Source organism: Riemerella anatipestifer (genome assembly GCF_009932355.1).
GTDB classification, from domain to species: Bacteria; Bacteroidota; Bacteroidia; order Flavobacteriales; family Weeksellaceae; genus Riemerella; species Riemerella anatipestifer_E.
This window is the reverse complement of sequence record NZ_LEKU01000022.1, coordinates 57,672-115,342: the sequence shown is the minus strand read 5'-3', so window position 1 is coordinate 115,342 and position 57,671 is coordinate 57,672. Positions and strand designations below refer to the sequence as shown.

Sequence of the window (57,671 nt, the reverse complement as noted above, 5' to 3'; positions counted from 1 at the left end):
ACTGTGGGTCCTGTACTTCCAAATTTAGATGTTAAAATTCAAGGAGACGGTGAAATATCAGTAAAAGGTCCTTCGGTTACTAAAGGTTACTATAAAGATGATGAGAAAACTCAAGAAGCTTTTACAGAAGATGGCTACTTTAAAACTGGAGATATAGGACATATAGATGATGAAGGATTTTTACACATTACCGACAGAAAAAAAGAGATGTTTAAAACTTCTGGTGGTAAATACATCGCTCCTCAGATGATAGAAAATATGGCGAAAGCCTCCAAATTCATAGAGCAAATAATGGTTGTAGGTGAAGGTGAAAAAATGCCTTGTGCTTTGGTACAGCCAGACTTTCACTTCGCTGTAAATTGGGCAGAAAGACACAACATCAATATTGGCACAACTCCTGAAGAAATTGCTAAAAACCCTCAATTTAAGGCTCGTATAGAAAAAGAAATAGAGTATCTAAATACAAAATTAGGAAATTGGGAAAAAATAAAGAAAATAGAGCTTACGCCCGAAGTTTGGTCTATCGACAGCGGACTACTTACTCCTACTCTAAAACTAAAACGAAAAATGATTAAACAAAGATTTATAGAACTGTACAATAATATGTACGGACATACAGAAGAAGAATAAATCGGTTTAAACTTATACAACAAAAGATAATTAGGTACACTTGTAGAAAAAATTAAGTTTATGATAACAACATTTAGTTTTATTTTGGGTTCTTTGGGAGCCGTTCTATTTATAGGAATTATTTTCCTTAGCTTTTTTGGACTTTGGTTCATTGTAAAGCAACAAACATCAGTTATAATAGAACGCTTAGGGAAATTCCATAGCGTAAGAGGTCCTGGTTTTCACCTTAAAATACCTTTTGTCGACCAAATCGCAGGTAGAATTTCTTTAAAAATACAGCAGTTAGATGTAGTGGTAGAAACCAAAACTAAAGACGATGTATTTGTTAAAATAAAAGTATCCACGCAATATCTAGTTATTGGGGAGAAGGTTTATGATGCTTTCTATAAGCTAGATAATCCTCACGCTCAGATTACATCTTATATTTTTGATGTGGTAAGAGCAGAAGTTCCTAAACTTAGATTAGATGATGTGTTTGAGAAAAAAGATGATATTGCTATCGCCGTAAAATCAGAATTACAAGAGGCTATGAATGACTATGGTTACGACATCATTAAAACCTTAGTAACAGACATCGACCCTGATGAACAAGTAAAACAAGCAATGAACCGTATCAACGCTTCAGAAAGAGAAAAAATAGCAGCTCAATACGAAGGTGATGCTCAAAGAATCCTTATTGTAGAAAAAGCTAAAGCAGAAGCGGAAAGCAAAAGACTACAAGGACAAGGGATTGCTGATCAAAGAAGAGAAATAGCTAAAGGATTAGAAGAATCTGTAAATGTGCTTAACAAAGTTGGTATCAACTCCCAAGAAGCTTCGGCGCTTATTGTAGTTACTCAGCATTATGATACGCTTTCGTCCATTGGTTCTACCAATAAGTCTAATCTTATCCTACTTCCTAACACGCCCAATGCGGCTGGAGATATGCTAAATAATTTAGTAACCTCTTTCTCTACAGCTAGTATTATAGGAGAAGAAATAAAAAAGAAAAATAAAGAAGCGTAAAAGTTTACTTTTAAGAGGTTTAAGTCAAAAGAAAACAGTCCCAATATATTCTAAGACAATTTTTAGATATATTGGGACTCATTTTTATTTTCAGCTTTCATAATTCATCACTAAATTTGCAAAATGATGAAAAATAGAGATTTCATAGAGGTCTATGGTGCTAGAGAGCATAACCTAAAAAACATTGATGTTAAAATTCCTCGTAACGAGTTAGTCGTTATTACAGGGCTATCAGGAAGTGGGAAATCTTCTTTAGCATTTGATACTATTTTTGCAGAAGGACAAAGGCGTTATATAGAAACATTTTCTGCCTATGCTCGGCAGTTTCTAGGCGGATTAGAACGCCCCGATGTCGATAAAATAGAAGGACTCTCCCCTGTTATCGCCATTGAACAAAAAACCACTAATAAAAACCCTCGTTCTACCGTAGGGACGGTTACAGAGCTTTATGATTTTCTCAGACTTCTATTTGCTAGAGTTTCCACAGCTTACTCTTTGGAAACAGGTAAAAAGCTACAAAGCTACACCGAAGAGCAAATTTTAGAAACCATCAAAGAACAATATCAGAATGAAAAAGTCTTGCTTCTAGCACCGCTAGTAAAGGCTAGAAAAGGGCATTATCACGAGCTTTTTGTGCAATTAGCCAAAAAAGGGTATTCCCAAGCAAGAATAGACGGCACTTTGCAAGATATAGAATACGACCTTAAACTAGACCGATACAAAACCCACGATATAGAAGTAGTTATAGACCGTTGGGTTATAGGCGAAACCGCATCTGAAGCTAGAATGCAAAAATCACTTTCCACAGCTTTGCAGATGGGTGATGGTGTAGTTATGGTTCAAAAATATAATTCGGAAGAGTTTCAGTATTTTTCTAAAGATTTAATGGATACCGCTACAGGACAGGCTTTACCATTACCAGAACCAAATACTTTTTCGTTCAATTCTCCTAAAGGGAGTTGTCCTCATTGTAAAGGTTTGGGGACGGTAAAAAAAATCAATCCTGATTATCTGGTTACCGAGCCTTCCCTGCCCTTCCAGTCGGCACTATTACCATTAGAAACTTATAAATTTAGTAAGTGGGCTTTATCTCAAATTAAAAGCATTCTAGAATTGTTTGACCTTAGTTTACAAACGCCATTTAACAAAATTCCTAAAGAAGCCTTAGATTACATCTATTACGGTTGTGATAAAGAGTTTGTAAAAGATTTAAAACACGCAGGAATTTCCAAAAAGACTAAAATTAACTTTGAAGGGTTAATTCCTCATTTAGAAAAAGTTATAGAAGATAAGGAGAACTACGGTGCTACACAAGTGGAGCGAGAATTTACTGTAGAAGAAATTTGTACGGACTGTAACGGAACAAGATTAAAACCCGAAAGTTTAGCCTTTAAAATAGAAGGTAAAAATATAGCTGAAGTTAATGCGATGAGCTTATTAGACTTAAAAGATTGGCTTTCGGAAATAAAAAATAGCTTTAGCGAAAAAAACAAAATTATCGCCCACGAAATTTTAAAAGAGATAGAAACTCGTTTGGGCTTTCTGCTAGATGTAGGACTAGAATATCTTAGCCTTAACAGAAGTAGCAAGACCCTTTCTGGAGGCGAATCCCAAAGAATTCGTTTGGCAACTCAGATAGGTTCGCAGTTAGTAAATGTGCTTTATATTTTAGACGAACCTTCTATTGGGCTTCATCAGAGAGATAACGAAAGGCTCATCAACTCTTTAAAAAGTTTACGAGATTTAGGAAACTCTGTTCTTGTGGTGGAACACGATAAGGATATGATTTTGGAAGCCGATGAAGTGCTAGACATCGGACCTAAAGCGGGTAAATATGGCGGAAAAGTATTGTGGCAAGGCAGCCCAAAAGATTTAATAAAAGCTGATACCATTACAGCAGACTACCTCACAGGAAGAAGAAAAATAGAAATCCCTGAAAAAAGAAGAGAAGGCAACGGTAATGCGATTGTTCTCAAAGGAGCAACGGGCAATAATCTTAAAAATGTAACCCTAAAAATTCCTTTAGGGAAAATGGTAGTGGTTACGGGGATTTCAGGAAGTGGAAAATCCTCGTTAATCAACGGAACACTCTACCCTATCCTTAACCGACATTTTTATCGTGCCGTGCAAGAGCCTCTACCATACAAAAAAATAGAGGGCATAGAGCATATAGACAAAATAGTAGATGTAGACCAAACGCCAATCGGTAGAACGCCTCGTTCTAATCCTGCTACTTATACAGGTGTATTTTCGGATATCCGAACACTATTTGCTAACCTCCCAGAAAGTAAAATCAGAGGTTATAAGGCAGGGAGATTTTCGTTTAATGTTAAAGGTGGACGCTGCGAAACTTGTCAAGGAGGTGGATTGAAAGTGATTGAAATGAATTTCTTGCCTGATGTCTATGTGCATTGCGAAACCTGCAACGGCAAACGCTTTAATAGAGAAACTTTGGAGGTAAGATACAAGGGTAAATCTATATCCGATGTCCTAGATATGACCATAGACGAAGCTGTAGAATTTTTTCAGCCAATCCCAAAAATCTATTCTAAGGTGAAAACGCTACAAGAAGTTGGTTTAGGTTATATTACCTTAGGACAACAGTCTACTACGCTTTCGGGCGGAGAAGCCCAAAGGGTAAAATTGGCTACAGAACTTTCTAAAAAACAAACAGGTAAAACACTTTATATTTTAGATGAACCTACCACAGGGCTGCATTTTGAAGATGTCAAGATACTAATGGAGGTTATCCAAAAACTGGTGGATTTGGGCAACTCTTTTATCATTATTGAACATAATATGGATGTAATAAAACTTGCCGACCATATTATAGATGTAGGTCCAGAAGGGGGTAAAAATGGAGGAAGCATTGTGGCAGAAGGTACTCCAGAAGAAATTATAAAGAATAAAAAATCTATCACAGGTAAATTTTTGAAAAAAGAAATGTAGATAAAGTTTTAATAAATTCAATTATAATAAAAAGTAAAAATGAAAAAAAGAGCTTTAATTAGCGTATCAGACAAGACCAATCTTGTAGAGTTTGCCACATTTTTGGAGCAACACAATTATCAACTCATTTCTACGGGAGGCACATTTAAACATTTAAAGGAAGCTGGACTTTCTCCTATTCAGATAGATGAAGTTACAAAGTTCCCAGAAATGCTAGACGGTAGGGTAAAAACGCTACACCCAAAAGTACACGGAGGGCTTCTAGCCGTACGCTCTAATCCCGAGCATATGAGTACCGTAAAAGACCACGGCATAGAGCTGATAGATATGGTAATAGTAAACCTCTACCCTTTCTTTGAAAATGTTAACAAAAACATTTCTTTAGACGAAAAGGTAGAGTTTATAGACATTGGTGGACCCTCAATGCTTCGCTCGGCAGCTAAGAATTTTAATGCCGTTACTGTGGTTACCGATGTTAAGGACTATGCTAAAGTTAAAGCCGAAATTTCGGAAACAGGTGATACAACTTTAGAAACCAGAAAAACATTAGCTGGAAAGGTGTTTAACTTAACTTCGGCTTATGATGCTGCTATTTCTAAAATGCTTTTAGAGGAAGAATACCCAGAGTATCTTAATGCTTCGTATCAAAAAGTAGCCGATTTAAGATATGGCGAAAACCCTCATCAGTCGGCGGCTTATTATGTTTCTACTACCGAAAATGGAGCAATGAAAGATTTTGAGCAATTAGGTGGTAAAGAACTTTCTTTTAACAACCTAAGAGATATGGATTTATGCTGGAAGGTGGTTAATGAGTTCAAAAATGAGAAAGCGTGTTGTGCTGTTAAGCACTCTACACCTTGTGGTGTTGCTATTGGAGAAACCGCTTTAGACACTTACAAAAAAGCATTTGAATGCGACCCTGTTTCCATCTTCGGAGGCATTGTAGCAATGAACTATAAGGTGGATAAAGATACGGCTGAAGAACTCAACAAGACTTTCCTAGAGATTGTAATGGCGACAGATTTTGATGCTGAAGCCCTAGAAGTATTGTCTAAAAAGAAAAATCTAAGAATTATCAAGATTAAAAATCCTGTATCTGACCGCCAAGTATGGGTAAAAATAGACGGTGGAATGTTGGTACAAAACGCCGATGACCAATTCTCTGATGATATAAAAACGGTTACAGAAGTTCAGCCAACGGAAGAACAAACCAAGGCTCTACTCTTCTCCCAAAGGATTGTGAAGTATGTGAAATCTAATGCTATCGTAGTTACCAACGGCACACAAGCCTTAGGCGTAGGCGGTGGACAAGTAAATAGAATATGGGCTACCCAACAAGCCATAGAACGAGCGAAAGAGAAATTTAGTGGAGATTTAGTTTTAGCTTCTGATGCTTTCTTTCCGTTTAGAGATGTGGTAGATACTTGTGCTAAAGAAGGTATAAAAGCCATTATACAACCTGGTGGAAGTATGCGAGATGACGAAAGTATACAAGCGGCTAATGAGCATAATATCCCAATGCTATTCACAGGAATGAGACACTTTTTTCATTAAAAGATGATTAACACAAAAAACGATAAGCATCAAATTTTTTTTGATGCTTATCATTTTATAAAAAGATGCTTATGTTTTTAGAATTTCATAAGCATCTTTTTTATTTGTGCTTTTGCCTACGCCGAACCACTGCGTTAGGTTTCTTAACGGCTAGCCACCAAAGACCATTTTAAAACCGCTTTTAAATTATAACCTCTAGCTATTATCAACGCTCTGCGGAGCAAAGGTAAGTTTAGGGACAGCCCCCGTAGCGGTATTGGGAGCGATAGCTTCCAAATAGCAGGGGCTGTCCCGTGCCGTAGGCAAACCTAATCTTTGCTCTTGAATTTTTCGTCCTTTTGTTTCAAGACAAAAGGACATAAGTATATACTTTATACCTTCTTTTCCTTGATGAAACCTAACGCAGTGGTTCGGCGAAGCCAAAAGAAGCAAAAATCAAGGCTGTAACTCCTTTGGCTAAACCTCGTTACTAAAGGCTAAAATCCCCAAAACTCGCTCCATCGCTCCTTGCCAACACCTTTGCTCAAACAATGGGTATTTTTTAACACCTTTAGTAATGAGGTTCTTAACGCCGTCGGGGTTAGAGGTCAAATATTCTCTACCATACATAATAACCGTTCCAATCCCGACCTAAGGAAACGGAGGCGTTAAGAAAATGAGGCGTCCATTCGTTAAAAAAGACCTATTGTCTGAACAAGCGTAGGGCTTTAGCCTTGGCGTGAGTTCTAGGGCTTTTAGAATGGACGCCTCATTTTTAGCCGCAGTTTTCTAGTTTTGACTTTTTGGTCCTTTTTGGTCAAGCCAAAAGGACAGACAGATAACAAAAAGGACAGTTTATAAATTTTATGCTTATTAAAAAAAATCCGATGCCTATAAAATCTAAAACTTATAAGCATCGGTTTTTTAAAGGGGGCTTAGGGGTTATTACTAAGCCTTCTCGTAAGTAAGAGTAGCCAAGGTATCTTTTATTCCTTTAGCGGGAGTGAAAATCACTTTAGCTTGTTTAATGGCACTAGCCGTTACTTCTTTCTCCGTGGCTTTGCCCTCACTACTGAAACTCACTCGCAGACTGCCCAACTCTCCCAAACGAACAATCTGCCCATTAGCTAAGGACGATTGCATCACATCTACTAAAGCGTAGAGTACCGCTCTGATGTCCGCTCCGCTTACCGTGGAGATTTTCTCTATGTCTTTGGTAAGGTCGGTTAGGGTTTTTTCGCCACTACTTACAGGTGTAGCGTACCACTTTTTATCACCGCCACCGCTTACGCCCGGCTGACCTCTTTCTATTACTTTAAATTTTACTGGCATAATTTTTACTTTTTAATGATTTATAATAATTTTCTTTGATGATAAAAATACCTCACGATACCTATAAGTATCATGAGGAATAATTAAACTACTTTACCAATAAGGTTTCTAGTTTCTGCAAACGAGTCTCAAAGTTTTCTTTTTGAGATTTCAACTCATTTTCTAATTCAGCAATTTTTGCATCTTTTGCTTTTAAAGCTTTATCTTGCTCTATGCTGTGTAAATACAACTCTTCTATCTTCTCCACATTAGTCAATTGAGTTTCCATAAGGTCTATATAACCTTGCTTTTTGATAGCTTCTGCAGATTGATACCCTGGTAAATGCCCATTAGTTTTTACAAAATCTTCTACTTGGCTAAGGGTTTTAAAGTTATAATCTGCCTTTAGGCTAGAAGTACCTGTATAATACTTTTGAAATACATAGTCTGGGAAGAGGGTTGCCCCATTAGTCCCCATAAAAGCCGCTGCCTTTACTTTACCTGCTACTTCTACCATCTCAGTTGGATTATTTACTCCAACTCCTAATTTATCCCCAAAACGGACAGTTCCTTTATTAGTATAGAGGGCGTAGTTGTTATCAACTCCATCCCTCACATCACCAATTAGTACCCCATATTTATTTTTCACACTCCCCGGTTGTTCTTCCCCTTCTGCAGAGGCTGTTCTAATTATAATTCCTGCTAAAGATTTAACTTTTGATGGGGACAAATTGAAAGCATCAACTCTAGCTCCAAAAATATGGGCTATTGAATCTGCAAACTGGCTTCTGTTTGCTGCTGCAATGTACGCACCAGTAATCCAACCACCACTACTACTAATGGTTCGATTGGCAGGAATTTCTGTTATCAAATAACTACCATTTATAGCAACAGAGTCAAGAGCGGTTAATTTATCATCAGCAATTACACGCACTCCAAAACCAGCAGCGAAACTGGGGGAATTCCTTTCATTTAGTGTTTCTGAGGAAACAGCAATATTTACTCCTGTAGGAATATAGTTCTTAAAATAAGATAAACCTAAGCTGTCTCCGATGTTTAGTCGCCCAACCGTCTCATGAGTATTTATTCCTACTTTTCCGTTGTTATTTATAAAGACAGGTGTTTTAGCTCTTTTTGCTAAAATACCATTCAATTGTTCATTATATACCCACTCTTGTCCTTCTTGGCTAATACCATCGTTTAGCCTTACCCATTTACCATTGGTAATGTTACCATTGGTTTTGCCTGTAGGGTTAGAGAAATAGTAAAAGCCTTTTTGTAAGTTATTTGTGGTTTGAATGTTGGTATCCGTAGTAGAGCCTCCCTCTTTAGTATTATACACTATCATACCATCAAAATAGGTAGGATAGTTAACCCCATCAGCAGCATTAATATCTAGTTTAAAAGTAGAAAGGTCAGTCTGTGGGAACAACAACCCTTTACCTACACTAGTAGCCTGTCCATCGGTATTCTCTGAAGCATCTAAAAAAGCATTAGATCTAGCCTCTTCTGTTATTTTTTGATTTGTCTTTACTTGACCGTAAGCTGTAACCCCCGCTAAAAAACATAAAGCGAATATATATTTTAGTTTCATTATAGTATTATTTTAAATTAGTTGTCATTTTAAATCTGGAAATTATCTTCCGATAGGATACCATGTTTTACCTGTACTTACAAAAGCTACTCCTGAACGAGTGGCTAGTGTCCCAAAATTAAACGGATAAACATCTTCAGTACCTGAACTAGAAAACCCTAACCCCGTAGTTGTCCCATTGATAAGATAAATAATTCTCCCTGGATTAGCTGACGCACTTGGTAGTTGTAAGTTACCATTAATACCTGCGTTTGTAAGAACTATCATATAATCATGCTCTGAATAATCAGGAACTCCTGTTCCGTCGTAATTTCTAAGATTTGTTCCCGATTTTGCAGTATTAGTTAAACCATTGGCTCCATTTTTAGTTGGGTCTGTATCAATATTAGGTATTACATACACTTTGTTTTGTAAATAGAAATTACCATTTACATTCAGCTTTCCTGTAGCCCCTGTAGTAAAAGTCAGAGCATTGTTATTTTGGTTAATAGTCGTCGCTTCCGTAAGTGTACCTCCTAGCTTAATATTACCAGAAGCCAAAGTAAGACCATTAGTAGCCCCTACAGAAGAACCTCCTCCATTCTTTACCCACTTCGTGCCGTTCCAGTAGTAATAGCCTTTTTCTGTAATGTCTGCTACTTTAGCATCAGAGCCTGTATAATCTAAAGTGTTATCTACATAGATAAGCGTAGATTCTTTAATCATAGGGTTGGCGTGAGTTGTCATTAGCAAAGCTTTATTTTTACTCACATTAGGAATAATTAGCCCTTCTAAAGTCGTAGCTGTATTAGCAGATTTCCCTTTAATCTCCAAGGTAGCGTTAGGAGTATCTGTATTGATACCTACCTTACCATCGTACAATCCTTGTTGTCCGTAAGCCACTAAGCCTAAGCCTAAAAAGGCGAATACACTTAATTTTGTCATTTTTGTTTTCATAAAATTTAATTTTAAAATTGTTGATATTTAAAGTTTATAGATGTTAGATATTGGATATTTGACTTAAGGATTGATGAGGTAATACTAAGTTCTAAACTCTGACATCTCACCTCTAACCTTAAAAAACGCCTTCCCCCTCTAAACACACACAAAACGAGAGGAAAGGCTAAAACAGAACGAGCAGAACACTCCCCCTGAACACTAAAAGCACCCCACAAGAACAACAACAAATTAAGCTTATGAAATAGGAGTGCTTTTAGCAGATATTTAGGATAAACTAAACACGAAAAGCCCCCAATAAAAATTGGCGGAACGATGTTTTGTTTTAACGATAAAAGTTTAGAAAATTTTCTAGATAATACGACACATACGCAGGTAACTATCTCTGTGTGTGTGTGTGTGTGTGTGTGTGTGTGTGTGTGTGTTTACACAATTATTTGGAAGTACCAAATTTTTGTGTAAGTTTTTTTCACTTTTTTGTATATCGTTGATATTTCGTTTCATAAAACTACGGCAAACTTATAACCTTTTGCGAAGGTGTGCAAGTTTTAGCATAAGATTTTATTGGTTTATATATAAAAATTGGCTGAATCGTTTGATTCAGCCAATTTTTATAAACCTTTATTTCTGCATAAAATGCTTATAGTAAGAGCAACTTCCCATTAGAGATTTACTCGTTTCGGTATCGCTGTATTTTGTTTTCAATTCTGTGAAATAACTTCTGTAGTTCTGATTTTTAGCTTTGTCTAACTCTTGCTGGAATTTGTCTTGTTTTTCTTCCCAATTGGCATCATTATAATCCCAATTTGGGGTTTGATTGGCTTCCCATCGGTAATATTTCCCTTGTTCAGCACTTGCCATTTGGAAAAGTATTCTGGCTTGAGTTTCTCTATCTGTACTTTTTTCTAAAGCCTTTTTATAGTAACTAATAGCAACATCAAAGTTATCTGATTTTAAACCTATATTATTGTAAGTGAAGTTTTTGTAATAGTATAGAGGTGTGTATATTTCAGTATCCCCAAAGAAATTATATTTACCACCATTGCTATTGTCTATATCCATCACAAAGTAATGTCTGTAATAACCCAATATGGAAGTGTTATATAGAAGATTCCCTAATAACTGATTGGCACGGGAGGCTTTAACATCATTACCTTTGGCTATTTCTGTAAGTTTTAATACAGCTTCTGCAAGCTCCTTTTTATTCATATTATTTTTGATGAATTTAAAGTCAGAGATAAAACTTTCTGCTTTCATCGACTCGCTTTCAGGGCTAGTATAACTTACCCAAACATTATGTCCGAAAACTAAAGAAGAAACATTGTTGTAACCATTATAGCCTTTAATTTTCATTCTTACCGGTGTATTACTTTGCAATGATCCATCTTCTGAAAATGGAAACTCGTATCTAGGAATACCTATAAAACCACTTGCTTTGGTATAATAATCTAAAGCTTTTTTGAAGTTAGCCGAACGCATCTCGTAATCTCCATAGAGTACATTTATGAAATTTTGAGTGTCTTCACCTGTATCTATATTTTTAGCGAGAATGCTATTTTCAAAAGCATTTTTGTTTTTTCGTTTGTAAAATGCTTCAATATCTCGAACTAGATCTATATCCAAAATATCTTGCAAGCCTGAAAGTTTATTAGACATTAAGAAAGACTTAGCTCTCTCCCCTTGTAAGAAATATCTATTAGCTAAAATATCTGTAATAAAACCTGCCTCTGAGCTGTTATATCTGTCTTCGGAAATAGCGGTTACCAAATCAGGGTAAGTTTTCATGATATGTTGCTCAAACTCACTATCAATTCTTGGTTGAGAAAGAATATCGTTTAATAATTTCATTTTATCAATTTGGGTAAGATATTCTTGGTTGCTGGTGTTTATATTTTGTAATAAGCTACTGCTAGATTTATAATCTTTCTGTAAAAACTTTATATAAGCCTCTGATATTGCCCAAAACTCATCATCTGATTTAGTTTTAACTTTTTCTGTCAGTTTTTCTAGCTGTTCTATATAATCTTGCATTTTTTTATTGTATTCCTCATCAGTTCCTGAAGAAGAAACTACAGGCAAACGGTTAGGGTGATTTAACAGCTCATCATCAGAAAGCCCTTTACTTTCTTCGGCAGTTAAAACTTTAGGTTCAGAACTTTCCATTCCAAAAAGGTTCTTAAAGAACGATACTATTTTATCCCAAAACGAAGCACTAGCTTTGTTCTCTGTCTTACTTACTGAAAGAGCTGTTTTAGAGGTACCTACTTTGGTTTCCTTCTCATTATAGTAGTAATATGGCAGAAAATACCTTTCCAACTCATTGATGGCTCTAGCTTGAAGCACTTTTAAAGCCTCCGAATTAGGGTCTATCTCATAAATTTTCTCCATCATTGGGAGCGGATTATTAAACCCTTGATAGCCGAGAAGAAAATACGCCATTATCTTCTCTTTATCACTTTTAGCTCTGGAAAGCAGGTCTTCAAATGCCTTTTCGCTGGACAGTTTAATAGAAGTATAAGCCGTTTGTTTTCTAGAGTTTGAATTTATAAATACTTGGAAGAAATTCCAGTTGGCTTCGTCTTTCTGTCCTAGCCCACTTTGTGCTCCCGCCATTTGTTCTAAAGCCATATAATAGATGGCGTTTTTTAGACCTAATGGCTCTACATAGGTAGAAAAGGCTTTTACGGCTTTATCATAATTTCTATTGTAATGTTCAAAACGAACAATTTGATAGGCATACCTTAGTTTTATCTCTTTATTTGAGGTATTTTTATAAAAATTTATAAGGGTAGTAAGTGTATTTTCATAATCTAAAGTAGACGCGAGATTATAGGTTTCGTCGTCATAATAAAAACTATAGGTATTGTCATCATCATTGGCAACTCTGTTGATTCTAAGGTTATTCAGTTTTTTGGCCTCAATGAGATAATCCAAGCCTTCTCTATAGTTCTGATAAGCACCTAATTTCTGAAAAATAGCCTGATTTTGATACCCATCTTTAAACGAAATAATATCTTGTAACGGGAGCTTATAAACCAATGTTTTTACCTCATCGTAAGAAAGTTTATTGTTGAAGAAATTTTTCCAAAGTTGTAGATTATCATCAATGATAGCTATATTATCCGCTTCATAAAAAGGAGATGAGTAGGATAAAAGAAAAGGTGTATAAGACTTATCTTTGATGATAGTTTGCGTAAAGAGGTTAAAGTAATCACCGTCTGAGTCTTCCCAAGCACAGGCTTTAGAATTTTGGTGAAGTAATAATATAACGCCTAATGAAATAACTGCTTTTTTCATTGTTTTAAAGTTTTCTATTTTTAATAAATTGACTATCCAAATGATAGTAGATAATATGATAATGTTTTAATTTCTGGTCCAAAAATGTTTTAACTTCAGTCAGTTGTTCCTCTGAGATTTCCTCTATTCTAACGGTAAAACCTTTATTTAAAAAATATCCGAAGTAGAAACCATCTTCTAATATCACTGCTTCGGTGTCTGATATTTTCTTAAATTTATTATTGCTTAAATCGCTAATATTTAAAGCATTGATTAGCTTATGCTTACCCACATGATTGGTAACTATGCCCCAAGAATAAATTGGTAAGGCTACATCTATATTTTTGATGGGATACTGGTCTAAGGAAGCAAGATAATTTTTAAGTAAATCTACCTCTAAGATAGAGTTTTTACCATCGTTATCTAAAGGAGATGAGGTAGAATAACACATCAGATAAACTTTATCCACAGGTGGAATGCCCATTTTCTTCTTGTCTTTAACTTGATGCAAACGAAGCGTAGATGATACTTTTTTTGAAGAGACCTTTTTCAGTTCTTTTAAAAAGAGGAAAAAATCTTCACGGGTGGTTTCCGTCCAATCACAGTCTATTTGTATTTCTGTAAATGCTCTTTCCTTCAAGCCTAGACTCTTTTGTATCCTTAAAATATTATCAAAAGTAGCTTGTGCCATTTGAGCAATCTCTTCTTTGGATATATTGAAAAAAGTTCTGTTGGTAATAAATACCGTAGGTACAAATTGTTTTTCTGCATCTAGCAAGTGAGCATTACCACTAATAGGAGCTAGAATTTCCACTTTTTGCTCCTCTTTATCTATATCAAAAAAACGAATGTAAAGTGTATCTAATGAAGCCTTTTGCAATGCTTCTTTCTCTTTTTCGTCTAACTTAAAATGGGATTTCCAATAATAAAAAGAATATTTATGCTCTGTACTCTTTTGACAAGACACAAGCAAAGCGAATAACAATAGGAAAATAATCTTCACTCTCATAAAGTACAAATATAACCAAAATCTATTATGCTCAACTCAATTATGATAAATAACCAAACCAATTGATTTTATATATCGCAGTATGTTAGAAAAGAGATGCCTTTTTCTGTTTAGTATTTTTTAACTTTGCAAAAAAATAGATTTATGCTTATACTTTCTTCTCCAGCTAAGTTAATGAATGTCTCATTAAAATCAGATATGCTAAAAACTACCGAACCTCAGTTCATAGAAGATTCGGCGTTTATACAGTCATTTTTGAAAGAGAAAACCCCACAATACCTTTCTGATTTAATGGAAATTTCTTCCAAATTAGCAGATGAAAACTGGGAAAGAAACCAAAATTGGAGTACCTCACCTTCGGAAGAGGAGTCTAATGCAGCTCTTTATACCTTTACAGGAGAGGTTTATCGTGGGTTAGACGCTCCTACTCTAGATAAAAAAGCCGTAGATTATCTCCAAAAACACTATAGAATACTCTCGGGATTATATGGATTGTTAAAACCTTCGGATAGGATTATGTTGTATCGTTTAGAAATGGGTCGTCCGTTCCAATTTGATAAGTATAAAAATTTATATTCTTTTTGGAAGTCCAAAATTACAGCGGCTCTTAACGAGGAGTTAAAGGACGATGATATTCTCCTAAATCTTGCTAGTACAGAATACTTTAAATCAGTAGATACCAAAAAGCTAAAAGCGAAGGCTATAGATGTTAAATTCTACGAATACAAGGACGGTAAACTAAAAACCATCGTGGTTTATACCAAACACGCTAGAGGACTTCTCATTCGTTTTTGTGCCGAAACCAATGCCAAAACTTTAGATGATATTAAAGCCTTTAATTATGAAGGTTATCTTATAGACGAAGAACGCTCCAAAGACAATCAACTGGTATTTGTGAGGTAATGAAGTTGCTAGAATTACATTCTATTTTTAAGCGAGAGCTTTCGGAGCTTTATAATAATTCTGAGGTTTCTTGTTTGTGGGAAATTTTTGGAGAGCATTATTTAGGTTTAGACAAAATAGGACTGCGACAATCCGAAAACACCCAACTTCCCTCTCAACCGATAGTAAAATATACCGAAGCCATCAACCAACTAAAAAGCGGAAAGCCTTACCAACAAATTTTAGGCGAAGCCGACTTTTTTGGTATGAAGTTTTGCGTGAATCAACATGTGCTTATTCCTCGTCCAGAAACAGAGGAACTGCTAGACCATGCCATCAAAACCATTTCAAAAGAGTTTTCCCAACCAGAGATTAAAATTTTAGATATAGGCACTGGCTCGGGAGTGATACCTATTGTGTTGAAAAAACATTTTCCGAACGCTAGAATAACTTCCATAGATTTCTCTAAAGAAGCCTTAGCCGTCGCTAAAAAAAATGCAGAAAGACACCACACCGATATTGAGTTTATACTCGATGATTACCTTAATTATAAATTGACAACTCACTATGATGTGATTATTTCTAATCCGCCATACATAGATATAGAAGAAGTTTCTGAAATTTCGGATACTGTAAAGAATTTTGAGCCTCATTTAGCTCTTTTCTCTCCTTGTGCGGACCCTTTAGTATTTTACCGAAAAATAGCAACAGACGCCAAACAATATCTTAACAACGGAGGATTTTTATTTTTAGAAATAAACCAAAAACTAGGAGCGGAAACTTTAGCTTTATATAAAGATTCCAGTGATGCTCAACTCATCAAAGATTTATCTAATAATGACAGAATGATTATAGCAAAAAAATGAAGCCAGAACTAACCAACAACCTAGAAGATTTAGAAAAGACATTTCAATATTTAGCTCAATTCTTGACTGAAGAACGCCTGCAAAAAATCAACCATTATGCGGAGGAAAGCTCGGATTTCATTTTACCTGTGATGGAAGATGTTTATCAATATCGCAATGCTGCTGCAATCGTGAGAAGTGTAGAAGCGTGTGCTTTCCATAAGGTAGTGGCTTTAGAAAAAGATAATATTTTTGACCCAAACCTAAGCGTTACCAAAGGTGCAGATACATGGGTAGAAGTAGAAAAAATGCCTAGAAATAAGGCTTCCCTAGAGAATATAAAAAAGCGTGGTTATAAAATAGTGGCTGTTTCGCCTGAAAATAATGCAACAATGCTCCCAGATTATAAGGTAGAAGTGCCCATTGCTCTAGTTTTTGGCACCGAATGGGAAGGGGTTTCTGATGAATTACTAGACTTTGCGGACGAAACTTTGGCAATACCAATGTATGGTTTTACTAAGAGTTTTAATGTTTCTGTGGCGGCGGCGATATGTATGTACGAACTCAAACAAAAACTTCTTAATTCTACCATAGATTACAAACTTAGCCCCGATAAAAAATGGCATACCAAAATAAGATGGGCAGTAAATTCTATAAGAAGCGGAGAAGAAATTTACCATAAATTTTTACGAGAAAACTTTTAACAATCCATAAGCCACAGTACTTATTCGGAAGAATGCTAAATTTTCCTTATTTTTGCCACTCAAAATAAAGCGATTATGTTCAATAGTTTACAAGATAAATTAGATAAGGCTCTTCATAACCTTTCGGGAAGAGGTAAAATTACGGAAATTAATGTAGCTGAAACGGTTAAAGAAATTCGCCGTGCCTTAGTAGATGCCGATGTAAATTATAAGGTAGCTAAAGACCTTACCAAGCGAGTACAAGAGAAAGCCTTAGGGCAAGATGTACTTACCAGCCTAACGCCTGGGCAGCTAATGACCAAAATAGTACACGATGAGTTGGTGGAACTAATGGGTGGTTCTCAAGAAGGTATCAACCTTTCAGGGAAACCTACAGTTATCCTAATTGCAGGGCTTCAAGGATCTGGTAAAACTACTTTCTCTGGGAAATTAGCTAACTATCTAAAGAAAAAAAGAGCTAAAAATCCGCTTTTGGTAGCGTGCGATGTTTATCGTCCTGCTGCGATAGACCAGCTAAAAGTACTAGGAAGCCAAACAGGAATTCCGGTATATACCGAAGAGGAAAATAAAAACCCTTCTACCATAGCAGAAAATGCCGTTAATTTTGCTAAAGCTAACAAACACGATGTGGTTATTGTGGATACTGCAGGTCGTCTAGCGATAGATGAACAAATGATGAACGAAATAAAATCAGTTCATTATTTCATCAAGCCTACGGAAACCTTATTCGTTGTGGACTCTATGACGGGGCAAGATGCTGTAAATACAGCTAAAGCCTTTAATGATGCTTTAAACTTTGATGGTGTTGTTCTTACAAAATTAGATGGGGATACCCGCGGTGGTGCGGCTCTTACTATTCGTTCTGTAGTTAATAAGCCAATTAAGTTTATTTCCACAGGAGAAAAGATGGAAGCTTTAGACCTTTTCTATCCTGAAAGAATGGCAGACCGTATCTTAGGGATGGGTGATGTAGTGTCTTTAGTGGAAAAAGCTCAAGAACAATTTGACGAAGAGGAAGCCAAAAAACTACAGAAGAAAATCGCTAAAAATGAATTTGGTTTTGATGATTTCTTAAAGCAAATTCAGCAGATTAAAAAAATGGGTAACATGAAAGACCTTCTTGGTATGTTACCAGGTGTAGGCAAAGCCATTAAAGATGTGGATATAGATGACAACTCATTTAAACACATAGAGGCTATTATCCACTCTATGACGCCAGAAGAAAGAAGAAGACCTAGCATTATAGATGTTAATAGAAAAAAGAGAATAGCCAAAGGAAGTGGTAGAAAACTAGAGGAAGTAAACCAACTTATGAAGCAGTTTGACCAAATGGGCAAAATGATGAAAATGATGCAAGGACCCCAAGGCAAACAGCTTATGGCAATGATGGGCAAAATGGGAGGCGGTATGCCAGGCATGGGAGGTCTATTCGGAAGATAGTAGAATAAAAATATAAACCGAGAGAAAATTTCTCTCGGTTTTTTATATAAAAGATTAAATATCGCCTGTTTATTTAATATTCCGAAATACATACAACATTTCCGTGGCTATTTGTAAGCTTCTTTCGGCGTAAACAGAAGTTTGTTTAGGCGTATCATCAGAAATTTTAGGGTCTTCATAAGTTATGGAAAATCGTTTTTCTGTACCTAGAACGGAAGGACAATTGTCATCTACTTGAGAACAAGTCATAACAGCAGTAAAATTTTCCTTAGGATTAAAAGAATGGTCTAGAGTTTTGGAAAATCCGATGATAGGCATTTCATTATCGGAGTATTTTATCGCATAGATGGGATTGCTTTCATCTTTTGACAATACCTCTATGGAAAAACCTACATTACGAAGAGTATCTACTATTTTAGGAAATAGAGCCGTAGTTTCCGTTCCTGCGGAGTAGCATTCTATATTATAAATTCCAAAGTAATAAGCCATAGTCTTTGCCCATATTTGACAAAGATGACTCCTGCGAGAGTTATGTGTGCAAATAAAATTAAGCCTAATAAATTCTCCCTTCCTTTGCTTTTCTGTAATGAAGTCTATAAGAGGTTGTAATATTTTTTTTCTTTCTTCCGAAATAGAATTGACATCTAACTGCTCTATGAAATTCTGAATTTTAGATAATAAAGGCATAGTGTTCTATTTTTTAAATTAACAACATCCAGAGCTAGGGTCACAGCAATTGGTTTTATTTTGAAGCTCTGAAAGTTTTAATTTAGGCTTTTCAGTAGGGATTCCGCATTTATCAGGAGCTAGGCAATCCGTCTGCTTAGTTGCAAGAACAAAGTGATTACCTTGGAAATCTAAACCAAATTTTTGAATACTTTCTCCTTGATATTCTACTTCTATTTCCTCATCTGTAAGTTGTAATTGTTTTTCAGAAAGAGTAATGATGTCCAATAATTTTTCAGGAGTTAGTCTGTGGTCATAATCTGTTGCCGTCCATAGCTGAAAGTTTACCCACTTTTCTTTTCTTACTGTTCCACCACAATCTATAAAATCTTTGGTAATTTGACCTACCTCTGTAATATGAAAATGTGGCGGAATAAAATCTCCATTAGGTATTTGAAAATCAATTCTGTCTAGTGTAGCTAGTACTTTTTTAAATTCTGATAATTTCATAATAATTTAATTTTAGTTAATCGCAAATAAACGATAGTTGTTATATATTTTTTTATCAATCACAACAAGAGGATTGAAGTTTTTTATCAAAAAAATTAAAGAATAAAGATTTGGCAAGATTCCATTTTTCTTCATCTATACAATATTTTATTTTTGGAGGATTAAGCTCTCCTTTTATAAGTCCTACTCTTTTCAGTTCTTTAAGATGTTGAGAAATAGTAGATTGTGCCAATGGGAATATATCTACCAAATCTCCTGTAAAACAAGAATTTTGTTGTTCTAAATAAGATAAGATAGCAATACGAGTAGGATGAGCCAAAGCTTTTGCAAAGTCGGCTAGTAATTCTACATCTCCTGTATAATCAATAGGTTCTAAATTTCTTTTCATAAGTTCATCGCAAATGTACGATTGTTTTTTAAACTAACAAGAAATTAGATTTATTTTTTACCTTTATTTCATATCTACTTGATATAGATATATCATATCTTCAATTATCATAAAAAAGAGAGATGATATAATTAAAATCATCTCTCTCTTTACTTTTAAAATCTAAATTTTTCTCTATCTATTAAACTCACTGATAAAATGTAGCTTCACATTAGGGAATTTCTCTTGTGTCATTGTAATTGTAAATGAAGAATCTGCTAAGAAAACCAACTGATTGTATTTATCTCTAGCTAAAAAACGCTGCTTTAGCCTTGCAAATTCTTGGAACTCTGCTGACTTCTCATCTGCCTCAACCCAACATGCTTTGTGTATGCTTATAGGCTCATAAGAACATTTGGCACCATACTCGTGTTCCAATCGGTATTGGATAACTTCATACTGTAACGCTCCTACTGTACCTATAATTTTTCTTCCGTTCATTTCCAAAGTAAATAGCTGTGCCACACCTTCGTCCATCAGTTGGTCTATACCTTTAGCTAGCTGTTTTGCTTTAAGAGGGTCGTTATTATTTATATATCGGAAGTGTTCTGGAGAGAAGCTTGGTATACCTCTAAAGTTAAGTTTTTCTCCTGCCGTTAAAGTATCTCCAATACGGAAATTACCCGTATCATGCAAACCTACAATGTCTCCTGGATAGCTCTCATCTACCACCTCTTTTTTATCCGCAAAAAACGCATTTGGAGAAGAAAACTTCATCTTTTTATTTTCTCTTACTAAAAGATAATTTTCATTTCTTTTGAATGTTCCCGAAACAATCTTTACGAAAGCTAAACGATCTCTGTGCTTAGGGTCCATATTCGCATGGATTTTAAATACAAATCCTGTAAAGTTTTTCTCCTCTGGCTTTACCACCCTCACATCAGACTCTTTAGGCTGAGGCATTGGTGCTATATCTATAAAGGCATCTAGGAGTTCTCTCACTCCAAAATTATTAAGCGCAGAACCAAAAAACACAGGCTGCTGCTCTCCTTTCATATAAAGCTCTCTATCAAATTCAGGATAAACAGATTCTATAAGCTCCAACTCTTCTCTTAAGGTTTCTGCTGCTTTTGTACCTATCGCATCGTCTATTGCTTTATCCTGAATATCATCAAAAGTAATGCTCTCGCCTACTTTTTGTTTCTTTTCCTCTAAAAACAGTTGGATATTTTTCTCCCAAATATTATAAATCCCTTGGAACTGAGCTCCCATACCTATTGGTAAAGAAAGAGGCACTACACTAAGTCCTAACTTCTGCTCAACCTCATCTAGCAAATCAAAGGCATCTTTACCTTCTCTATCCAATTTATTGATGAATACCAACATTGGGATATTTCTCATACGGCACACCTGAACTAATTTTTCAGTCTGCTCTTCTACCCCTTTAGCTACATCTATCACAACGATTACAGAGTCTACCGCTGTAAGAGTTCTATAAGTATCCTCAGCAAAGTCTTTGTGACCTGGCGTATCTAGTATGTTTATTTTATGATTTCTATATTCAAATGCTAGTACCGAAGTCGCTACCGATATACCTCTCTGGCGTTCTATTTCCATAAAGTCCGAAGTAGCTCCTTTCTTTATTTTGTTTGATTTTACGGCTCCTGCTTCTTGTATTGCCCCACCAAATAAAAGTAATTTCTCAGTAAGTGTGGTTTTTCCCGCATCGGGGTGAGAGATAATCCCAAAGGTTTTTCTTTTTGCAATTTCTTTTTCTAAAGACATTAGTAAACTGTTTTTTGAGACTGCAAAAATCGGTATAATTTTTTGATTAGAAAAACGCCTTTCTTAATTTAGTCTTTTAATCGTTCACCACAGATTTTACAATATCTGGCATCGTCATCATTATTAGGGTTGCCACAGCGTTCACAATCGTTATCCTTTTTCGTTCTTAACTTCATTTCGGAAGTTACAATTCCTGTAGGAACCGCAATAATGCTATAACCACAAAGCATCAAAATAACCGATAAAAACTTACCTAAAGGTGTTACAGGCGATATATCTCCATAACCTACTGTAGTCAAAGTAACTACCGCCCAGTAGATGCAGGTAGGAATATCCACAAAACCATTTTTACCGCCTTCTATCACATACATTACAGAACCTACTAATACCACTATAATAGTGATAAATAGCATGAATATATAGATTTTCCTTGAACTTTTCTTGAGTGCTTGCACAATGTATTGCCCATCACGCATGTAATCCATCAGATTAAGTATTCTGAAAACCCTCAGCATTCTTAACAATCGGATAATCATAAAGAACTTAGTCTGTGGGAAAAACAAACTCAAAAAGAACGGTATTATCGATAAAAAATCAATAATACCCATAAAGCTAAAAATATAATCTTTTTTATTTTTGACGATTACAATTCTCAAGATATACTCTATTGTAAAGAAGATAGAAATCGTCCACTCAATAGCTAATAAAAAATAGTGATATTGCTTATCTACAGGTCTTAAACTTTCCAAAACAACAGTAAGTGTACTAATTAAAATAAGGATAAGAAGTACAATATCAAAAAGTTTCCCCAATGGCGTATCTGCACCATAGATAATGCGAAATAGCTCTTTCTTCCAACCTTTTTCTGGAACGAGATTATGCTCTTTTTTTATTCTGACTCTATGTATCATAGCCGCTGCGAAAATAACAAATAAATAATAAATTCTTATTTTCGTGGAAAAATAATTCAGTTTTTAAATGAAAATAAAAGAACTAGTAGCAGAACTTAATCGCCTCGTACCCTTCGCACAAGCAGAAAATTTTGACAATGTAGGTCTTCTTTGTGGCAATCCTGAAAGGGAAGTTACAGGCGTTCTTATATCTCACGACACGCTAGAACACATTGTAGATGAAGCCATTGAGAAAAACACCAATGTTATTTTATCATTTCACCCTATTATTTTCTCTGGTTTAAAAAGTATTACTGGCAAAAACTATGTGGAAAGAAGTGTGATGAAAGCTCTAGAAAACAAAATTGCCATTATTGCCATACACACCGCATTAGATAACGATTTTATGGGTGTTAATCATAGAATTGGAAAAGAATTAGGATTAAAGAACCTTAAAACTTTAATGCCTAAGAATCATGATTTGCAAAAGCTTTCCGTCTATGTACCTAAAGACTACGAAGAAAAAGTAAAAGATGCTCTATTCTCAGCTGGAGCAGGAAGTATTGGCTTTTATAACGAATGTAGTTTTAATATCAAAGGAACAGGCACTTTTAAACCCCAAGAAGGCTCTCAACCATTTATAGGACAGCAAGGCACAAGGGAAAGCGTAGAGGAAACTTTAATCTCCGTTATTTTTGAAAAGTATAAAAAGAACACCATCATTGCAGCAATGAAAGCCGCTCACCCATACGAAGAAGTGGCTTACCAAATTTACAATCTTGAAAACGAAAATCAATATCTAGGCTTAGGTCAATATGGTGAATTTGAAAACGAAATCTCCGAAGAAGACTTTTTAAACTTAGTAAAGAAAACTTTTGGATTACAAGTCATTAGACACAGCCAAAAACTCAATAAACCTATCCAAAAAGTAGCAATGCTAGGCGGAAGCGGTGCTGATGGTATTAAAGCCGCAATCACCAATAGATGTGATGCTTATCTAACAGCTGACCTTAAATACCACGACTTTTTCCAAGCGGAAAATCAATTATTGTTATGCGATATAGGACACTTTGAGTCTGAACAATTTATCATACAACAATTATTTGAACTTTTATCAGAAAATTTTACTAAATTTGCAACCTTGAAAACCACTCAAAGTACTAACCCTGTAAATTACTTTATATAAAGATATGGCTAAGAAAACAAACGACATTTCTGTAGAAGAGAAACTAAGAGCATTGTATGATTTACAATTTATAGACTCTCGTTTAGACGAAATTAGAAATACAAGAGGTGAGCTTCCTATTGAAGTAGAAGATTTGGAGATAGAAATAGAAGGTTTAGGAAAAAGAGCCGAGAAGTTTGCTACCGAAATCAAAGAGCAAGAAGTTGAAATAAAAAATAAAAAAGAACTCATCTCTCACGCACAAGGGCTTATAGAGAAATATAAATCTCAGCAAGACAATGTGAGAAACAACAAAGAGTTTGAAGCTCTAGCTAAAGAAATAGAATATCAAGAGTTAGAAATCCAACTAGCGGAGAAGAAAATTAAAGAGTTTGGTGCTAAAAAAGACCACAAAACAGAATCTTTAAACAATCTAGAAGCTAAGATTGAAGAGTTACAAAGCCACCTTACTTTTAAAAAGAACGAACTAGAAAGCCTCATCGCAGAAACTCAAAAAGAAGAAGAGTTTTTACTAGAAAAATCTCAAGAGTTTGCAGATAAGATAGACCAAAGGCTTCTAGCATCTTACCAAAGAATTAGAAAAGGGTCTTCTAACGGTCTTGCAGTAGTAGGTATAGAGAGAGGAGCTCCTAAAGGGTCTTACTTTACTATTCCACCACAGAAGCAGATGGAAATTGCTCAAAGAAAAAAGATTATTATAGATGAGCATTCTGGTAAAATCTTAGTAGATGACGATTTAGTGATTGAGGAAACAGAAAAAATGAAGGAAATAATCAAATTCTAAGAAAATAAATCTTATCTATCCGCTCTAAATAGAGCGGATTTTTTTATTTTTGAGCTTTACTTAACCTATAATGCTTAATTTATGATAAACTTAAAACAAAAAATGCTGGCTGTGGCGACCAGTCTCCCGATGCTCGTCAGTGCTCAAAATCTTATGACACCAGAGAAGTTGTGGACGCTTAAAAGAATGAGCGTTCAGGTGGTTGCACCAGACCAATTAGGGTTAATCTATAAAGTGGGACAAACCGACTTAGAAACAGAAAAAACCAATTCCGAAAACTACTTTCTCAATTTAAAAAACAATCTTTCGTCTAAAGTTAATTTTAACGGAAAAAGCATCTTCCAATGGGATAAGAATGGTATCTATGCTACAGAAGGTAAGCAGATATTCCTTTCAAAAGACCAAGGTAAAACATGGAGTTCATTCTATACTCTACCTGATGATGCCGATAATGTTATTGTATCTCCCAACGGAAAAAAGATAGCTTACAGCAAAGAAGTGCTTGTAGAAAAGGTGCTTGGCAAAGAAAAATACAATGATGTACCTAATACAACAGCTCATGTTTATTCTGACCTAAACCATCGCCATTGGGATTACTTTAATCAAGGAAGATACAACCATATTTTTGTGATAGATTTAGACAAAAATAGCTCTCCTAAAGACTTACTAGAAGGTAAAAAGTGGGACAGTCCGCAAAGACCTTTTGGAGGAGCAGAAGATTTTGTATTCAGCCCTGATTCCTCTCAATTATTATTTGTAATGAAGCCTTTGGAAGGAGCGGAATATGCTAAATCTACCAATACAGATATTTTCTCTTATCATTTTGATAGCGAAACTATAAAGAACCTTACCGAAGCCAATAAAGGCTATGATATGAGCCCTAAGTTCAGTCCTGATGGCAATTACCTTACTTGGTTAAGTATGGCAAGAGACGGCTATGAGGCGGATAAAAACGACCTCAAAATTATGGATTGGAAAACAGGAGTAATAACCAACCTTACCAAAGATTGGGACGAGTCTGTTACTGGAGATTTCTTTTGGAGCCAAAACAATCAGTTGCTTTACTTTACGGCGGCTTACAGAGGTACTAAACAGCTTTTTAGCATCAGTCCTAAATCTAAAAAGGTAACTAAAATCACAGAAGGAATTTTTGATGTAAACGATATTATCACAGAAACCAAAAACCAACTTTTAGTTACTAGAACAGACATCAATCACAATGCTGACTTATTCTCCGTAAACACCAAAAACGGAGCGATGAAGCAAGTTACCGAAGTTAATAAAGAGATGTACCAAAACATCGCCACTTCTAAATCTGAGCTTAGAATGGTAAAAACTTCGGACGGCAAAGAGATGGGCGTATGGTTCCACTATCCACCTAACTTTGACCCTAACAAAAAATATCCTGCACTACTCTATTGTCAGGGAGGTCCGCAGTCTGCATTAACGCAATATTTCTCGCTTAGATGGAACTTTGCACTAATGACGGCTAACGGCTATATCGTTATCGCTCCTAACAGAAGAGGTATGCAAGGCTGGGGTGTAGAATGGAACGAAGCTATTTCTAAAGACTGGGGCGGACAACCTATGAGAGATTATCTTTCTGCCACAGATTACGCTAAAACACTTCCGTTTGTAGATGGAGACAGAATAGCTGCCGTAGGTGCCAGTTATGGTGGTTACAGTGTATTGATGTTAGCAGGGATACACCAAAACAGATTTAAGACCTTTATTTCTCACAATGGTCTATTTGATATGAAATCTTGGTATCTTAATACCGAAGAGCTTTGGTTTGCGAACTGGGATTTGGGTGGTTCTCCTTACGATAACCCTCTACCAAGAGCTTATACAGAGTTTAATCCGAGTAACTATGTCCAAAATTGGAACAAGCCTATGATGATTATACAAGGGCACAAAGATTACCGAGTGCCTTATGAGCAAGGGCAAGGCGCCTTCCAAGCGGCAAGACTAAAAGGGCTAAAAGCCAAACTACTCTACTACCCTAACGAAAACCATTGGGTTCTAAAACCTCACAACGGTTTAGTATGGCAAAGAGAATTCTTTGATTGGTTAAAAGAAACTCTTTAAGGGTACTAACATAGGATATAATAATAAAGGATAGGTTTATAAACCTATCCTTTATTGTTTTTAATCAACTGAAAATTAAGCCATTTCAATTTTATTTATATTAAGCTATCTCAAAAATACGGCTTTCTTCATTGATGTTTTTTACTACGGCTTCCGTTCGTTCTTTATGGGTATCTGTAATGAATATCTGTCCAAAATGTTCTTTGTTCACTAATTCTATAAGTTGAGCCACACGGCGGTCGTCCAGCTTATCAAATATATCGTCTAACAGCAACAGTGGAGTCTTCCCTGTAATTTCTTTAATACGGTTGATTTGAGCCAATTTTAACGCAATTAGAAACGACTTCTGTTGCCCTTGGGAACCAATTTTCTTTATCAAATCTCCACTCATCTCAAAACGAAGTTCGTCTTTATGAATACCTTTAGAAGTGTAGGTCAGCACTCGGTCTTTTTCTACATTTTGAGATAGCACTTCTTCCATTGTTTGCTCTTCCAAATCCGATTGATAAGCTATATCCACCTCCTCTTTACCATTAGAAATCATATTATAAAAATGTAAAAAAGTAGGCAGTAGTTGTGTGATAAACAGGTTCCTCTTTTCAAAAATCACCCCTGCATATTGGCACAAAGGCTCATCATAAATCTCTAGCGAATCTTTATCAAAATATCTATTTTTAGCGAAAGACTTCAGTAAGGCATTTCTTTGTTTAAGTGCTTTTTGATACTGCATAATAGAGTGCAAATACTCAGCATCTACCTGCGAAATCATTGCATCTAAAAATCGTCTTCTGCTCTCCCCAGAATCAGAGATAAGATTGGCATCATAGGGAGAAATCATCACACTTGGCAAAAACCCAATATGGTCTGACAAACGAGCGTAAGACTTATCGTTCTTCTTTACCAATTTTTTAGCGTCTTTGCTTTGGATAATTTTTAATATCGTTTCTTTTTCGCCATCATCTACCACCGCTTCTAAAGTAAAGAAGTCCTCCCCCGTCAAAATATTATTAACATCAGAATTTCCTAGAAAACTTTTACCCACGGACAAATAGTGCAAAGCGTCCAAAATATTGGTCTTCCCTGCTCCATTATTTCCTACGAAACTATTGATTTCGAGGGAAAAATCAAATACTCGCTCTTGATGATTTTTGAAATTTGTTAAATATAATTTTTTGATAATCATTACTGAAAAATTAGCCAAAAATACTCCAATAAAATCAAAAATAAAAGCGGAAGCCCACAACAAGTTTCTACCCACAGAGAAAAATACCAATCAGGCTTACTTTCAGACGCACCATAAACCAAAGCTAAAGCCACCATAACAGCTCCACTAAATGCCACCGCATAAAGTGTATTAAAATAAATAAACGATAGCCCTCCGCTAAAAACAAGTAAAACATAAGCCAGCCTTTTAGTCGCCGCTACGCCTATAAACTTAGGAAATGTTATCACTTTATCGCTAGATTTATCTCGTATATCAAAAGGTAATACCAATGCCGAAACATAAAGAAAACTCACCCTAAAAATAGCCCCATCTATTTTGGGTAAAAACAGCCAAGCACTTACCAAAGCCCAACCTAACCCTACATAAAATATCTTTAGTAATGGTATTTTTCGGACAAAAGTATTCAAAAAACGAGAGTTATAAGCCAAGCCCAGCGATAAAATCGTAAGCCATTTCAATAGAACATCAACACTATAAAAAGACAAAATCAGTATGACGCCGAGTACAAAACTAACTGCATTAACTACTAATATTCTACCAATGATTGGCTTCCTATATTGATACTTGGTATAGAGATAGCCATTAAAATAAGTGAGAAAAACCAAACTCAATAATTCAACTGAAATCTGAACTTTGGTATTATTGACAAAAAAGACAGTCAGAGCTGTCCCCATTAAGGAAACATAAATCTGACTGTCTATAATATATTTTTTAAATTGCGTAAAAATGACTTTACTCTTAGTTTTTGGAGTTCAATTTTTTATATTTAAACCACGCCGCTAAAGAAATGGTAATCATACTCGCTCCTGTAATATAAACCCACGCTGGTACAGGGATAGGGTCTCCTGCCGCATAAGAGTGTAACCCTGAAAGATAGTAATTAACCCCAAAGTACGTCATAATAACCGAACTAAAAGCAAACATAGTTACCATATGAAAAGCATAACGCCCTCTAAGCCCTGGCACCAAACGCATATGCAATACAAAAGCATATACCATAACCGATATAAACGCCCAAGTTTCTTTTGGGTCCCAAGACCAATATCTTCCCCAAGATTCATTTGCCCAAACACCACCTAAAAAAGTACCTATTGTAAGTGCAAAAAGCCCTATCGTAAGCGACATTTCCGAAACGGCAGTAAGCTCTTTTATCGTGGTATCATTATGTTTTTGGAAAGTAGCTTTACTAGAAATAATGTAAAACAACAGTACCATAATCCCTATAATAAAGGACAGTGCAAAGAAACCATAACTAGAGGTAATAATAGCCACATGGATTACTAACCAATAAGATTTAAGCACTGGCACTAAAGGTGTAATCTGCGGGTCTAGGCTTACCGCACCGTGAGCAAAGCCCATCAGCAGTACCGCCACTAAGAAACCTGCCGAAGGTATCAAAGCATTATTATTTCTGTAAAGTAATAACCCCGCACTAATACCTACCCAAGAAATAAACATAATCGCTTCATAACCGTTACTCCAAGGTGCATGTCCTGAGATGTACCATCTGATACCCAAGCCTACAAGGTGTACAAGGTAACCCAATATCCCTGTAGCTAAAATTACTTTAATGACTTTATGTAACCAACGATTGGGTTTAAATAATTCTATAAAACCAAGTACCAATAATAACGCAGCAACAACGCTATAAAAAATCATCAACTTAAAGTTGAGATTAAGTTTATTCATTAAAATTTCTAAATCTATCTTGGTTTGAGGCGGAATAACATTTTTACCCCATTTTGCTTGATAACTCTTTACTTTATCCAACTCCTTATCAGCAGTTGCCCACTTATCGCTTTGTGTAGCCATCAGTACCGAAGAAAGGTAAGGTCCTAATACCTCCTGTGCATTAGTATCTATTTGGAAATTAGAGTCCATTACAGAGTTCCATTTGTGGTTAGGGTCATTCTGTACAGGTATCACACGGAAATATTGCCATGACATTAGGGCATTCATCACTTGTACTTTATCATTAAGTTTGATAACTGCTTGGTCGTACTTAGATTGTTCAGCTGGTTTTTTATGAAAAGCTTCGTTATAATCATCTTCTAAAACAAAACGAAGATTACCAAACTTATCCGCAGGGAAAAGATTTACAAGGCTAGTATAACCTTCGTCATTCGCCTTGGTTTTTTTCTTTAATTCCTCTCCTACTTTTCCCTTAGTCTCTACCTTAATAATATGTACTTGAGCCCAAAACATCGGGTCTATAGTCGCTGACAAAAACCACTGGTTAGCATCTAATTGTTTAAAAGATTCTTTACCTGCGAGTTTTCTTAAAATATCTAGTGCCTGTGTATTTACTGGCTGTATTCTTCCATCATAACTCTGCACTAACAAAGAACCAAATTTCTCTGCATGAGCCTTATCTATATTAATGTGCTGTACCATATCATCGGCAGAAAGCACTTTTTGAGTAGAAGTTTTGGCTGTTGGCGTTTTTGGTTGTGCTTGTAGAAAACCAAAGCTCAACACCAGTAATAATATTCCTAACGCTTTTTTCTTGCTAATATCTTTCAACATTTTATTTAAAGACCAAAAACGAGTTCCTTTCCAAAATAGAGTAATAAACATTGCAATAAACATAAGTGTGTAACCTATATAGGTAATAAGCGTCCCCCAATAATCATGATTAACTGATAGTATTGTACCGTGTCTATCTGCATCAAAACTAGATTGGAAAAAACGGTACCCACGATAATTAAGTACATTATTCATGTAAATTTTGTATGGTGTCTGTTTACCATTATCTATAATCTGAACATGGCTCTCATAAGCAGACGGCGAAGAACTCCCTGGGTAAGTTTCCATCACAAAATCGTCTAACTTCAATGCAAATGGCGTAGTGTAAACTTTAGCACCAAACCCTAGCATCATATTCATACCATCTAACGAAATTTGTTTTACCAAGTTAGGATTACCTTCTTGTACTTGTAGGCTAACTTTCTGCTTAGTTTTAGGACCTTCTACCTCTAGTAAAAGCTCATCAGGTATATTTTTATCCTTCTTTTTATCCCCAGAATAAGACACTATTTCGCCTCTTTTCAGTCCTTCAGGCACTACAATTCTCATTTGGTTAATCGTGTATAAACTTCTAAGAGATAGTGGTGTATATTCATCTTTAGGAGATGCCCCCACTTCTTGACTCGCCATTACCATATAAGTAGCATCTACAGGTGTTTTAATGTAAAGCTTTCCATCTTGTTTTTTAAACTCCACCGCTCCGTCTATCGGTCTATTATAAGTTACTAATGTACCACCAATATTTTTAACCTCTCCTTCTGATAAATAATACTCTAACCTTCCTGCATCGTCTGTAGTTACAAAATGAAGATACTCCTTACCATTAGGTGTTACCTTTATACTGTCCTTCTTTCTAGGAGTGTAAGCTAACTGTTTTACCTTTATTTTTTTACCATTAAAGTCGTAAGCCGCTTTAAAGTAATGGTTGGTAACTTTAGACCAAAAAGGCACTTCAGGCGTCATCAAGAACGGAATATCCTTATAATTAAGTACTTCTCCTTTTTCTTCTATTTGGATTTTAAAGAAATTTTTGCTAGTTACTATTTCGTTAGAAGTTTCCCCCTCACGAATGTGCATCGTGCCTTCATAACTGATATATCTAGTAATAGCTCCACCGATAAATAGCAAAATAAATGATAAATGGAATGCTAACAAAGGCCACTTTTCTCGGTTCCATAAGCGATACCTACCGATATTGCCTATAAAATTGATGATAAGCAAAAACATAATTGCCTCGAACCATTTAGACTCATAGATAAAAGCCTTTGCCGTGGGCGTACCATAATCGTTTTCCATAAAAGTGGCATACGCCATAGATAAAGCATAAACCAACATCAACACCGCCATAGTACGGGTGGATACAAGAATATTTTGGATTTTTTTCATAATAATTTAATCATCAATAATGAAAAGTTTCATCATTAGCTCCGCAAAAATAAGGAGGATATTTTAAATAAAAGAATATACCTAGATAGTTTTTGTAAATTATGATATTCAGAGAAATACAATATTCAATTCCCTAAATCTAAATGTTTTTTCTAAAAATTATCTAAACTCAACTGAAATATAACATTTTGCAAAATAACATCGCCCTAATAAAGTCTAAGTACCGCCATAAGCTTCTCATAATCATCCCCCTGACCAAATCTGCTAGTAATTGCCTTTGTCCCAATAATATCAGATTGCTTGCAGTCAAAACAAATCTTAACAAATCCTATTATTTTTTTATTTTTCTTAAAAATTAAAATATCTCTATAAATAGGTGCACAAGCAAGGGCAACTCCATCTCTTTCTGACTTTTCAACAAATATTTGGTTTATTTTTGAAAAATCCTGAGATTTAATTTCCATCTTCTTAAATCCAATTTGACTCAACTGGTTTGTAAAATTAACTTCTTCTATATTTTTTGGTGTACCCTCTAAAATTAACTTGACTTTAAGCTCATTAAGTTTTGAGTTATCTCGATTTTCTAATAATTCCAATGCATCACTTTCTGAAATATTGGTTTTATAGTATTCAATTTGATCGTAATCAAAAAATAAATTTCCAATTTTTATATCATCTTTTGATTTACGATTATTTTCTTTCATATCATCTTCTAAAACCTCTGGTTTTAACTTAGAATTTTCACATGAAAAAAACACAAAAATTAGGATAACAAAAACTTGATTTAAAATTTTCATTTTTTTACATAAAATTTAATCCAAACATTAAACATACCTTTTTCTAATCTTCTCCTAACAAATCGGGTCTTTTAGTTCTAGTGATTTGTAGTGCTTGTTCGTAACGCCAATCGTCTATTTTAGGAAAATTACCACTCAATAAGACTTCGGGAACTTTCAGCCCTTTGTAATTTTCAGGACGAGTGTAAATAGGTGGAGCTAACAAATCGTCTTGAAAACTATCTGTAAGAGCCGATTGCTCATCGTTAAGAACACCTGGCAATAGCCTTATAACAGCATCTGCCAAGACACAAGCTGCAAGTTCGCCTCCCGTTAAAACAAAATCTCCAATAGAAATTTCTTTAGTAATGTGTAAATCTCTCACTCTTTGGTCTATACCTTTATAATGCCCACACAAAAGAATAAGATTTTCTTTGATAGAAAGTGTATTGGCTATTTTTTGATTAAGAGTTTCTCCATCAGGTGTAAGGTAAATTACCTCGTCGTACTCTCGTTCAGATTTTAGTTTAGAAATGCACAGGTCTATCGGTTCTACCATCATTACCATACCTGCACCGCCGCCGTAAGGCTCGTCATCTACTTGACGATGTTTACCTACGCCCCACTCTCTTAAATGATGGAAATGGACTTCTGCAATACCTTTCTCCATAGCTCTTTTAAGAATAGAAGTCTTAAAAGGACTTTCCATTAGCTCTGGTACTACACTTATAATATCTATTCTCATTGTTCTGTTCTGTTTTTTTTGTTAGGAAGTATAATCAATCTTAAAGAAGAATCTCCATTAAGGTAACTCCACATCCAGTTGAAAAATATAGCGATTTTATTTCTCATCGAAAGAATCAGCATTAAATGTAAAAACATCCAAAAAAACCATGCAAAAAAGCCTTGAAACTTCATATACGGTAAATCTACCACTGCTCTATGTTTCCCTATCGTTGCCATAGAGCCTTTATCAAAATATTCGTACTCTTTCCAATCGTTTTCGGAGCGTTTGTTTAGATTATCACCTAAGTTTCTTCCTTGATTTATAGCTACATTAGCCACCTGAGGGTGCCCTTGAGGATATTTAGGCGTTTCCATATAGGCAATATCTCCTATCGCAAATATATTGTTATAACCTTTTACTCTATTGTAGCGGTCTACTCTATATCTATTGTTGATGATTTGCTCTTCTGATAATCCTTCAATGATATTTCCTGTTACACCAGCCGCCCATATCACATTATTAGACGGAATTTCTTTACCACTTTTTAGATAAACTTTATTTCCATCGTAGTTTACCACCCTATCATCGCTGATAAATTTAACCCCCAACTTATTAAGATACTCTTCCGATTTATTCTGGGCTTCTTCGCTCATTAGCGCCAGCGGCTTTTTGGTAGAACTCACTAAGATTATTTCTAAGTCATTAAAATTCATCTTAGGATAATCTCTAGGTAAAATATTTGCCTTCATTTCCGCAAATGCTCCTGCTAATTCTACACCCGTAGGACCACTCCCTACAATTACGATATTCCAATTGCCATCATCAGACCTCTTTCTTTCTATAATAAGTTTCTCAAAAGTGAGTAAAATATGATTTCTAATACTGATAGCTTCCTGAGTATTTTTCATACCATAACTCAGTTGCTCCATTTGTTCGTTACCAAAAAAATTGGTTCTGCATCCTGTGGCTATAATCAGTTTATCATAAGAAAACTCGGAATCTTCTGTAATGATTTTATTTTCTTCAGGAAGTATTTTAGTAACCTCCGTCATTCTATATTGTATATTTTTAGACTTTTGGAATATCTTTCTAAACGGAAACGAGATGTTAGAAGGCTCTATCCTCCCACACGCCACCTGATAAAATAACGGCTGAAACATGTGATGATTTACCTTATCTATCACCATTACTTTTTTCCTTTTACCATTGAGTTTTCTTGCGAGTTGCAACCCAGCAAAACCGCCTCCTATGATGATTATTTTCTCTCTTGTCTCCACAAAGTCTAAATTTAAAGATACAAATTTAAAGATTTTAATTACAACTATTCCCCCTACAAGTAATAATAAAAAACTCCTACCCAAAAAGAATTGAGTGGGAGTTTTTAAATTATTTTAATGTGATTGATTAAAGCTCTAATCCTCTTCTCTCATCACCTCCTAGCAAGTGCTCCACAGGGTTATCAATAGCTTCTTTTACCGCTACTAAGAAACCTACAGACTCTCTTCCATCTATAATTCTGTGGTCATAAGATAACGCTAGATACATCATTGGACGAATAACCACTTGCCCATCTACTGCCACTGGTCTTTGGATAATGTTGTGCATTCCTAAAATTGCAGATTGAGGCGGATTGATAATCGGTGTTGAAAGCATAGACCCAAATACCCCACCATTAGTAATAGTGAAAGTTCCTCCTGTCATTTCATCTACTGTAATTTTTCCGTTTCTTGCCTTCTCTGCTAGTTCCTTAATGCTAGCCTCTACACCACGGAAAGACATTGTTTCTGCATTTCTAAGTACAGGTACCATAAGCCCTTTAGGACCAGATACCGCCACAGAAACATCACAGAAATCGTAAGTAATCATTTGATTACCGTCTATCATAGAGTTTACCTCTGGATACATTTGTAGAGCTCTAGTAACTGCCTTTGTAAAGAAAGACATAAAGCCTAAACCTACACCGTGTTTTGCAGCAAACTCATCTTTATATTGTTTTCTAATTCTGAAAATTTCACTCATATCTACCTCATTGAAAGTAGTAAGCATAGCCGTTTCATTTTTAACAGAAACTAAACGCTGAGCTAATTTTCTCCTCAATGAAGATAGTTTAGTTGTTTTAGAAGATCTAGAACCATTGGTAGCAAATACAGAACCCATAGCCGGTACAGAAGCCTGTTCTGCATCTTCTTTAGTAATTCTACCATCTCTACCTGTTCCTTTTACTTGAGATGCATCTACCCCTTTTTCATCTAGAATTTTTTTAGCTGCAGGAGACGGTGTTCCCGTAGCATAAGTTGCAGAAGAAACTTCTTGTTTTGGAGCTTCCGCCTTAACTTCTTCTTTCTTTTCTTCTACTTTAGTAGTCTCTTGCTTAGCTGCACCACCTTCTGGTTTAGCCGCACTCATATCAATTAGACAAACCACTTGTCCTACTTCTACTACATCACCTTCCTCTGCTTTTAACGTAATGATACCACTTTCTTCAGCAGGAAGTTCTAGCGTTGCCTTATCAGAATCTACTTCTGCGATAGGCTGATCTTTTTCTACATAATCACCATCTTGAACTAACCAAGTAGCAATTTCTACTTCTGTAATAGACTCTCCCGGAGAGGGAACTTTCATTTCTAATATTGACATATTGGGGTATTTTTTTATTATTCGTTGATTTTTATTTTTAATATTACTCTATTTCTAGATACCAAATGTTTGGTTAATTACATTAGTTTGGTTAATCTCATACTTCTTATGGCTACCTGGTGCTGGCGTTCCACTAGGTACTGGTGCAATTATTTGTACATCGTACTTGCGGAAATTCCTCAAAATATAAGACCATGCACCCATGTTCTCTGGTTCTTCTTGAACCCAAACAAAATCTTTTCTGTTAGAATATTTAGACAATACAGCCTCTATCTTCTCTGAATTCAAAGGATACAACTGCTCCAATCTTACTAAAGCGACTTTCTCATCTCCTAACTCTTCTTTTTTAGCCAATAAATCGTAGTAAACCTTACCAGAGCACATTACCAGTCTCTCCACCTTAGAAACATCTGCTGTAGCATCATCAATTACTGGTTGGAAACTTCCGTTTGCTAATTCTTCCATAGAAGAAATAACCTTAGGGTGTCTTAGTAACGACTTAGGCGTCATTACCACTAATGGTTTTCTAAACGGAAACTTCATTTGTCTTCTCAATAAATGGAAGTAATTGGCAGGGACTGTACAGTTGGCTACAAAAATATTATTATTAGCACAAAGCGTTAAAAATCTCTCTAACCTAGCCGAAGAGTGTTCTGCACCTTGTCCTTCAGAACCGTGAGGTAATAGCATTACCAAACCATTTTGGAGTTTCCATTTTTCTTCTGCAGCTACCAAGTATTGGTCTACAATAATTTGAGCTCCATTCACGAAATCTCCAAACTGAGCTTCCCAAATAGTTAAGGTTTCAGGTGATGCCATAGCATAACCATAATCAAACCCTAAAACAGCGTACTCCGATAACAACGAGTTATAGATATGAAACTGCTGATTTTCGTTGATATGTTGTAATGGTACATATTCCTCCTCTGCATCTTCTGTTTTTACCACAGCATGACGGTGAGAGAAAGTACCTCTCTCTACATCTTCTCCAGAGATTCTTACATTGTACCCCTCTGCAAGAAGCGTAGCATAAGCTAAAAGTTCTGCCATTGCCCAATCTAGCTTATCATCTTCTATCATTTTTAGCCTTTGTTCAAAAAGTCTAGTAATTTTTCTTATGAAAGCTTTATCTTTAGGCAAAGATGACATCTTAACTGCCAACTCTTTTAGCTGTTCAGCATTGTATTGAGTTTCTACAGCTTTTAGAACTTTTTGTTTATTTGCAGGGTCTAGATACTTAGTCCAAACCTGCTCCATAAATACATCTAAAGTATTTTTTTGGATTTCTTTAGAAGCATCAAAATCTTTATCAAGAAGAGCTTTAAACTCCTCTTCCATTCTATTTAATACTCCTTCAGAAAGCACTCCTTCTTTCTCTAGTTTTACTTTATAGATTTCTCTAGGATTAGGGTGTTTCGCTATGGTATTATAAAGCTTAGGCTGCGTGAAACGAGGCTCATCACCTTCGTTATGTCCATACTTTCTATACCCTAACAAATCTATATAAACATCTTTGCCAAACGCCGCTCTATAATCTGCCGCAAATCTAATTGCGTGTACCACAGCCTCTACATCATCTGCATTTACATGCATCACAGGCGAGTCTGTTACCTTAGCTATATCCGTACAATAAGTAGAAGACCTCGCATCTAGATAGTTGGTTGTAAATCCTACCTGATTATTAACTACAATATGAACCGTTCCTCCTGTCTTGTAGCCGTCTAAAGTCATCATTTGTGCAATTTCGTAGACAATTCCTTGTCCTGCAATAGCTGCATCTCCATGGATAACAATAGGCAATACTTTCTTGAAATTATTACTATAAGTATGGTCTATTTTAGCTCTAGAAATACCTTGCACTAAAGAAGCTACAGTTTCTAAGTGAGACGGGTTAGGCGTTAAATTGATAATTACCTCTTCCCCTGCAGCCGTTTTTATTTTCGTAGTAGAACCTAAGTGATACTTAACATCTCCAGAAAATACATCTTCCTCAAACTCTTTACCTTCAAATTCAGAGAAGATTTGCTTGTATGATTTTCCAAAAATGTTGGTTAATACATTAAGCCTTCCTCTATGTGCCATACCTAAAACTACTTCATCTACACCGTGTTTTGACGAACGACTAATAAGTTGATCTAAAGCAGGAATTAAAGACTCTCCACCTTCCAGTGAAAACCTCTTCTGCCCTACGAATTTAGTATGAAGATAGTTTTCAAATGCTACCGCTTGATTGAGCTTAGATAAAATCTGTATTTTTTCGTCTGCCGAAAGTTCTGGGTGATTTTCATTCTTAGAAATCCACTGGCGAATAAATTCTTTCTCCTCTACCTCACGAATATGCATATATTCTATACCAATAGAATCGCAGTAGATTTGGTCTAAATGACGAATAATGTCTGTCAAAGTAGCTGCTCCCAGCATTCCTGTTTCTGTAGCAGAGTTAAATTTAGTATCTAAATCTGACTTTGATAACCCAAAGTTCTCTATAGATAAATCAGGAAGATAAGTTCTTCTCTCTCTAACTGGGTTAGTTCTAGTAAACAAATGCCCTCTAGTTCTATAAGCCTCTATTAAGTTAAGAACTTTAAACTCCTTTATAATATCATCTGGAACACCTACTTGCTGAGATAAAGAAGACGCACCTACTCTTTCTGTAAAAGAATCGTCTTCACCAAAATTTTCTAGAGCAAAATCAAACCCTTGAAAAAAAGCTTTCCAAGATGGCTCTAAACTATCTGGGTATTTTAAGTACTGCTGGTACATGCTATCTATAAAATCAGCATGTGTTGCATTTAAGAATGAAAATTTATCCATTATGACAGATTTATCTGTTTTTTAATTTAACTTTTTATATGATGCACAAATTTATTAAAAAAAAACGATTCGGAAAACTCCAATAATCAAAGTTTATTTTTTCCTTCATGTTTCTTAAGACGATACTGGTAATGCTATTTTTAGCAATACTGGTTTATTCTCTACAGGTGTTTCTATAAAGACCTCTTGCAATTTACCAGTCCTTAAACTGTCTTCCTCTGCTTTTTTTAATAACTTATTGATAACCGAAACTCTATTAGCATAATCTCCCTTATAATACATCACATACAATCTAGAAGCCTCCTGCATATGATAAGTAAAGTTGTTATCTGTAATCTCCGATTTTTTAGACAACGATATTCCATAAAAATAGCTTACCTCTTTATCCTTGTAACTTTTGGCTTGAGTGATGAGCATAGGAAAACCAAACTCATCTTCTTTTTTACCCAAGTCATTAATCACAAAATTAACCACCTTATGATGATTTTTAACTAAATCTTTAAAATAAATAGTTTTGTTTTTATTCTGAGTATTGGCATTTATTCCTACTAAAATGGCTGCTTCTTGATTTTCTACCATAAGGCTATCATATTTGATATTGGTTAAAACTTCCATTTTATCCACCTTATTACTCAATACCGCTTTTAAATTCCGAAGACTCTCATCTACCATTCCCTCAAAATTTTCTACTGAAAACAGATTAACATAACGATCTAGAAGTGCTTTCTTTGGTGTGGTTACCATCCATATCAATCTCGTTTTTTCTCCCTTTGGCAAAAATTTAATATCTACTTTGAGAGGTGCATTAGTATCCGCATCAAAAAACTCGTATCTCAGAGTTTTTTCAAAGTTTTCATATCTAATAAATACCATTCCCACCCCTTCTTTAGCATCTACAAAGTTCATAGAACTTCCCTGCCCTTCATAAGGTAGAAAATATTCGAATTTCAATTTAGGATTTTGGGTAAAGTACTGATACCACCTGGTAAGATTCTGAAAGTTACTAAATTGTGGATAAACTTTATCTATGGGATAATCAATCTCTCTTTCTACTTTAAAGGATTTGCTCTCATCAACAAACAACATGGAGACCGCGTAAACACCTGCCAACAGCACCCCTAAAACTAAAACAAACTTCAACCAACGCATGAGATTATTTTTAGATTATTTCACTAGATAGCCCTCTTAAAAGTAGTTTTTTGTGCATAGGTTCAATCAGTTCTAAATCACCTGTTTTCACAGTACATTTGCCTTTATAATGTACCAAGAATGTACATTGTTCTGCCTGTTCTAATGTATGAGCGCATACTTCTATAAGAGATTCTATAACGAAATCAAAGGTGTTAAAATCATCATTATGCAATACAAGTTTATGCATCGCTTCCGTGGAAGACAAGACGCTAACCTCTTCTTCGTTCTCTTTATTAGGGATATTTTGAAAAACCATTTTCATAGTTTGAAATAGCTATTAGTTAGCATTAGTACCTTCCCCCGATTCTCCCAAAAAGCTATCATCATAGGTAAGCTCTACCATTTCTACACTTTTATTATTCATTTTCAGTATTTTAAAACGGTAATTTTCAAAATCAAACTCTTGATTTTCCTCTGGAATTTCTTCCAAACGATGAAGTATAAAACCTGCTAAAGTGTTAAATTCACCCTCTTCAGGCAATGGCTTTGGTAGAAAATCGTTAATTTCTTCGAGTGGTTGTGTGGCTTTAACCCAATACGTATTTTCTCCTATTTTATCTACTATCTTTTCTTCTTCATCTTCCTCATCTTGTATCTCTCCCACCAATTCTTCCAATATATCCTCTAGTGTGATAATACCTTCTGTACCTCCAAACTCATCTATCACAATAGCAATATGCTGTTTTTTAAGCTGAAAACTCTTCAATAAGTCAGAAATCTTTTTACTTCCAACTACAAAATAAGCCTCTCTTAAAAAACCTCTCAAATCTTCATGAGTAAGCTCTCCTTTGGTTTTAATATAGTTTCTAATAATTTCTTTGGTATAAAATATACCTATCACATTATCTATAGAACCTTCATAGACAGGAATACGAGAGTAACCACTTTCCATTATAATTTCTATAATTTCATCTATCGAAGTTTCTATATCAATAGATAAAATATTCTGGCGTGGCACCATAATCTGCTTTGCAGAATGGTCCGTAAAATCAAAAGCGTTCTTTATAATTTCGTAATTTTCCTCTTCTATCTCACCACCATCAGCACTTTGCTTTACTAGAAGCTGTAATTCTTCAGTAGAATGTATTTCATGCTCTGAGGCAGGATTTATCTTTATCAATCTTAAAAAAGCATTAGAAATAGAGTTCATCAACCATATAAATGGTCTAAAAATATTATAGAACAATTTGAGCGGTGCCGCAATGAACAAAGTAGTTTCTTCTGCCTTTCGTATCGCTATAGATTTAGGAACCAACTCTCCAAATACTATATGCATCACGGTAATAATAAGGAAACTAAGCACCAAAGACACCGTGGTAACCGTAGTAGTATCTACACTGATACTAAAGTACTTAAACAAGCCTTCTATAATGTGATGAAGTGCACTTTCTCCCACCCAACCTAACGCTAAAGAGGCTAAAGTAATACCCAGCTGTGTAGCAGAAAGATAGGCATCTAAGTTTTTGATAATGTCTTCTGCCTGCTTTGCCATAGCATTACCTTCGGCAGCTTTAATTTGAATTTGAGAATAGCGTACTTTAACTATTGAGAACTCTGCGGCTACGAAAAAGCCATTTAGTAGAACTAAAAAAATTGCGATAAAAATTTTGACTATACTGTCGGGATCCATTTAATTTTATAAATTATAGTGATATGCAAAGATAAATATTTTTTTAACAACAATATATAATCTCTATAATTTTCAGCAATATTGTATTTGTAACATCATATAATATAAAAAAGGTACTAGAAAAATTTCTAATACCTTTTTATTATTTATTTTAAACTGATTATTATCCGTTCTTAAGAGCCTCAGCACCAGAAACAATCTCTAAAATCTCATTAGTAATAGCTGCCTGACGTGCTTTATTATAGTAAATTACTAGTTCATTCTTAAGAGCTTGGGCGTTATCTGTTGCCTTATGCATTGCTGTCATTCTAGCCCCGTGTTCTGAAGCGATAGAATCTAAAACAGCTTTATAAACTTGAGTTTTTATAGACTTAGGGATAAGTACATCTAAAATCTCATTTCTATTTGGTTCGAAAAGATAATCAGTCTCTATAGCTTTATCACCTTCTTCAGAATCCTTAATTGCTATAGGCAAAAGTTTTTCCGTTTGTACTGTTTGGGTAGCAGCATTTAAGAATTTGTTATAAATAAGATACACTTCATCAAATCTCTCCTCACGGAAATCTTTCATCACTCCATAAACAATATTAGCAACTACTTCGAAGCTGAGATTATCAAAGATATGGCTTTCATTACTATATGGAGTTTTAATCTTCTTTACTGCATCATAAACCTTCTTACCTATAGTAATCACCTCTACCTTCTTATCAGAATTTTGTGATAACTGAGCATTAAGCTCTTTAATAATAGAAGAGTTGAATGCTCCTGCTAAACCTCTGTTAGAAGATATTGCAATATACAATACTCTCTTTACTTCTCTTTGTTTAGCGTAGATAGAAACCTTATCTGCATCTGAACTTGTATTTACATTCTCAATAATTTCCTGTAACTTTTCAGAATAAGGTCTCAACATCACGATGGCATCTTGTGCTTTCTTTAGCTTCGCAGCGGAAACCATTTTCATCGCACTTGTAATCTGCATCGTAGAAGAGATGGAAGTTATTCGCCCTCGTATTTCTTTTAAATTTGCCATATTTTATGGATTCAAAATTTAAAACTCCGAGTTTAAATATTCTCTAAACTCGGAATTATGAGTTATTTTTAGTTATACTTAGATGCTAAATCATTAGCAGCTTGTCTTAGCACACCTGTAATTTCATCATCAATTTTACCAGCCTTAATTTTAGCCATAGTATCTGGGTACTTAGATCTCAAGAATTCTACATATTCTTTTTGGAACTCTTTAACCTTATTTACAGGTACATTTCTCAATAAGTTTTCTGTACCCGCGTAAATCATCGCCACTTGGCTATCTACAGGTAGTGGAGAGTTTACTGGTTGCTTAAGAATTTCCACATTTTTCTCACCTTTTGTGATTACCGCTAAAGTAGCAGCATCAAGGTCAGAACCGAATTTAGCAAACGCTTCTAATTCTTTATATTGTGCTTGGTCTAACTTAAGTGTACCTGATACTTTTTTCATTGACTTAATCTGAGCGTTACCTCCTACCCTTGATACAGAGATACCTACGTTGATTGCAGGACGCACCCCAGAGTTAAATAAATCTGACTCTAAGAATATCTGTCCATCTGTAATAGAGATTACGTTAGTAGGAATATAAGCAGATACGTCTCCCGCTTGAGTTTCAATAATTGGTAATGCAGTAAGAGAACCTCCTCCTTTAACGATTGGTTTTAAAGAATCAGGAAGGTCGTTCATTTGCTTAGCAATACTATCATCAGCAATTACCTTAGCAGCTCTTTCTAAAAGTCTAGAGTGTAAATAGAATACGTCCCCTGGATAAGCCTCACGACCTGGTGGTCTTCTTAATAAAAGTGAAAGCTCACGATAAGCTACTGCTTGCTTAGATAAATCATCATAAACGATAAGAGCAGGACGACCTGTATCACGGAAATACTCTCCAATAGCAGCACCTGCCATAGGAGCATATACCTGCATAGGTGAAGGATCTGAAGCATTAGCTGCTACTACTACTGTATAAGCCATAGCTCCTTTATCCTCTAATGTTTTAACAATTTGTGCTACAGTAGAACCTTTCTGACCTACTGCAACATAAATACAGAATACAGGCTCACCAGCATCATAAAACTCTTTTTGGTTAAGAATCGTGTCTATCGCTACAGTAGTTTTACCTGTTTGACGGTCACCAATGATAAGCTCTCTCTGACCTCTTCCGATAGGAATCATAGAGTCTACCGCTACGATACCTGTTTGCAAAGGCTCATTAACTGGCTGTCTGTAGATAACCCCTGGAGCTTTTCTTTCCAAAGGCATCTCATAAAGCTCTCCTCCGATAGGACCTTTACCATCTATAGGGTTACCTAGAGTATCTACAACTCTTCCTAACATACCCTCTCCTACTTTGATAGAAGAAATTCTGTTAGTTCTTTTAACAGTATCCCCTTCTTTTACTTGTTTAGACTCTCCTAGTAGAGCAACCCCTACATTATCTTCTTCTAAGTTTAATACAATTCCTTCAATACCACTTTCAAATTTAACAAGCTCACCGTATTGTACATTTTCTAGTCCATATACACGAGCAATACCGTCTCCTATTTGAAGCACTGTACCTACCTCCTCAACATTAGATTGAGTATCAAAATTTGCTAATTGCTGTTTTAAAATTGCAGATACTTCTGCTGGATTTATTTCTGCCATTGTATGGTTATTTTTTCTTAATTCAACTGAAATTCTTTTTTCATCTGAGCCAACTTAGTTCTTACTGAGGTATCTAGCTGTTGGTCTCCTACCCTCAAAACATACCCACCTAATAAATCTGGATTTACATTGATTTTTAAATCATAAGATGCTCCAGAATTCACAAGACTAGATGATTTTAATATTTTATCAATATTTTCTTGAGAAAGAGAAGCCGCAGTTGTCAAAGTAATTCTTTGTACTCCGTTGATATCTTCTACTTTATCTATAAAGTCTTGTGCTATAAACTTAAGCTGAGCTTCTCTACCTTGACGGATAACTAATGAAATTAAATTTTGACTAGTTGCACTAAGTCCTTTAAAAATTTCTTTAGCTACCGCTATTTTTTTCTTATAGTCAATGAAAGGCGTTTGTAAAAAACGGTTAAGTTCTTTACTCTCACTCATAATCTTAACTACGGCTTTCATATCAGAAAACACAGTAGAGGTTTGCTGAGACTCTTGGGCAAAATCCAAAAGACCCTTAGCATATCTTTTGGCTACTTTAGATGTTCTCATTTTTAGTTAAGATTAGATTTATTCAACATGTTCTCTACTAAAGCATTTTGAGCTTCAGTATTATCTAATTTTTGTTTAAGAATAGTTTCAGCTATACTTAGAGATAAAGCACCCACTTGGTTTTTAATATCAGCCATAGCCGCAGATTTCTCTGCTGCTATTGATTGCTTCGCAGCCGCAATCATTTTATCACCTTCTACTTTAGCTACCTCTTTAGCTTCATTTACAATTCTATCCTTAATCTCTCTAGCTTCTTTTAGTATAGCATCTCTTTCTACCTTAGCGTCACGAATAATTCTCTCATTATCCGCTTTTAAATCTTCCATCTCCTTTTTAGCTAATTTTGCTTGGTTCAAAGCATCTACAATAGAAGTCTCTCTATCATTAACCGTTTTAAGGATAGGTTTCCATGCAAACTTAGATAGTAAAAGTACTAAAATAAGGAAAACCACTAAAGACCATATAAGGTTACCTTCTGAAGGAATTAATAAATCCATATTATTTAAGATATTAATTTATATTGTTATTTAATTTTTCTTAAAATCAAAAGAAAAGCGACAGACCAACCGTCTGTACGCTTTTCAGTTTTTAGATTATCCGTTTCCTAGTAATGCTACTACGATACCGAATAGACCAGCACCCTCGATAAGAGCCGCTGCGATAATCATTGCAGTTTGGATTTTTCCTGATTGTTCTGGCTGTCTAGCAATAGCGTCCATTGCGTGACCACCAATTTTACCAATTCCTAATCCTACACCTAGAACTGCTAAACCAGCTCCGATTGCTGCGATACTACCTGTCATAACTTTAAATTTAAAAGGTTGATATTAATTATTTTTTATTTTCTTTAACTTAATTTTAATGATGTCCTTCTTCTACCGCCATTCCTATAAATAGAGCTGTAAGCAGTGTAAAGATATATGCCTGCAAAGCTGCTACCAATAACTCTAATGTGTTTATAAAAAGAGTTAGCATGATAGAAACTGGTGCAATAGCATAAGTTTCCATAATGAATATAAGGGAAATTAAACTCAAGATTACGATGTGCCCTGCCGTCATATTCGCAAAAAGACGAATCATCAACGCAAAAGGCTTAGTAAACATACCCAAAATCTCCACTGGCACCAAGATAACATAAACTAAAGCTTTACCTGCCCATGGCATATTGTTCCCTAGTGGGTCAAATATGTGCGACCAATAAGTCTTTTTACCACTAAATGTTACTATAATAAATGTAAGAACTGCCAACACCATTGTAAAGGCAATATTACCTGAAACATTGGCTGCACCTGGGATAAGCCCAAGTAAGTTAACAATCCATATAAATAAGAATAGCGTTACTAAATATGGTGTGTACTTTAGATACTTTTTAGTCCCAATATTTTCTAAAGCAATATCATCTCTCACGAAAAGCACTAAAGGCTCCAAAAATTTAGCTATCCCTCTAGGAACTCCATTAGAAGTATAGCTAGACTTAGTAGCAAAAGCTAAAATAATTAGTAAAACTGCAGCTAATAAAGTTTGTGCTACATTTTTAGTTATAGAAAAATCCAATGGTCTTTCATTGGAAGGATGCCCATCATGCATCTCTAAAGTACCATTGGCATCAGTTTTGTATATTTTGTTATGGTATAACTTATAGTAGTTACCATCTACTTGAGCTACCTCATCCTCATGATGACCAAAATGAGATGAAGAAAAAATCTTCAATCCATTATCCCAAAGTATTACAGGTAAAGAAAACCCGATACTTTTATCTCCCTCTCCCCAAAGATGCCAACTGTGGGAGTCTGAGATGTGATGCATAATGTCTGGAACTGGATTATACTTCTCTCCAGGTTGTTTAGTCTCGGTAGAGGCGTTAGCCCAACCCATGATAAAAATGGTCAACAATAAAATAACTCTCTTGAAGTGCATTTTCTTCAGTTTATAATTTCTGCAAAAGTAGGAAATTGATTTTATATTTTCAAATTAAAAAAAATTAAAATTTCATGATTTTTGTTGGCTTTTAAGATTTTTAGAAATTAGACTGATTATCAAAACTGTTTCTATTAAAAGATAGAAAAAATAAAGCCCCACAGATACCATAAGTTGTTTTTTCAGGTCAGGAAAAACATAAAAAAGATATAAAAAAGCACCCATTTTCAGTATCATAAATGCCATGTAGACAAATCCCATAATATCCTTTTTAAACAGACCAACCCCTCCTACCGTTATAAGACCTAAAAAATGTAGAAAAGCAATCAAAAAATGTAACGACAACGGATATTGAAACAATAGAGATTGTCCAAGAATACCAAAAACAACTACTATACAATATACTAGAATAGATAGTAAAATTTGACGCGAATATTTCATTCGACAAAAATAGTCTATTACACAATGATTCCAAAAAAAATAATTCAACACAAACACCTACTTAAAATAATAACCATTACATTTTGATTTTTGATGGCAATTTTTATTTAATTTTGCCCCTTATTTTGATAATATGGAAAAGCCTCATAAGTCTGCAGCTATCAGTTTTATTTTTATTACTCTCCTTATAGACATTACAGGCTGGGGCATCATTATACCAGTAGTACCCAAATTGATAGAGGAACTCATCAATGGAGATATTAGTCTTGCTTCTAAGTATGGAGGGTGGTTGAGTTTCGCTTATGCGGTTATGCAATTTATTTTTGCTCCAGTATTAGGTAATTTGAGTGACCAATTTGGACGACGTCCTGTTATCCTATTCTCCCTATTAGGTTTTTCAGCAAACTTTTTTCTACAAGCGTGGGCTCCCAGTATTTTGTGGTTGTTTGTAGGACGACTTCTGTCTGGTATCACAGGAGCCAGTATCACAACTGCTAGTGCTTATATTGCAGACATTAGCACCGAACAAGACCGCTCAAAAAATTTTGGTATTATTGGAGCTGCATTTGGACTTGGTTTCATTATTGGTCCTGTACTTGGTGGAATTTTGGGACAATTTGGAGCTAGGATTCCCTTTTTGGCTGCAGGCATTCTTTGTCTTATAAATTTCATATATGGCTTTTTTATACTTCCCGAAAGTCTTTCTAAAGAACACAGACGAAAATTTAATTGGAAAAGAGCCAACCCTATAGGTTCTCTCCTACAATTAAGAAAACACCCCGAATTATATAGCCTTATCTTAGCTTGGTTTTTAGTTTACATTGCCTCTCACGCAGTACAGACCAACTGGGCTTATTTTGGCATTTACAGATTTAGCTGGAATGAAACAATCGTAGGAATTTCACTCGGGGTAATGGGTGGATTAACAGCTTTGGTACAAGGCGTTATACTTAGAAAAATAAATCCTAAAATAGGTAATGAAAGAAGTATTTTCTATGGCATTGGTATGTACAGTATAGGAATGCTACTCTTTTCATTTGCAGGAAGCAGTTGGATGATGTTTGCCATTCTTGGGATTTATTGTCTCGGAGGGATTGCAGGACCTTCATTACAATCTGTTATTTCCACAAAAGTTTCTGCCAGTGAACAAGGCGATCTACAAGGAGCGCTCACCAGTATCATTAGCCTCACGAGTATTATTGGTCCACCATTGATGACAAATATTTTTTACTATTTCACCCATAATGATGCACCTTTTAGGTTTGCTGGTGCTCCTTTCTTTGTTGGATTTATTTTGATGAGTGTTAGCACCTATATAGTTTATCGTGGATTTTATAAAAATAAAAAATAATTTTTTCGTTTCATACTTTTATTTGTAATTTAGCAGAATGGATTTTAGTTTTAGTGAAATGTTAGTAATAGTACTAGTAGTATTAGTGCTTTTTGGACCTAAAAAGATCCCAGAAATAGCTCGTGGGTTAGGTGAAGGTGTTAGAAAGATGAAGTCTGCAATGGAGGACATCAAAACCGAAATAATGAAGGAGACGGACAACCCTGTCTCTGAAATAAAAAAGGAAATTGAGCAGGTAAAACAATCCGTACAGGAGATAAATCCTTTGAACGATATTAAGAAAGACCTTACCGAAGCGACCAACGATATTGTAAATCTAGATAAAAAACCTAGTGTATCACAACTAGACGACGCTCACGAAGGGCCTGTAAGCAGATAGAGTAATATGCACAAAATCATAGAGCTTGACCAATCTCTCTTTCTTTATCTAAATGGATTAGGTAATACCTATTTTGACACCTTTTGGGTTATGGTATCAGGCAAACTTACTTGGTTGCCTCTCTATTTTATATTTTTATATCTCATAATAAAAAACTACGAGAAGAAAAAAGTCATTTATATCCTTCTATTTATTACTCTAGGAATTATTACTTCCGACCAGATTGCTAATATTTTTAAAATAGGAGTTCATAGATTTCGTCCGTGTCATGAACCACTCTTAGAGGGATTAGTAAGAGAAGTAAAATGCGGTGGGCCTTTTGGTTTTTATTCAGCACACGCTTCTAACAGCTTCTTTATAGCTTCTTTTATGAATCTTCTTTTTTCAAAAAAGATTAGATTTTTCGGTTTAATGGTGTTTGCTTGGGCATCTTTTGTAGCTTATAGTAGAATTTATTTAGGAGTTCATTATCCACTAGATATTATTTACGGAGCAATGGTAGGTTTTCTCTTAGGTGGCTTTTTTGGGAGTTTAGCACTTTATGCGAGTAGACCTAAAAAGCTTTAACCACCTCTTCTCTATCAGTAATTAAGTAAGAATACAAAAAAATAAAACTACTAATCAATTAGTTACAAAAAATAAAAATATTTCAACTCTATTTTTTTGGTAAATAAAAAAATCGTCGTATATTTGCACCACAATATCGCGGGGTGGAGCAGTAGGTAGCTCGCAGGGCTCATAACCCTGAGGTCGCACGTTCGAGTCGTGTCCCCGCTACTACTTAGAAAAGGATGATAATTTATCATCCTTTTTTTTATTTTTATGATTACCTCTTGGTTTAAAAAACCTCTCTAAAAATATCCAACGATTTAGGCTCACTAAATTCAGGAATATGATACTTACAATATCTCATTAGAACATCTATTATATCTCTCCTTTCACTAGCATCTATCGGAGTTTTAACAAACATCAAGCTTTCTATATTTTTTAATATATCCGACAAAGGTCTATTGACAGTAAACTCATTCTCCACCTCTTGAAAACATCCATTTTTTAAATCAAAGAAAGTACCTTCTGTAAATAAAAATCCATAACCAATATTCTTTATTATGGAATAAATGGAAAATATCAGTGCGTTTTTATTGTCCATATTGATATAAAACTCTTCCACACACTTATAAAGACTATCTTCCACAACTTCATAAGGAACAGTTTTTAGAATAAACTCTGCTAAAAGAGTCATTTGAGCATTATTAACCAAAGTGAAATCTATCATCTTTGATATTTCTGAAAGAGAAATTTGGTTTACCAATGGTAATGCTCCACTTTTAGTTTTGGAAACATTAAAATCCACCCCTATTAAAGGCATAAGATACACTTTCTGCTTATTCCGAGCTAGATAAATATTCTTAACAAAGTAAGACTGAATACCCGCTTCTCTTTCTAAAATACGAAGCACAGCTCCAGAGTCGTTATATTTAGTATAAGATAGTATAAACCCTTGTAAAGATTGCAATTTTAGTGTATTTAATTAACCACTGCTATTTTCGCTGTTGCTTTATCTGTGCCGTCTTCATTAGTCATCAATACAAAATAAATTCCTGAAGCCACACGAGAACCTCTTTGATTTTGTAAATTCCACTCGTAATAACCGTTTCTAGAAACCGCTTGATGAATTGAATTACCCGCAGCATCTGTAATACGAATATTGGTTTTTTCAGCCAGTCCTTTTATTTTCACACTTCCCTTAAATTGGCTATAAACCACAGGGTTAGGATAAACTACTACTTCCCCAAATTTTGAGGTTACATTAGCTACATCGCCTTTATAAACCACTATACCATTACTAGTTGCAAAATAAACCTGTCCTGTTTTATCGTTTATTTTAATATCTGTAACTTCGTCCGAAGGAAGAGGAGAATTAGCTTTGGTAAAATGATTGTAAACCTTCTGTCCATCAGCACTTAGAAAGAACACACCTCCTCCATTTACAGATACCCATTTATTATTACCAGAATCTACCGCTATACTCAAAATTTCTGCATCTTTAAAAAGTTCTTCCGCTATGCCATTTTGAGTAATAACTATAGGACTTACTTTTACTTTAGTTCCGTACAAATCGCTCAAGGCACTCGGAAGAATTCTAAGTCCGGTTGTAGAACCTAACCATAGACTATTGTTTTTATCCATCGCCATAGCTGTTACTGATGCTGAAGGCAAACCTTCTTCAACTCTCAAAATTTGTTTTAAATCATCATCAAAACGAGTAGGCGTGTTATTAAAATAATAAATTAACAGACCACCCTCTGATACTCTAGGTCCACCTATGAAAAGTCTATCATTAAATGCTAATATACCAGAGGAATTTTGTTTGATATTTGCTGTTTTTATAGTTTCAAATCTAGAACCATCTTGTGAAATAAAGTACATTCCCACGAAATTTACATCTCCTTCAAAAAAGGAAAAAGTAGCAAAGAGATTATTATTTTTATCAAAGGCTAGATACTCTGGAACATTATACCACTGAGCACTAGAAGTGTTAAAAACTCTTGAAAACTTGTTATCAATCATTTTATAAACACCTTTAGAATCTCTTTGGGCATAATTGGTAAAATAGATTTCGCTTAAGTTAGAAGGGTTAACAGCAACATCTAAAATATTAAAGGCTAATTGTGGATTATCTAAAAAATATTGTGGATACTCCCAATGTGTTCCGTTGTAGTAATAATATCCTAAATTATTATCATAAATTGCCTGATAATAACTCCCCTTTTTACCCGTAGCTACCCATATTTTATCATCAACAAGAGTCATTTTAGAAGCTATATTACTGTACGGTCCGTCAGGTTTTACACTAGTATAATTTTGATCTAGAATACCTGAAAAAGCACTTCCTGCAAATAACTTCCCATTATATAAAGTTCCTGTTGTAAGCTGGTAAGATGAGAAATCATATGTGCTTTGTAAACTACCGTCAGTAGAAAACTGATAAATTTTATTTACATCACAAACTAAGAAACCATTAGCTTGCCATACCACATCTTTAACATCAGTAAAAAAATACGGCAAACGCTGAAAAGCATCTCCTAAATAAACCTCTGTTTTTGTAGCAACTAAATAATTCTGCCCATTAGTATCAGACTGTGATAAATTAAGTGCATTAAGTTTCTGCCATGTAGAATAAATTGGAAACTCTAGGTCAATTTTATGTGAGTATAACCCCTGATTAGTAGCTGCATATACTACATTATCTTTTACAAACGCTTCATTAGAAGCAATAAAGTTAGTTCCCTCCTGAAAAAACACGGTTTCTCCAAACTCTTTCTTATCCAAATTAAAGATAGAAACCCCATAACCTGCCGAAATTATCGCTAGATTATCTTTTATAAAAATGTGATTGATTTTTTTTGAACCTTGATAGCTTCTTGCTATAGGAATATCTACAGTTAAAGTTACTCCATTAGGTGTAACAATATCTAAAGCTCCTGTTTCATAGCCTATCAATCCTATTTTAGTATCGGGATTATAGTCAAACGCTGTAATACCAACCTCATGAAGCCCATTAGCTTTTGACAATTTTCTAATCTCTCCTGAAGCTACATTATAATAAAATAAACCGCTTTTAGTAGCTGTAATAAGCTCTGTTCCATCTTGTTCTATTTTAACAATATAGTTATATGAAAACAAATCTTGCCATTTGCTCTCCTGAGCTAATACTAAAAAGCTCACACCAAATACTAAAAGCGAAAATATTTTCTTCATCTTAAACCATTATCTTATCATCTATCACTTGGTTGTTCCAAGCTATATTTTTAATTTTCTTTTGGCTATCAAAATAGAAGTCTATTCTTCCTAACAATAGACCAGCCCAACCTACTTGATTTACCAAAACTTTATTTCCTTTTCTATTGATAAAAGACTGTGGTTCTGGTAAAAAAGTATGCGTATGTCCTCCTAAAATTAAATCTATATTATCGGTTTTTTGAGCCAATTCTACATCACATATTTTATTAGTATGCTCTCCTTTGTAAGAATACCCAATATGAGACAAGCAGATTACCAAATCACATTTCTTTTCATTTCTAAGCATATCAGCGTATTGCTGAGCTATTTCTACAGGGTGATGCCAAACAGTTTCTTTATACTGTTTTTTACCTACAAGCCCTTCTAGCTCTATACCTACTCCGAAAATCCCAATTCTGATTCCGTCTTTATTAAAAATTTTATACGGTTGCGTTTTTCCGTCTAGTATAGTGTTTTTAAAATCATAGTTAGAGCATATAAACGGAAATTTAGCATTAGGCAAAGCCTTTAAAAACCCTTCTAAGCCATTATCAAAATCGTGGTTACCCATCGTAGCGGCATCATACCCCATCATAGACATCAGTTTAAACTCTAACTCTCCACCAAACATATTAAAATAAGGTGTCCCTTGAAAAATATCACCACTATCCAATAGCAATACATTTCGTTCCTGTTGTCTAATTTCTTTTACCAAATGAGCTCGCCTTGCAAAACCTCCTTGATTAGGATTTCTTGTATAATTAGCATCAAAAGGTTCTATTCTACTGTGTTGGTCATTAGTATGAAGAATTGTTATTTTTTTATCTGAACTATTGAATAGCGTGGTATTAGCCAAGAAAGTATTAGGTACTAATGATAGTGCTAAAGTCCCACCTCCTATTGTTTTTATAAAATCTTTACGGTTCATAGTTTTTTAATTATTAAAAATTAATCTTACATCATTTGGAGCTTTCACTTCAGGGTTTTGTTTGAATTTTTCAATGAATAAATCTCTAAGTTTGATTCCTGTAGAGATCAGTTCCCCTTTACTGAAAAACCACATATTATCTCCACCCAATGCCAGATAATCTGATGTAGCGATATAATAATCTTTCCCTAGATCCAACTCCTTACCGCTTATAAGACCTTTGGTAACTTTACCTTTATTAGTCTCTAAAAACAAATGTGATACAGGATTATTCTTTTGAGTCTCGGCATAATAGTCAAACATACCTAGTAAATCTTTTCCTTTCATTTTAACAATTACCACCTCGTTTTCAAAAGGCATTACCTCAAAAACATGTTTAAGTAAAATATTACCTTTTCCTATGGTAGATCTAATCCCTCCTATATTGATAACTGCTGCATCTACATTTTGTTTCAAATTTTGCTTTGACCAAACATCGGCTCCTTCGTAAGTATAATCTGCCAACAATCCACCTAAATTACTATTATCTCCTGTTTTCGTAAGCTCTACAGGTGTGTAAGATATTTTGGTATTCATCTGTCGTTCCATTTCCTTTTTGTAAGGTTGGATTAGCATATCCATCTCTCCATCAGAAGGAATAGATGAGGCTATACTGATATTTTCGTAGGGTTTAACCTCCGAAACAGACATTGCTGTTTTACAACTTGTTAACCACAATAAAGGGATTAAAACTAAGTGTGAGTATTTTATTCTTTTCATTAAATCGAACTTTTTAATCTAAAGTGAATTGCAAATATAAAAAAAGCACAACCAAGTTTTCTAGAATTGTAATAGAAACTTGTATGTAGCTAATAGTCATTCTTTAAAATAGCATCAATACAATATTCAGACAATGCTGTTATTGTAACATAAGGATTTACACCCAAACTCCCTGGTATTAGAGAGCCATCTGTAACATATAAATTGTTATACCCATGTACTCTACCGTGTAAATCCGTTACTTTACCCAACACACAGCCTCCCAACGGATGATAACATATTGTTTCATCTACACCATTCTTTGGCAACAATACTGTGTTATTAACATATTTATTATTAAACCAGCCCGTAGAACCATTTTGATTCATTTTAGACAAAAAATATTCTGCATTTTTTCTCATGTGAGTATTATGAGTAGCACCCCAATCCAAAGCTATTTTTTGTTTGTCCAAATCATAAGTTATAGAACCAAACTTATTGACTTTATTTACTACTAAATACAACGCCGTATAAGTACCAAATACAGGCATTGGTGCTATTTCTGCAAAAAAAGGATAATTGACATCATTAAAATTATCCAAACCTCTCACAGGCATTGTTGACTGATGATTTCCTCTAGAGTGATGCCCTAAAACAAAAGCCGTATACCTACTCGCCATCGTATTACCATTATTCCCCCAATATTTACCAACCTCATCGTTGATATTTGGAAGTTTATTAAGCACTTTAGATTTCAATAGTAGCTCTGTAGTTCCTAGACTTCCTGCACCAAGATACAATTTATCACAAGTAAACTTTTTTACACCAATCTCTCTATCAAGCGTATCTATTTGTTTTACTACTAGAGAGTATTCACCACTTGGCAGAACCTCTATATAATCTACCTTATGCTGTGGTATAATAGTAACATTACCCGTATCTAAAGCCCTTTTAAGATAAGTTTTCGTAAGATCTCTCTTGCCATAATTGTTACCATAAATAACTTCAACATTAGTAGCTGACCTTGGTACTTTACCTGCTATTTCGTCCCTCATATAATCAAAATCGTACAAATTAGGGACAATTACAGGTGTAAAGCCTGAGTTAACCCCTTCCTCTATCCCCATTCTAGAGAAAGTATACCATTCCGAATTATAAACATCATCTGGAACTAAATTTCTCCCCAATGAATGGTTAGCCAAAGGAAAATACGTATCATAAAGCTCATCTACTGGTAATGAAACTCCTACTTTGTCGTAGACTTCTTTCAGATATTCTTTTTTGGGTGTAACCGTCATTCCCCCATTAACTAGCGAACCTCCACCAACGCCTTTTCCTAAATAAATTTTAATATTAGCAAAGTCTTTTCTCTCTAAAATTCCCGTGAACTTATCAAAACTATTCACATTCCCAAGTCCAATAGGTGCTTGGGTGGATTTATTCATCCAAGTAGATTCTTTACCTGGAGAGGTCATTTTATAAAATTTAAAATGTGGATTTTTGAGTTTATAGCCCTCCCAGTCTAGCCCCATTTCAATCATCAAAACTTGATGCCCAGCCTTAGCCAATCTCTCTGCCACAACTGCATTACCATAGCCTGTTCCTACAAGTATATTTGTAAAATACCCTCCATTCATATAGGTAGGTAACAATAGTTGTTTGCCTATCATGGATCTCCCTATAAGCAACCCAAAAGAGGTTAACCCCAGCTTTGTTAAAAATTCTTTTCTATTCATTAGCCTTACTTTGCTTATGTAAAGGTAAGAAAACTAACCTAAAACCTATAAAACTCCTAATATCATTTTTACTAAACTCACTTTAAAACTTTGATTTGAAGATAAAAATCATCAACTTTGGTAAAAGTTTAATCAAAAATGCTCTATTCAAAAACTATAAATACTCCTCTAGGTGAAATGATTGCTATTGCTGATGATAATGGGATATACCTATTAGAATTCACAGATAAAAAACATTTAGATACAGAACTAAAAAAACTATGTTCCACTCTAAACAATAGTAATATTAAAGAAATCTCAAACCCACATCTAGAGACCCTAGAGAAAGAATTAAATCTCTACTTTAATCAAAAGTTAAAAGAATTTTCCGTCCCAACACAACTGTTAGGGACACCTTTCCAAAAACAAGTTTGGCAAACCCTACTTAAAATACCTTACGGAATCACCAAAAGTTACCTACAACAAGCCATAATGATGGATAACCCAAAAGCAGTGAGAGCTGTAGCTAACGCTAACAGCCTCAATAAGATTGCTATTATAGTGCCTTGCCACCGTGTTATTGGGAGCAATGGTACACTCACAGGCTATGCTGGTGGACTTTGGCGTAAGGAGGAATTACTACAACTTGAAAAAAGCCTTGTCCACCAACAAGATTAACACCTATTTATTTCTTAACACATTAAGTCCCAATTATAGCATACCGCCACCACCTTCAAAGTCTTCCGAATAGTTGCCCTCTCTTTTTCGTTTAGGTTGTTCTACCTTTTCTCCTTGTTTGAAACGGTAAGTTAGAGATAGATTGATTTGTCTCGGCTGCCATTGCATATAAGACTCTCTAGTGGTGTTTTCGGTAAAAGTATGTACCGTTCTATTTCTGGTATTGAATATATCTTGAACATTAAATGCCAAAGTCCCACTACCATTCCAAATGGTTTTAGAAGCTCCGAAATTAAGGGCATACATTGCTTTTCTGTCTTGAAACTCAGTCTTAGTGCCACCTCTGTAAAATCCTTGCAACTGAATACTTAATGTTTTATCTATCCTAAAAGTAGAGTTAAGTCTCATAATGCTAGAAAATCCCTTCCCTACAAACGAGGCATTTCTCAACGCTGATGCTCCATTTTTATCTATTACAGAATAAGAAGTTTGCCCATCTAATTTATAAGCGAATAGATTAACACTCGCCATAATCTTCCACCAAGGATAAAGGTCTGCCGTACCGTTAAGGTCTAACCCATATCTAGTATCTGTACCTAAATTGATAGGCGTTACAAAAAAGATATTGGTTCTTTCGTCTTCCCTATACACCAACATTTTATTGTCATCTGTAGTGCGTCTTAGATAAAGGGTTGGGTTAATAGTAAATTTTTTCTTCTGTATGCTATAACCTAGTTCGTATGAGTCCACATAGGATGGGTTCAAATCCATATTTCCTCTAAAGACATTTTGGTCGTCTGTTAATGAAAAATATGGGACTAAGAAAAAGGCTCTAGGTCGGTCTATCCTCCTAGAATAATTAACCAACAACTGATTATTTTTAGCAATATCATAACTCAAATATACACTAGGGAAAAGATTGTTGTAATTTTTGATTTTATTATCAATGATTTTACCTTCCGCTAGATTTTGGTAGTCTATTTTAATATTAGAAAGTTCATCTCTCAATCCTACTTGATAGCCTAATTTCCCAATTTTGCTCTTAAACTGAACATACACCGCATTGAACAACTCATTATAAACCGTATTATTAGTAAATATACCCAATGGCGAAAACGCTCCACTAACACCTAGCCTTCTATTTGCGGTATTATCATACTGATTATTATTACTATCCAAACGATAGCCCAATTCTAGTTTAGA

General features: G+C 35.0%; 50 protein-coding genes and 1 tRNA gene (2 of these 51 cut by a window edge). 16 read left to right on the top strand and 35 right to left on the bottom strand.

Annotated elements, in window-relative coordinates; translation table 11 throughout:
• From GXW81_RS08585 to purH, 4 genes are all read left to right on the top strand, one after another.
• Positions 1-630: the end of a long-chain fatty acid--CoA ligase gene (locus tag GXW81_RS08585; RefSeq protein WP_161531984.1), read on the top strand. Its footprint begins 1,152 nt before the window's first position; 630 of the gene's 1,782 nt are visible here — the last part of the coding sequence; the start codon falls outside the window, past its left edge; it ends in the stop codon at positions 628-630.
• A 60-nt stretch (positions 631-690) separates the two neighbouring features.
• Positions 691-1,635 carry an SPFH domain-containing protein gene (locus GXW81_RS08580; RefSeq protein WP_064970959.1) on the top strand — a complete coding sequence of 315 codons (945 nt, stop codon included), beginning with the start codon at positions 691-693 and terminating at the stop codon, positions 1,633-1,635.
• A 123-nt stretch (positions 1,636-1,758) separates the two neighbouring features.
• On the top strand, positions 1,759-4,584 hold the full coding sequence (gene uvrA, locus GXW81_RS08575) for an excinuclease ABC subunit UvrA (protein WP_161531983.1): 2,826 nt from the start codon (positions 1,759-1,761) through the stop codon (positions 4,582-4,584).
• Positions 4,585-4,623: 39 nt separating this feature from the next.
• The gene (purH, locus tag GXW81_RS08570) at positions 4,624-6,138 is read left to right on the top strand and encodes a bifunctional phosphoribosylaminoimidazolecarboxamide formyltransferase/IMP cyclohydrolase (RefSeq protein ID WP_161531982.1); all 1,515 of its coding nucleotides are present in this window, start codon (positions 4,624-4,626) and stop codon (positions 6,136-6,138) included.
• Positions 6,139-6,333: 195 nt separating this feature from the next.
• On the opposite strand, the gene GXW81_RS08565 is transcribed toward purH, so the two are convergent.
• The 7 genes from GXW81_RS08565 to GXW81_RS08535 form a co-directional block, all read right to left on the bottom strand.
• Positions 6,334-6,498 carry a hypothetical protein gene (locus tag GXW81_RS08565; protein WP_161531981.1) on the bottom strand — a complete coding sequence of 55 codons (165 nt, stop codon included), beginning with the start codon at positions 6,496-6,498 and terminating at the stop codon, positions 6,334-6,336.
• A gap of 96 nt (positions 6,499-6,594) precedes the next feature.
• Positions 6,595-6,747 carry a hypothetical protein gene (locus GXW81_RS08560; RefSeq protein ID WP_161531980.1) on the bottom strand — a complete coding sequence of 51 codons (153 nt, stop codon included), beginning with the start codon at positions 6,745-6,747 and terminating at the stop codon, positions 6,595-6,597.
• Positions 6,748-7,065: 318 nt separating this feature from the next.
• Positions 7,066-7,449: an HU family DNA-binding protein gene (locus tag GXW81_RS08555; protein WP_161531979.1), complete on the bottom strand. Its 384-nt coding sequence runs from the start codon at positions 7,447-7,449 to the stop codon at positions 7,066-7,068.
• An 88-nt stretch (positions 7,450-7,537) separates the two neighbouring features.
• Complete coding sequence (locus tag GXW81_RS08550) at positions 7,538-9,022, bottom strand: hypothetical protein (RefSeq protein ID WP_161531978.1); 1,485 nt, start codon at positions 9,020-9,022, stop codon at positions 7,538-7,540.
• Between the two features lie 42 nt (positions 9,023-9,064).
• Positions 9,065-9,958, bottom strand: a complete 894-nt coding sequence (locus tag GXW81_RS10560; RefSeq protein ID WP_260393582.1) for a hypothetical protein — start codon at positions 9,956-9,958, stop codon at positions 9,065-9,067.
• A 621-nt stretch (positions 9,959-10,579) separates the two neighbouring features.
• Positions 10,580-13,255 carry a hypothetical protein gene (locus tag GXW81_RS08540; protein ID WP_161531977.1) on the bottom strand — a complete coding sequence of 892 codons (2,676 nt, stop codon included), beginning with the start codon at positions 13,253-13,255 and terminating at the stop codon, positions 10,580-10,582.
• A 4-nt stretch (positions 13,256-13,259) separates the two neighbouring features.
• The gene (locus GXW81_RS08535) at positions 13,260-14,243 is read right to left on the bottom strand and encodes a hypothetical protein (protein WP_161531976.1); all 984 of its coding nucleotides are present in this window, start codon (positions 14,241-14,243) and stop codon (positions 13,260-13,262) included.
• A 144-nt stretch (positions 14,244-14,387) separates the two neighbouring features.
• On the opposite strand from GXW81_RS08535, the gene yaaA reads away from it, so the two are divergent.
• From yaaA to ffh, 4 genes are all read left to right on the top strand, one after another.
• A complete protein-coding gene (gene yaaA, locus GXW81_RS08530; protein WP_161531975.1) occupies positions 14,388-15,146 on the top strand; it encodes a peroxide stress protein YaaA in 759 nt (252 codons plus the stop codon).
• Positions 15,146-15,991 carry a peptide chain release factor N(5)-glutamine methyltransferase gene (gene prmC / locus GXW81_RS08525; protein WP_161531974.1) on the top strand — a complete coding sequence of 282 codons (846 nt, stop codon included), beginning with the start codon at positions 15,146-15,148 and terminating at the stop codon, positions 15,989-15,991. Before yaaA ends, prmC begins: the two co-directional genes overlap by 1 nt.
• A complete protein-coding gene (locus GXW81_RS08520) occupies positions 15,988-16,674 on the top strand; it encodes an RNA methyltransferase (protein ID WP_161531973.1) in 687 nt (228 codons plus the stop codon). Before prmC ends, GXW81_RS08520 begins: the two co-directional genes overlap by 4 nt.
• A 75-nt stretch (positions 16,675-16,749) precedes the next feature.
• Complete coding sequence (ffh, locus tag GXW81_RS08515; RefSeq protein ID WP_161531972.1) at positions 16,750-18,114, top strand: signal recognition particle protein; 1,365 nt, start codon at positions 16,750-16,752, stop codon at positions 18,112-18,114.
• A 69-nt stretch (positions 18,115-18,183) separates the two neighbouring features.
• Here the strand turns inward: ffh and GXW81_RS08510 are convergent, their stop codons facing one another.
• The 5 genes from GXW81_RS08510 to GXW81_RS08490 all read right to left on the bottom strand — a co-directional run bounded on the left by GXW81_RS08510 (position 18,184) and on the right by GXW81_RS08490 (position 22,353).
• Positions 18,184-18,801: a protein-tyrosine-phosphatase gene (locus GXW81_RS08510; RefSeq protein WP_161531971.1), complete on the bottom strand. Its 618-nt coding sequence runs from the start codon at positions 18,799-18,801 to the stop codon at positions 18,184-18,186.
• A gap of 18 nt (positions 18,802-18,819) precedes the next feature.
• The gene (locus GXW81_RS08505; RefSeq protein ID WP_161531970.1) at positions 18,820-19,290 is read right to left on the bottom strand and encodes a DUF6428 family protein; all 471 of its coding nucleotides are present in this window, start codon (positions 19,288-19,290) and stop codon (positions 18,820-18,822) included.
• Between the two features lie 55 nt (positions 19,291-19,345).
• Complete coding sequence (locus GXW81_RS08500; RefSeq protein WP_161531969.1) at positions 19,346-19,678, bottom strand: helix-turn-helix transcriptional regulator; 333 nt, start codon at positions 19,676-19,678, stop codon at positions 19,346-19,348.
• A gap of 174 nt (positions 19,679-19,852) precedes the next feature.
• Positions 19,853-21,442: a peptide chain release factor 3 gene (locus tag GXW81_RS08495; RefSeq protein ID WP_103079615.1), complete on the bottom strand. Its 1,590-nt coding sequence runs from the start codon at positions 21,440-21,442 to the stop codon at positions 19,853-19,855.
• 68 nt (positions 21,443-21,510) lie between these two features.
• Complete coding sequence (locus tag GXW81_RS08490) at positions 21,511-22,353, bottom strand: ion transporter (protein WP_161531968.1); 843 nt, start codon at positions 22,351-22,353, stop codon at positions 21,511-21,513.
• A gap of 67 nt (positions 22,354-22,420) precedes the next feature.
• Here GXW81_RS08490 and GXW81_RS08485 point away from each other — a divergent pair, with 67 nt between their 5' ends.
• From GXW81_RS08485 to GXW81_RS08475, 3 genes are all read left to right on the top strand, one after another.
• The gene (locus GXW81_RS08485; protein WP_161531967.1) at positions 22,421-23,518 is read left to right on the top strand and encodes a Nif3-like dinuclear metal center hexameric protein; all 1,098 of its coding nucleotides are present in this window, start codon (positions 22,421-22,423) and stop codon (positions 23,516-23,518) included.
• A gap of 4 nt (positions 23,519-23,522) precedes the next feature.
• Positions 23,523-24,302, top strand: coding sequence for a zinc ribbon domain-containing protein (locus tag GXW81_RS08480; RefSeq protein WP_064969394.1), 780 nt, complete (start codon positions 23,523-23,525; stop codon positions 24,300-24,302).
• Between the two features lie 81 nt (positions 24,303-24,383).
• Positions 24,384-26,390: a S9 family peptidase gene (locus GXW81_RS08475; protein WP_161531966.1), complete on the top strand. Its 2,007-nt coding sequence runs from the start codon at positions 24,384-24,386 to the stop codon at positions 26,388-26,390.
• 100 nt (positions 26,391-26,490) lie between these two features.
• Here the strand turns inward: GXW81_RS08475 and recF are convergent, their stop codons facing one another.
• The 17 genes from recF to atpB form a co-directional block, all read right to left on the bottom strand.
• The gene (recF, locus tag GXW81_RS08470) at positions 26,491-27,573 is read right to left on the bottom strand and encodes a DNA replication/repair protein RecF (RefSeq protein ID WP_161531965.1); all 1,083 of its coding nucleotides are present in this window, start codon (positions 27,571-27,573) and stop codon (positions 26,491-26,493) included.
• Positions 27,573-28,289 carry a hypothetical protein gene (locus tag GXW81_RS08465; RefSeq protein WP_161531964.1) on the bottom strand — a complete coding sequence of 239 codons (717 nt, stop codon included), beginning with the start codon at positions 28,287-28,289 and terminating at the stop codon, positions 27,573-27,575. Before GXW81_RS08465 ends, recF begins: the two co-directional genes overlap by 1 nt.
• Before the next feature lie 64 nt (positions 28,290-28,353).
• Positions 28,354-31,527, bottom strand: coding sequence for a c-type cytochrome biogenesis protein CcsB (gene ccsB / locus GXW81_RS08460; protein ID WP_161531963.1), 3,174 nt, complete (start codon positions 31,525-31,527; stop codon positions 28,354-28,356).
• 206 nt (positions 31,528-31,733) lie between these two features.
• Complete coding sequence (locus tag GXW81_RS08455) at positions 31,734-32,324, bottom strand: hypothetical protein (protein WP_161531962.1); 591 nt, start codon at positions 32,322-32,324, stop codon at positions 31,734-31,736.
• Between the two features lie 43 nt (positions 32,325-32,367).
• The gene (trmD, locus tag GXW81_RS08450; RefSeq protein WP_004919912.1) at positions 32,368-33,048 is read right to left on the bottom strand and encodes a tRNA (guanosine(37)-N1)-methyltransferase TrmD; all 681 of its coding nucleotides are present in this window, start codon (positions 33,046-33,048) and stop codon (positions 32,368-32,370) included.
• Positions 33,045-34,391, bottom strand: a complete 1,347-nt coding sequence (locus GXW81_RS08445) for an NAD(P)/FAD-dependent oxidoreductase (protein ID WP_161531961.1) — start codon at positions 34,389-34,391, stop codon at positions 33,045-33,047. The genes trmD and GXW81_RS08445 overlap by 4 nt, the downstream gene beginning before the upstream one ends.
• Before the next feature lie 43 nt (positions 34,392-34,434).
• On the bottom strand, positions 34,435-35,667 hold the full coding sequence (odhB, locus tag GXW81_RS08440; protein WP_161531960.1) for a 2-oxoglutarate dehydrogenase complex dihydrolipoyllysine-residue succinyltransferase: 1,233 nt from the start codon (positions 35,665-35,667) through the stop codon (positions 34,435-34,437).
• 54 nt (positions 35,668-35,721) lie between these two features.
• Positions 35,722-38,481: a 2-oxoglutarate dehydrogenase E1 component gene (locus GXW81_RS08435; protein ID WP_161531959.1), complete on the bottom strand. Its 2,760-nt coding sequence runs from the start codon at positions 38,479-38,481 to the stop codon at positions 35,722-35,724.
• A 114-nt stretch (positions 38,482-38,595) separates the two neighbouring features.
• Positions 38,596-39,630, bottom strand: a complete 1,035-nt coding sequence (locus GXW81_RS08430; RefSeq protein WP_161531958.1) for an SRPBCC family protein — start codon at positions 39,628-39,630, stop codon at positions 38,596-38,598.
• Positions 39,631-39,640: 10 nt separating this feature from the next.
• Positions 39,641-39,928 carry an ATP-dependent Clp protease adaptor ClpS gene (locus GXW81_RS08425; RefSeq protein WP_161531987.1) on the bottom strand — a complete coding sequence of 96 codons (288 nt, stop codon included), beginning with the start codon at positions 39,926-39,928 and terminating at the stop codon, positions 39,641-39,643.
• Between the two features lie 21 nt (positions 39,929-39,949).
• A complete protein-coding gene (locus tag GXW81_RS08420) occupies positions 39,950-41,302 on the bottom strand; it encodes a hemolysin family protein (RefSeq protein ID WP_161531957.1) in 1,353 nt (450 codons plus the stop codon).
• 163 nt (positions 41,303-41,465) lie between these two features.
• The gene (gene atpG, locus GXW81_RS08415; protein WP_154137000.1) at positions 41,466-42,335 is read right to left on the bottom strand and encodes an ATP synthase F1 subunit gamma; all 870 of its coding nucleotides are present in this window, start codon (positions 42,333-42,335) and stop codon (positions 41,466-41,468) included.
• Between the two features lie 68 nt (positions 42,336-42,403).
• Positions 42,404-43,981: a F0F1 ATP synthase subunit alpha gene (gene atpA, locus GXW81_RS08410; protein WP_161531956.1), complete on the bottom strand. Its 1,578-nt coding sequence runs from the start codon at positions 43,979-43,981 to the stop codon at positions 42,404-42,406.
• A 17-nt stretch (positions 43,982-43,998) separates the two neighbouring features.
• Positions 43,999-44,538 (bottom strand): ATP synthase F1 subunit delta, encoded by a 540-nt coding sequence (gene atpH, locus GXW81_RS08405; protein ID WP_161531955.1) that lies wholly within the window; start codon positions 44,536-44,538, stop codon positions 43,999-44,001.
• Positions 44,539-44,540: 2 nt separating this feature from the next.
• A complete protein-coding gene (locus tag GXW81_RS08400) occupies positions 44,541-45,035 on the bottom strand; it encodes a F0F1 ATP synthase subunit B (RefSeq protein WP_161531954.1) in 495 nt (164 codons plus the stop codon).
• A gap of 96 nt (positions 45,036-45,131) precedes the next feature.
• Complete coding sequence (gene atpE, locus GXW81_RS08395; protein WP_004919949.1) at positions 45,132-45,341, bottom strand: ATP synthase F0 subunit C; 210 nt, start codon at positions 45,339-45,341, stop codon at positions 45,132-45,134.
• Positions 45,342-45,396: 55 nt separating this feature from the next.
• Positions 45,397-46,455 (bottom strand): F0F1 ATP synthase subunit A, encoded by a 1,059-nt coding sequence (atpB, locus tag GXW81_RS08390; RefSeq protein ID WP_161531953.1) that lies wholly within the window; start codon positions 46,453-46,455, stop codon positions 45,397-45,399.
• Between the two features lie 574 nt (positions 46,456-47,029).
• Here atpB and GXW81_RS08380 point away from each other — a divergent pair.
• The 4 genes from GXW81_RS08380 (at position 47,030) to GXW81_RS08365 (ending at position 49,403) form a co-directional block, all read left to right on the top strand.
• Positions 47,030-48,247: a TCR/Tet family MFS transporter gene (locus tag GXW81_RS08380; protein WP_161531951.1), complete on the top strand. Its 1,218-nt coding sequence runs from the start codon at positions 47,030-47,032 to the stop codon at positions 48,245-48,247.
• A 37-nt stretch (positions 48,248-48,284) separates the two neighbouring features.
• Entirely contained in the window at positions 48,285-48,626 is a 342-nt protein-coding gene (locus GXW81_RS08375) for a twin-arginine translocase TatA/TatE family subunit (protein WP_161531950.1), read from the top strand.
• A 6-nt stretch (positions 48,627-48,632) separates the two neighbouring features.
• Positions 48,633-49,193, top strand: a complete 561-nt coding sequence (locus GXW81_RS08370) for a phosphatase PAP2 family protein (RefSeq protein ID WP_154137005.1) — start codon at positions 48,633-48,635, stop codon at positions 49,191-49,193.
• 137 nt (positions 49,194-49,330) lie between these two features.
• Positions 49,331-49,403 (top strand) — tRNA-Met (locus GXW81_RS08365).
• A gap of 61 nt (positions 49,404-49,464) precedes the next feature.
• Here GXW81_RS08365 and GXW81_RS08360 read toward each other — a convergent pair.
• The 5 genes from GXW81_RS08360 to GXW81_RS08340 form a co-directional block, all read right to left on the bottom strand.
• On the bottom strand, positions 49,465-50,142 hold the full coding sequence (locus GXW81_RS08360) for a DNA repair protein RecO (protein ID WP_154137006.1): 678 nt from the start codon (positions 50,140-50,142) through the stop codon (positions 49,465-49,467).
• 11 nt (positions 50,143-50,153) lie between these two features.
• Positions 50,154-52,388, bottom strand: a complete 2,235-nt coding sequence (locus GXW81_RS08355; RefSeq protein ID WP_161531949.1) for a two-component regulator propeller domain-containing protein — start codon at positions 52,386-52,388, stop codon at positions 50,154-50,156.
• A gap of 1 nt (position 52,389) precedes the next feature.
• Positions 52,390-53,337, bottom strand: a complete 948-nt coding sequence (locus GXW81_RS08350) for a bifunctional UDP-sugar hydrolase/5'-nucleotidase (RefSeq protein ID WP_161531948.1) — start codon at positions 53,335-53,337, stop codon at positions 52,390-52,392.
• A gap of 6 nt (positions 53,338-53,343) precedes the next feature.
• Positions 53,344-54,096: a 5'-nucleotidase C-terminal domain-containing protein gene (locus GXW81_RS08345; RefSeq protein WP_161531947.1), complete on the bottom strand. Its 753-nt coding sequence runs from the start codon at positions 54,094-54,096 to the stop codon at positions 53,344-53,346.
• Between the two features lie 89 nt (positions 54,097-54,185).
• Positions 54,186-55,811 carry a GMC oxidoreductase gene (locus tag GXW81_RS08340; protein ID WP_161531946.1) on the bottom strand — a complete coding sequence of 542 codons (1,626 nt, stop codon included), beginning with the start codon at positions 55,809-55,811 and terminating at the stop codon, positions 54,186-54,188.
• A 138-nt stretch (positions 55,812-55,949) separates the two neighbouring features.
• Here GXW81_RS08340 and GXW81_RS08335 point away from each other — a divergent pair, with 138 nt between their 5' ends.
• Positions 55,950-56,468, top strand: coding sequence for a methylated-DNA--[protein]-cysteine S-methyltransferase (locus GXW81_RS08335; protein ID WP_161531945.1), 519 nt, complete (start codon positions 55,950-55,952; stop codon positions 56,466-56,468).
• Between the two features lie 33 nt (positions 56,469-56,501).
• On the opposite strand, the gene GXW81_RS08330 is transcribed toward GXW81_RS08335, so the two are convergent.
• Positions 56,502-57,671: the 3' portion of a TonB-dependent receptor domain-containing protein gene (locus GXW81_RS08330; protein WP_161531944.1), read on the bottom strand. It continues 1,419 nt past the right edge of the window; 1,170 of the gene's 2,589 nt are visible here — the last part of the coding sequence; the start codon falls outside the window, past its right edge; the stop codon is at positions 56,502-56,504.

Excerpts from the sequence above, each read along its gene's own strand:
- GXW81_RS08580 (WP_064970959.1), top strand. The coding sequence starts at position 691 with ATGATAACAACATTTAGTTTTATTTTGGGTTCTTTGGGAGCCGTTCTA.
- uvrA (WP_161531983.1), top strand. The coding sequence starts at position 1,759 with ATGATGAAAAATAGAGATTTCATAGAGGTCTATGGTGCTAGAGAGCAT.
- purH (WP_161531982.1), top strand. The coding sequence starts at position 4,624 with ATGAAAAAAAGAGCTTTAATTAGCGTATCAGACAAGACCAATCTTGTA.
- GXW81_RS08565 (WP_161531981.1), bottom strand. The coding sequence starts at position 6,498 with ATGTCCTTTTGTCTTGAAACAAAAGGACGAAAAATTCAAGAGCAAAGA.
- GXW81_RS08560 (WP_161531980.1), bottom strand. The coding sequence starts at position 6,747 with ATGTATGGTAGAGAATATTTGACCTCTAACCCCGACGGCGTTAAGAAC.
- GXW81_RS08555 (WP_161531979.1), bottom strand. The coding sequence starts at position 7,449 with ATGCCAGTAAAATTTAAAGTAATAGAAAGAGGTCAGCCGGGCGTAAGC.
- GXW81_RS08550 (WP_161531978.1), bottom strand. The coding sequence starts at position 9,022 with ATGAAACTAAAATATATATTCGCTTTATGTTTTTTAGCGGGGGTTACA.
- GXW81_RS10560 (WP_260393582.1), bottom strand. The coding sequence starts at position 9,958 with ATGAAAACAAAAATGACAAAATTAAGTGTATTCGCCTTTTTAGGCTTA.
- GXW81_RS08540 (WP_161531977.1), bottom strand. The coding sequence starts at position 13,255 with ATGAAAAAAGCAGTTATTTCATTAGGCGTTATATTATTACTTCACCAA.
- GXW81_RS08535 (WP_161531976.1), bottom strand. The coding sequence starts at position 14,243 with ATGAGAGTGAAGATTATTTTCCTATTGTTATTCGCTTTGCTTGTGTCT.
- yaaA (WP_161531975.1), top strand. The coding sequence starts at position 14,388 with ATGCTTATACTTTCTTCTCCAGCTAAGTTAATGAATGTCTCATTAAAA.
- prmC (WP_161531974.1), top strand. The coding sequence starts at position 15,146 with ATGAAGTTGCTAGAATTACATTCTATTTTTAAGCGAGAGCTTTCGGAG.
- GXW81_RS08520 (WP_161531973.1), top strand. The coding sequence starts at position 15,988 with ATGAAGCCAGAACTAACCAACAACCTAGAAGATTTAGAAAAGACATTT.
- ffh (WP_161531972.1), top strand. The coding sequence starts at position 16,750 with ATGTTCAATAGTTTACAAGATAAATTAGATAAGGCTCTTCATAACCTT.
- GXW81_RS08510 (WP_161531971.1), bottom strand. The coding sequence starts at position 18,801 with ATGCCTTTATTATCTAAAATTCAGAATTTCATAGAGCAGTTAGATGTC.
- GXW81_RS08505 (WP_161531970.1), bottom strand. The coding sequence starts at position 19,290 with ATGAAATTATCAGAATTTAAAAAAGTACTAGCTACACTAGACAGAATT.
- GXW81_RS08500 (WP_161531969.1), bottom strand. The coding sequence starts at position 19,678 with ATGAAAAGAAATTTAGAACCTATTGATTATACAGGAGATGTAGAATTA.
- GXW81_RS08495 (WP_103079615.1), bottom strand. The coding sequence starts at position 21,442 with ATGTCTTTAGAAAAAGAAATTGCAAAAAGAAAAACCTTTGGGATTATC.
- GXW81_RS08490 (WP_161531968.1), bottom strand. The coding sequence starts at position 22,353 with ATGATACATAGAGTCAGAATAAAAAAAGAGCATAATCTCGTTCCAGAA.
- GXW81_RS08485 (WP_161531967.1), top strand. The coding sequence starts at position 22,421 with ATGAAAATAAAAGAACTAGTAGCAGAACTTAATCGCCTCGTACCCTTC.
- GXW81_RS08480 (WP_064969394.1), top strand. The coding sequence starts at position 23,523 with ATGGCTAAGAAAACAAACGACATTTCTGTAGAAGAGAAACTAAGAGCA.
- GXW81_RS08475 (WP_161531966.1), top strand. The coding sequence starts at position 24,384 with ATGATAAACTTAAAACAAAAAATGCTGGCTGTGGCGACCAGTCTCCCG.
- recF (WP_161531965.1), bottom strand. The coding sequence starts at position 27,573 with ATGATTATCAAAAAATTATATTTAACAAATTTCAAAAATCATCAAGAG.
- GXW81_RS08465 (WP_161531964.1), bottom strand. The coding sequence starts at position 28,289 with ATGGGGACAGCTCTGACTGTCTTTTTTGTCAATAATACCAAAGTTCAG.
- ccsB (WP_161531963.1), bottom strand. The coding sequence starts at position 31,527 with ATGAAAAAAATCCAAAATATTCTTGTATCCACCCGTACTATGGCGGTG.
- GXW81_RS08455 (WP_161531962.1), bottom strand. The coding sequence starts at position 32,324 with ATGAAAATTTTAAATCAAGTTTTTGTTATCCTAATTTTTGTGTTTTTT.
- trmD (WP_004919912.1), bottom strand. The coding sequence starts at position 33,048 with ATGAGAATAGATATTATAAGTGTAGTACCAGAGCTAATGGAAAGTCCT.
- odhB (WP_161531960.1), bottom strand. The coding sequence starts at position 35,667 with ATGTCAATATTAGAAATGAAAGTTCCCTCTCCGGGAGAGTCTATTACA.
- GXW81_RS08435 (WP_161531959.1), bottom strand. The coding sequence starts at position 38,481 with ATGGATAAATTTTCATTCTTAAATGCAACACATGCTGATTTTATAGAT.
- GXW81_RS08430 (WP_161531958.1), bottom strand. The coding sequence starts at position 39,630 with ATGCGTTGGTTGAAGTTTGTTTTAGTTTTAGGGGTGCTGTTGGCAGGT.
- GXW81_RS08425 (WP_161531987.1), bottom strand. The coding sequence starts at position 39,928 with ATGGTTTTTCAAAATATCCCTAATAAAGAGAACGAAGAAGAGGTTAGC.
- GXW81_RS08420 (WP_161531957.1), bottom strand. The coding sequence starts at position 41,302 with ATGGATCCCGACAGTATAGTCAAAATTTTTATCGCAATTTTTTTAGTT.
- atpG (WP_154137000.1), bottom strand. The coding sequence starts at position 42,335 with ATGGCAAATTTAAAAGAAATACGAGGGCGAATAACTTCCATCTCTTCT.
- atpA (WP_161531956.1), bottom strand. The coding sequence starts at position 43,981 with ATGGCAGAAATAAATCCAGCAGAAGTATCTGCAATTTTAAAACAGCAA.
- atpH (WP_161531955.1), bottom strand. The coding sequence starts at position 44,538 with ATGAGAACATCTAAAGTAGCCAAAAGATATGCTAAGGGTCTTTTGGAT.
- GXW81_RS08400 (WP_161531954.1), bottom strand. The coding sequence starts at position 45,035 with ATGGATTTATTAATTCCTTCAGAAGGTAACCTTATATGGTCTTTAGTG.
- atpE (WP_004919949.1), bottom strand. The coding sequence starts at position 45,341 with ATGACAGGTAGTATCGCAGCAATCGGAGCTGGTTTAGCAGTTCTAGGT.
- atpB (WP_161531953.1), bottom strand. The coding sequence starts at position 46,455 with ATGCACTTCAAGAGAGTTATTTTATTGTTGACCATTTTTATCATGGGT.
- GXW81_RS08380 (WP_161531951.1), top strand. The coding sequence starts at position 47,030 with ATGGAAAAGCCTCATAAGTCTGCAGCTATCAGTTTTATTTTTATTACT.
- GXW81_RS08375 (WP_161531950.1), top strand. The coding sequence starts at position 48,285 with ATGGATTTTAGTTTTAGTGAAATGTTAGTAATAGTACTAGTAGTATTA.
- GXW81_RS08370 (WP_154137005.1), top strand. The coding sequence starts at position 48,633 with ATGCACAAAATCATAGAGCTTGACCAATCTCTCTTTCTTTATCTAAAT.
- GXW81_RS08355 (WP_161531949.1), bottom strand. The coding sequence starts at position 52,388 with ATGAAGAAAATATTTTCGCTTTTAGTATTTGGTGTGAGCTTTTTAGTA.
- GXW81_RS08350 (WP_161531948.1), bottom strand. The coding sequence starts at position 53,337 with ATGAACCGTAAAGATTTTATAAAAACAATAGGAGGTGGGACTTTAGCA.
- GXW81_RS08345 (WP_161531947.1), bottom strand. The coding sequence starts at position 54,096 with ATGAAAAGAATAAAATACTCACACTTAGTTTTAATCCCTTTATTGTGG.
- GXW81_RS08340 (WP_161531946.1), bottom strand. The coding sequence starts at position 55,811 with ATGAATAGAAAAGAATTTTTAACAAAGCTGGGGTTAACCTCTTTTGGG.
- GXW81_RS08335 (WP_161531945.1), top strand. The coding sequence starts at position 55,950 with ATGCTCTATTCAAAAACTATAAATACTCCTCTAGGTGAAATGATTGCT.